This window comes from Corynebacterium sp. 045007 (assembly GCF_040743205.1).
In the GTDB taxonomy this organism is placed as follows: Bacteria; Actinomycetota; Actinomycetes; order Mycobacteriales; family Mycobacteriaceae; genus Corynebacterium; species Corynebacterium jeikeium_D.
In genome coordinates, this window is record NZ_JBFLKW010000012.1 from 1 (window position 1) to 57458 (window position 57458).

The following is a 57458-nucleotide window of genomic DNA, read 5'->3' on the forward strand; positions in this document are numbered from 1 at the left end:
ACACCGACTACACCCACTCAATCGGCATTCAAAAAGGCCAAATCTAACCCCCGCGACACGCCGAGCCAGACACACATTTTGACCCTTAACCCACCAAAAGCAAAAAACGCCAGCTCCAACCGGAACTGGCGTTTAGAATTGCGACCCTGACGGGACTTGAACCCGCGACCTCCGCCGTGACAGGGCGGCGCGCTAACCAACTGCGCCACAGGGCCATCATGATTTTTAGTGGTACTCCCAACGGGATTCGAACCCGTGTTGCCGCCGTGAAAGGGCGGAGTCCTAGGCCTCTAGACGATGGGAGCCCGACTTAACGCTGCAAAGAGTTGCCCACTCAGTGGCACACTCCGCGTACACCTGCAGTGTATGAACATTGCATTTGCGCGCGCTCTTGGCAACGTAAAGAACTATAGAGGATAAGTACCCTTTTCCCAAAATCCACGGTTGAACTGGAGTTTCTTACTATTTCCGCGGACGCTACTAGTACTCAGATAAGCTCGCAACTATGGCAATTCCGGATTTCATTGTTCAGCTCCGTGAAAAAGTGGGCCACGCTCCGCTCTGGCTCCCCGGTGTCACGGCTATCGTCATTCGCGATGTTCCGCCGAATGCACCGATGTACGCCTTGCCCGAGGTCTTGCTGGTTCGTCGCTCCGATAATGGTGAATGGACCCCAGTCACCGGAATTATCGACCCGGACGAGCAGCCTCACGACGCCGCCGTGCGAGAGGTAAAGGAAGAAACGGGACTCGATGTCACAGTTGAGGCCCTGCTTGGAACTGGCGCCGTTGGCCCTATCGAACACCTCAACGGCGATGTTTCCTCATATCTGGATATCTCCATGCGCTGCAGTGTTGTTGGCGACGACGTCCCCTATGTCGCTGATGATGAATCCACTGATGTCGGATGGTTCCAGATCTCACAGATGCCACCGATGAAGCCACGCTTCCGCTTGATAGTCGCCGATGCAGTGGCGCAGCTTAAGCACCCGGCGGGCTTCAAGCCACGGATGGGCTACCACAAGCGGGAGAAGTAGGTGCCACAGAGGGCAAATACAGGCAAGATACTACAAAACCCCAGGCTGTTGATGACCTGGGGTTTTGCGTGCTTGTGGGCCCTGCGGGGCTCGAACCCGCGACCTGCGGATTAAAAGTCCGTAGCTCTACCAGCTGAGCTAAAGGCCCGCGCAACAAAATAGCCTAGCAATTACGCGCTTGTTTTTAATAATTGCCCTCCGGAGTTTTGCCCTGCCCGCGTCGATAAGTTCACACCCCGGAACTTTTTACCCCTCCTGTCCGACTGAATTAATAAGCAGGAATACTGCGGGCACTTGATGCAGGCTTCGACAAATCCGACGAAGTACACGCATCGTTTATGTCTACTTTTTCAGTCGAGGAAACATGGATGTCGTCGATATATCTCGTTGGCAATTTGGCATAACCACCGTCTACCACTTCATTTTTGTCCCACTGACAATTGGTCTAGCTCCGCTCGTCGCGCTCATGCAGACACTGTGGGCCACGACGAAAAATGACCTTTGGTACCGAGCGACGCGGCTTTTCGGCACCATCTTCATTATTAACTTCGCCATGGGCGTAGCCACGGGTATCGTCCAGGAATTCCAGTTCGGTATGAACTGGTCGGAGTACTCCCGCATGATCGGTGATGTCTTCGGCGGCCCGCTGGCTCTTGAAGGCCTCATCGCATTCTTCCTGGAATCCACTTTCCTGGGACTGTGGATTTTCGGCTGGGGGCGTATTCCCACCTGGATGCACACGCTCTCGATTTGGATTGTCGCTATTGCGGTGAATATCTCGGCGTATTTCATCATCGTCGCCAATTCGTTCATGCAGCATCCTGTAGGCGCGGTCTACAACCCGGAAACCGGCCGCGCAGAGCTTACAGACTTTGGCGCACTGTTGACCAACTCCACTGCCTTGGCAGCTTTCCCGCATGCCGTGGCCAGCTCTTTCCTTACCGCCGGCACGCTCGTTGTCGGCGTCAGTGGCTGGTGGCTGGTTCAGAGCCGCCGCGGTGGCCAGAGCAATACTGTTCACGAACGGACGTTTCACAAGTCCATGAAGGTCGGGCTCTGGACAACTGTGCTCAGCTCGCTGGCGGTGTTTATCACCGGCGATATCCAGGCCAAGCTTATGTTCGAGCAGCAGCCGATGAAGATGGCATCGGCCGAGTCCCTGTGCCACACGCAGACAGATCCAATGTTCTCGATTCTGACCGTCGGTACGCACAACAATTGCGACTCGGTGCTGCATCTCATCGAGGTGCCATGGGTGCTGCCTTTCCTGGCCGAGGGCAAGTTCAGTGGCGTCACGCTCCAGGGCGTGCAGGACCTGCAAGAAAAAGCTGAGGCGGTCTTCGGCCCAGGCAATTACTCTCCGAATCTGTTCGTCACATACTGGTCTTTCCGCGCCATGATTGGGCTCATGGTCGGTTCTCTGGCTATCGCGTTTTTCGCTTGGCTATTTACTCGCAAGGGGCGCGTGCCGACGGGCAAGCGAGCCCGCATTTTCGCCGCTTGCAGTATCCTCGCGATTCCGTTCCCGTTCTTGGCCAGCAGCGCTGGCTGGATCTTTACGGAGATGGGCCGTCAGCCCTGGATTGTGCACCCGAACCCGGATCACGCGGGCGACCCGCGCACCGAGCTGATTCGCATGACCGTCGATATGGGTGTGTCCGACCACGCACCGGCCACGGTGATTATCACCCTGGTGGGCTTTACCCTGCTCTACCTGATTTTGGCAGTGGTGTGGTTCTGGTTGATTCGCCGCGCAGTTATTGCCGGACCTCCGACCGAATCCGCTGAGGCTATCAACGCCATCGGCAATGACCCCGAGCACGCTGGCCCGTCGTCACCAATCGCTACCAATCTGGGCGCGATCATCTCGTCTCCGGTTCGATTCAACAAGGTCCATGCCCAGTCCGCTGCCAGCCCCGACTCCGAAGTCTCCGCGACTGAGGACACAAAGTAGATAAGGATGTATCTCTGACATGTTCGGATTAGATCTTCCCGTTTTGTGGTTTATCCTGATCGCGTTCCTCTTCGCTGGCTACTTCCTGCTCGAGGGCTTTGACTTCGGCGTCGGAATGCTGCTGCCGTTCGTTGGCCGCGATGAACCGCGTCGTAAAGCGATGCTCGGAACTATCGGGCCGGTATGGGACGGCAACGAAGTGTGGCTAATTACCGCTGGCGGCGCGCTCTTCGCGGCATTTCCGGAATGGTATGCGTCCATGTTTTCCGGCTTCTACCTGCCGCTCTTCCTGATTCTGGTGGCGTTGATTGTCCGTATTGTCGGGCTGGAATGGCGCTTCAAAGTCAACGATGAGCGCTGGCGCGCCTGGTGCGACCGCGCAATCATCTTCGGCTCCTGGTTGCCGCCGATTCTGTGGGGCGTAGCGGTCGCGAACCTGGTGCGTGGTGTCCCGCTGAATGCCGACAAGAACTTGGACTCCGGCTTTAGTACCCTGCTCGGGTTGCTGAACCCGTACGCCCTGGTCGGCGGGATTGCGTTTGCGGCTGTGTTCGCTCTTCACGCAGTTACGTTCCTGCGGCTGAAGACCGCCGGCAAGCTACGCGACGAGGTCGGCAACGCCGCTCGAATTCCGGCACTGTCGGCGCTGATATTTGGCGGCGTGTTCCTCATCTGGACACAGCTGGGCTACGGAAAGACCTGGCTGTGGGCTGTTGTCGTCATCGCCGTCGCGGGGTTGGTCATTGCCATCTCCGCAACCGTAGGCAACCGCGATGGCATCGCTTTTTCCGCAACCGCGGTCACCGTAGTCGCCGTCACCACCGTTGTCTTCGGCGCCATGTACCCGTATCTGATGCCGACGACGCTTGCCGACGGCGTTTCCCTCGATATCTGGAATTCCGCCTCTAACCCTTACACGCTGAAAATCATGACCTGGACCGCGCTGGTGATTACCCCACTGGTGATTGCCTACCAGGCGTGGACATACTGGGTATTCCGCAAGCGGTTGATGGCTGAACGTAGGGTCTCGCAGTAGACCGTCCGTTGGAGGTTAGTTTCTAAAAAGTGGCACCTGTCGATCCGAAACTATTCAAGCTGTCGGCCCCAGCCTGGCGTTGGGTCATTTTCGCGGGCGCACTGACCGCCGCGAGCACAGGTGCCACAATCGCGTTGGGGCTGGCAATCGGCACTATTACGGCGCAGGTTCTGGGTGAGGCAACTCCTAATTGGACATTATTCGCGCTGATAGCCACGGCCGCTGTATTCGTTCGGGTGGCCTGCTCCTACGCGCTCGTGCGTTTCGGCCAATCTGCGGGTGCACGCGTGGCCACAGACCTGCGCAGCCGGGCACTGCGAGCCCTGGCTCTGCGCGATCCTCGCACTGTCGACACCGTGCACTGGCGCGCATTGCTTTCGGTCGGGCTCGATGGTGTGGCCGTCTACGTGGCGGAATTCCTCCCCGCACTGGTGGCCGCAGCGCTGGCTACCCCGATGGCACTGGCCGCGGTCGCTTGGTTGGACCTCCCATCTTTTGCCATCGCGGTTGTCACGCTGCCTCTTATTCCGCTGTTCATGTGGCTGGTAGGTCGCCTCACTGAGGGCCGCACAGAACGTCGTCTGGCCGACATCGGCACCGTGCGTGGCCAAATCCTCGACCTGGTCATCGGCCTGCCAACTCTCAAAGCGCACAACATGGCCGATGCCCCCAGCGAGGAAATCAAGCGCCTGTCGGCCCGCCACCGGAAATCCACCATGGAGGTCCTGCGCATCGCTTTCCTCTCCGCGGCGGTCCTGGAATTCCTCGCCACCCTGTCAATTGCCCTCATCGCCGTCGGCATCGGTTTCCGACTTCTGGGAGGCCACATGACACTGGCGACCGGCCTGGCAGTGCTCATCATCGCCCCAGAAATCTATGGCCCGGTGCGCCAGGTTGGCCAGAAATTCCACGCCGCCCAGGACGGTGTGGTCGCTGCCACCGAAGTCACGGAACTGTTAGACAAGGACGCTGGCCAGACTCCAAACTCCACAGACACCACCTCTGAAACTGTGGAAGAGGTGGCCGAAGGAACGTCGTCAAGCAGTGTCCACAGCGCCCCCACGGTCGTGTTCGAACGCCTTTCCGCGCCGGGGCGAGACGGCGTGCGGCCAAGTGAATTAAGCGCCATCGCGCAGCCAGGCACAGTGACGGTGCTGGCGGGGCCGAACGGCGTGGGCAAGACGACAGCGCTGCTTGCGGTCGCCGGCATCGTGCACGAGGGGTTGGAAGGCTCCGTAACTATTCGCGACGGCCAGCGCATTCTCCGTGACCAGGATCTGCTGCGGCGCATCGCGTGGCTGCCCCAGCGCCCAGTGTTGGACGCAGCGACGGTGGGAGACAATTCGCGGCGCTCGCTCGGGCAACGTCAGCGGGAGGCGCTTCGGCGCGAGCTTGCCGACGACACCCGCGACCTCGTCCTCCTCGATGAACCGACAGCTCACCTGGATGCCGACAGTGCGCAGTCCGTGATTAGGCTCCTGCACGCACGTGCCCGGCGCGGAGCCACAGTGATTGCCACCAGCCATGATCCGCTGTTGATTGCGGCCGCCGACGGCGTGGTGGAGGTGCAGTCGCGATGACTACTCTGCAAGCGCTTCGTCGCCTGGTGAAACCCCGCGACCTGGTGTGGCCGGTGTTGGCGGGCATCATCACGCTGCTGTCCGCGCTGAGTCTGACCGTGGTGTCGGCGTGGCTGATTACGCGTTCTTGGCAGATGCCACCGCTGATGGACATCACCTTGGCGGTGACGTCTGTGCGCGCGCTGGGTATTTCGCGAGCTGCGTTTCGATACCTCGACCGGTTGGTCTCCCACGATGTGGCGTTGCGCACCGCCGAGCGCTCGCGCGTGAAGCTATGGGAGCATTTCGTGGCCGACCGTACGCTGGCGCTGCGTGAGCGTTCCGATATTGTCACAGCGCTTGGGGCGAATATTGACGCACTTGCCGATGCCGTCGTGCGATCAATAGTGCCCGCATTGGTGGCGCTGATGACCTCTCTCATCGCCGTCATTTTTGTGGCTCTACTCTCGCCTGCCGCTGCGGTTCTCCTGGCGGTGGGACTGCTTCTGGCCGGCGGTGTTGCTCCTTACCTGACGTATCGCACCACTGCGCGCTCAAGTCAGCGTCGCGCGGCCGCGCTTCAGTCGCATGCCGCTGCCGTCGAAGCGCTGCTTTCCGACGCCGCCGGCCTGCGTATCCACGGCCAGTTGGATGAGGCAGTCTCTGCCGCGTCATCCTCCAGCAAAACGGTTGCGGCCATCGATGACGCCGCAGGTCGAGCAAATGCCCGCGCCTCCGCACTGAGCACCGCGGCTAGCGTGTTGACCGCTGTCCTGACCGTGGTCGTAGCGTCGTGGTTAGTGACGGATTCGGCCGGGGGCGCTGGCGGCGGTTTGCTGCACTCTCCCGAGTGGCTGACGGTTCTGGTTCTGGTGCCGCTGGCGGCTTTTGAGTCGGTTGGTCCGCTGCCAGCTGCTGCGCAAACACTGGCGCAATCGAGGGAAGCCTTGCTGACGCTCGCGTCAAGTGCGAGTGAATCAGGGGAAGCGGATGCCATGCGCTCAGCCCCAGTCCCCACAGCGCCAATCCACACGTCCCCGCTCGCTCAGAACCACCTGACAGTTCGGCCAACTCTGCAGGTTCAAGACTTAATCGTGGGCTACCCCGACGACAACAGTTCGAATACTGCGGAAGAGCCCGCTGCCCAGCCAGCTCAACTGCCGATGCAAAACTTCGAGGTCACCTTTGGCGACTACCGGGAGATCACGGCGCCGTCGGGAAGCGGAAAGACCACGCTGCTGAAGACAATCGCCGGACTAATCCCGCCGGTTGCGGGCACGGTGACTATCACTGACGGAGACGGACGTGAGCTGTGGCGCAGTGCGGCAAGTGCCGGAGAGCCCCACGTAAACACGGAGCAGTGCGACTTGGTGCGTTTTATCGCCGAGGATGAGCACATTTTCGCCACGACGGTGCGGGACAACATCTCTATTGGTAACCCGCAGGTCAGCGACGATGACATCTACTCCGTACTGGACGCCGTGGGCCTGCGCAATTGGGTCGATGCCGCACCCGACGGCCTGGACACGATTCTGGACAGCGGCGCGGACAGTCTCTCGGGTGGTCAGCGGCGCAGGCTCATTCTCACCCGGGCACTTGTCAGCACAGCGCCAATCCTGCTTCTCGACGAACCCACCGAACACCTCGACGAAGAGTCGAACCACATCCTGGAAATTCTTCGGAATACCACCGACCTGCCCGGTGGGAGGGGTCGCCGGACGGTGATCGTCGTCAGGCATCCGCGGACGCAGCGCTAACCGGGGCGATTCAACCGGCCGCCCAAAACAGATTCGAAAACGGCAGTTCAGCGTGACACAATACTGTACGTGTTAGATACCTCCACGAGTCCACTCAGCGCCGCCAAGCCCGCCGATGCCACGTCCGCGCACATGCACATCGGCCCCTTTGAGCTCGCTTCCCCCGTGGTACTCGCTCCGATGGCCGGTGTCACCAACGTGGCATTCCGAACGCTGTGCCGCGAGCAGGAGCTGCAGCGTACAGGCACGGTCTCGGGCCTCTATGTCTGCGAGATGGTCACCGCGCGAGCACTGGTCGAGCACAACGAGAAGACCATGCACATGACCACCTTCGCGCCTGACGAAAACCCGCGCAGCCTGCAGCTCTACACCACTGACCCGAAGTGGACCTACGAGGCCGCAAAGATGATTGTCGACGAAAACCTCGCCGACCACATCGATATGAACTTCGGCTGCCCGGTACCGAAGGTCACTCGCAAGGGCGGCGGCTCGGCACTGCCGTATAAGCGCCGTCTCTTCGGCAACATCGTCGCCGCAGCGGTAAAAGCCGCTGAGGGCACGGACATCCCGGTGACCGTGAAATTCCGCGTCGGTATCGACGACGAGCACCACACGCATCTCGATGCCGGCCGCATCGCCGCTGAGATGGGCGCCCAGGCTGTGGCTCTGCATGCCCGCACCGCAGCGCAGCGCTACTCCGGCCACGCTGACTGGTCGCAGATCGCGCGGCTGAAGGAGCACATGGTCGACTCCGGCTACAGCGATATCCCGGTGCTTGGCAACGGCGACATCTTTGCCTCCACCGATGCCCGCAAAATGCTCGACGAGACCGGCTGCGACGGTGTCGTCGTCGGTCGCGGCTGCCTTGGCCGCCCGTGGCTGTTCGCGCAGTTGTCCGCCGAGCTGCGTGGCGAAGAAGTGCCGCCGGCACCAACATTTGGTGAGGTCGCGGGGATTATCCGTCGTCACGCGGAACTGCTCGTGGAGCACGAGGGCGAACGTAAGAGCTGCCGCGACCTGCGCAAGCACATCGCCTGGTACCTGCGCGGTTACCCTGCCGGCAGTGAGGTGCGGAAGTCTCTTGCGCGCGTCGATTCGCTGGCAACGCTCGACGAGATTCTCGCACCGCTTTACGACGGCCCCAGCGCCCACGCCCGCCCGGAGGACGCCGACGGCGCCCGCGGCCGACAGGGGTCCCCTGCAAAGGTGGTCTTGCCGGAGGGCTGGCTGGACGACCCGGAGGACGACACCGTGCCCGAGGGCGCGGAGATTATGCACTCCGGTGGCTAAGCTTCGGTTCTGAGCGAGTGTTTACATAACTTTACGAGGGGTAATTGGGGGCTCCCCACTAACGCGCGACGTTGTTGAGGATTGCCTACTATGGAACGCATGCGCACTGTCTACCGAGAACAAATGGACAACTTGGCCCACAGCCTGATTGTGATGTGTGACCGAGTTGGCTCCATGCACAAGCTTGCGAACAAGGCCCTCTTTGAGGCTGATTTAGTCTCGGCTGAAACCGTTCTTTCCCAGATTGATTCTCTCGACGACCTGCGCCAGGATGCGGAGCAGCGAGCCTTCGAGCTGTTGGCCCGCGAAGCTCCTGTGGCTGGTGACCTCCGACAGATTGTCAGTGGCCTCTACATTGTCGAGGACATCTCCCGCATGGGCGCGTTGAGTGTGCATATTGCCAACGTTGCCCGGCGTCGCCACCCGAACAAGGCACTGCCGGAGCCCGTGGAGGGGTTCTTCCGCGAGATGGCCTCCGTATCTGAGCAGATGACGCACGAAACCCGTCAGGTGCTCATCGACTACGACGTTGACCAGGCATTGGCCTTGGATAAGACCGATGACAGCATCGATGACATTCACCAGCACCTGTTTACGCTGACCAACGACGATAATTGGCCGCACTCCCCTGCGCAGACAGTGGATGTCACCCTGCTGAGCCGCTTCTACGAGCGCTACGCGGATCACGCCGTCGAGGTTGCCGCCCGAATTATTTACCTGGCCACCGGTTACAAGCGCGATGTCTACCTGGACAAGCTCGAGGATGAGCGCGACCAGCGCAGCTTTAACCAACGCCTGCAGGCCTTGGAGCGTCACCTGCGGATGTAGGTTCGTGAAGCTGCAGGCTGTTGGGAGGCTGGGTGTTGGGCTGCTCGGCGGGCTGGGTGTTGGAGGGGGGGTGGGTGTTGGGCTGAGCTCTAGGGATGTTGGGGGTGGCTGCTGGCCTGGGGCGCGAGTTTTTAGGCCGGAGTGGAGCCGTTTTTAAGCCACACTGGGCTAAACACTGCCCCAGCCACAACACCGCCCCAGCCACAACACCGCCTCAAACCGAGAAACTGACTAGGTTTATGACACTTTACTGCGAGTAAACGTTATTCACCTGTCATAAACCTAGTCAGTAACTGTTTGCGCGATCACTTTTCGCGTTAGATGTCTGGAGAATGCCGATTCTTATATCGTGTCCATCCCCACGACCCAAGAGTCAGCCGCCACTCAAGAGACAGCAACAAAAGACTTCTTTGACATTAAATCTGGGGTGACTGCCAGAACACCCTGGTCTGCCCCATCAATGGGCACAACAATCACCACGTTACCTGCGATTTCACCGTTCTCATACACCGTCTCGAGGGTGTCAAACTCGTCAGGCGCCACCGCCCAAAGCTCCGTTTCGTCCGTGGTTTGGCCACCTGCAGTTACATAATTAATACCAAGCCAGGAACTCTGCCCCTGAGGGTCATTCCCCTTGTACTTTGCAGTAACATGCACAAGTCCGTATACAAACCCCTCTGGAGCAGGGTCATTGAACTGATTTTCCGCCAGAACCTCATCGTTAGCGTTTAGATTTACGCTATCGATAGTAATGGCCCACTGCTCACTTTCGATGGTCGTTCCAATCGGCAACGGATTCTCCCGACTACTGCCCACAGCACCAGAATCGGAAGAATCAGATTTGCTTCCATCCGGGCTAGAGGCAGTCGTATCCCGATTGAACGCATCATCCACGGCATTGCCTACCGAAGAAACAAATACAATTGGCGCAATGAGCAATCCCAACACAGAAAGAATCAGAGCGATAAGAGCTGGTTTTTTGGTAGTTGCGCGCTGAAACAGTCCGACGACCGATAAAATAAATGCAACCGGTAGCGCCACCCAACCAATAATCAAAGCCCCCGGGATACAACCGAGTAAACCAATAATCGCAACTACAAGTGCAATGTAACCGACAATTGGCTTCGGCGCTTTCTCTTCGGCGATTACTGGCCAAGATTGCTCACCCACAGGGGAAAACTGAGGATTGAACTGCGCGTTTTGCTGGTTATCCATAATTGAATAACTCCTATGTAAATATATTTACCCAGATCCCTCTACAGTTTTCCGGGGGACGCTCGATTGCGTCTTCGGAAGATTACCCCGCCCGATAACAAACAGACAATTCCGCCCCAAAACAAACATTATTTTCACCCCCGGCCCCACACCGAAACAAACAGCAATCTCATAAACTGCAACAACAATAAGAGCCCCGTACCTCGCGTGAACACGCGTGAAGTACGGGGCTCTTTTTGGCTTATTACGGCATACGCAAAGCGTTTAACCGAAGCGACCGGAGATGTAGTCCTCGGTTTCCTTCTTGTCTGGATTCTCGAAGATCTTCTTGGTCGGGCCAACCTCAACCAGGCGACCCGGCTTACCGGTTGCCTCGAGGGAGAAGAATGCGGTCTGATCGGACACACGAGCTGCCTGCTGCATGTTGTGGGTCACGATGACGATGGTGAATTCTTCCTTCAGCTCATGAATCAGGTCCTCGATTGCCAGAGTGGAAATCGGGTCCAGTGCGGAACACGGCTCGTCCATCAGCAGAACTTCCGGCTCAACTGCAATTGCGCGTGCGATGCATAGACGCTGCTGCTGACCACCAGAGAGGCCGCCACCCGGCTTGTCCAGGCGGTCCTTGACCTCATCCCAGAGGTTGGCGCCGCGCAGGGACTTCTCGGCAACCTCCTGGAGATGAGCCTTGTTCTTAACACCAGCCAACTTCAGGCCAGCCACGACGTTGTCCTCGATGGACATGGTCGGGAACGGGTTCGGGCGCTGGAACACCATACCGATGGTGTTACGAACAGAGACCGGATCGATCTTCGGGCCATAGATGTTTTCGCCGTCGAGAAGCACCTCGCCAGTGACGTAGGCACCCGGGATGACCTCGTGCATACGGTTCAGCGAACGGAGCACGGTGGACTTACCACAGCCGGACGGGCCAATGAATGCGGTAACGGAACGTGGCGGGACGTGCAGGTCGACGTTCTGCACAGCGTGGAAATCGCCGTAGTAGATGTTGACATCGTTAAGGTCTAGGCGCTTAGCCATGGTCTTTCAAAAACCTTCCTTGAAATAGCGGACGTTAGGCGCCCAGCATTAACTGCTCTTGACGGAGAACTTGGCGGATATGACGCGCGCCAGGATATTGATGAGGGCAATGATGAGAACCAGCGTGAGCGCTGCGCCCCACATCTTGTCGAATGCCGCACCGGTATTACCGGCCTTGTACATGTCCAGCATGAACAGCGGCAGCGAGGACTGCGACTGGCCGAACGGGTTATAGGTGATGATTCGCGAGGTTGCAACCAGGATCAGCATCGGTGCGGACTCACCCATGACGCGGGCGACGGCCAGCATGATGCCGGTGACGATGCCCGACAGTGCGGTCGGGAGCACGATTTTCAAAATGGTCTTCCACTTCGGAACACCCAGAGCGTAAGAGGCTTCACGCAACTCGTGCGGAACGATGCGCAGCATTTCCTCGGTGTTGCGCACGACGATCGGCAGCATCAGCAGAACCAGCGCCAGCGAGACAGCGAAACCGGAACGGCTCATGCCGAACATGACCACCCACATCGAGTAGATGAACAGCGACGCGACGATCGACGGCACACCGGAGAGGATGTCGACCATGAAGGTGGTGACCTTGCCCAGACGGGAGTTACCTGCATACTCGACCAAGTAGATGGCAACGAAGATACCGAACGGCACGGTCATGAGAGTCGTGACCAGAGCCTGAACCAAGGTACCGACGATTGCGTGAGCAACACCACCGGCAGACGCACCAACAGTGACACCACGCTGGGAAGCAGTCCACCACTCACCACTCAGCAGTGACGGGGTGCCTCGGACGACAAGCTCGAAGAGAACCCACACCAGCGGGATCAGGGCAAGAGCCATGCAGCAGTAAATGAGGACCGTGGAGACGTTGTCTGCCACCTTGCGGGAACCCTTAATTTGGGTGAAAGCCGACTCCGTGGTGGGGACCATGTCTGCAGGGCCGTGAGGCGAAGAATCAGTAGTTGAACTAGTCATTGTTACTTCTCGTTTCTTTTCCTACGACCTTGCTACTTCTTCGCAATCATTCGGGCTGCGGAGTTGACCACGAAGGTCAGCAAGAACAGCACCAAACCTGCGGACATGTAAGCGCCGGCCTTGAGGTTGTCATTGAACTCCGGTGCCGCATTAGCAATTGCGGTTGCGAAGGTGGTACCACCGTCGAAAAGCGAGCCACGGAATGCCGAGGACGGGGAGATTACGAGGTACAGAGCCATCGTCTCACCGAGGGCACGTCCCAGACCCAGCATCGAGCCGGAGATAAAACCAGAACGACCGAATGGCAGAATAGCCAGCTTGACCATCTCCCAACGGGTCGCACCGAGAGCCAGCGATGCCTCAATGTGACCACGCGGGGTCTGAACAAAGACTTCACGGGTGGTAGCCGCGATAACCGGCAGAATCATAATTGCCAGCACAATGCCACCGGTGAAGAGGTTTCGACCGGTCTCGAATGCCGGCGAGTTTGGGTACAGGGCAAACATCGGGATAAAGCCCAGCGTCTTAGCCAACCACCCGTACAGACCAGCCAATGCCGGACCGAGAGCCATAAAGCCCCACAGACCGTAAACAATCGACGGCACTGCAGCCAGCAAATCCACGAGGTAACCCAGCGGCTTGACCATCTTCTTTGGCGCATAGGCAGTCAGGAAGATAGCAATACCCAGCGCAACCGGCATAGCCAGAATCAGCGCCAGGATGGAAACCGCGACGGTCACCAGAAACATGTTCGGAATACCGAAGTACATGGCGGAGGTATCCGCCAGGTTCCATCGTTCGGTGTAGGTGAAGAAGTTCGCTTCGTTACGGGACATTGCCGGAACTGCGCGCAGGAGCAGGAACACAGCAATTGCGATGATGGCGGCAGTCACCAATGCGGAAGATCCTACCGCCAGAATCTTGAAGATTCGGTCACCAGGACGAACAACGCCGGTCTGAATGGCTTGCTCTTCCGAGCTCTCGTCGCCGGAGGAATCCACCTGCGGTGCTGAGGACTGCAACAGACTGCTGTCTACAGCCTCCTGCTTCCCTTCAATGGGAGTCGACGAACTCATGATCTCATTTCCTAAGTAGAAGTGATTTGTGCTTCAACGCGCATGAAGACCGATTGGCCTCAGTACCCCTCTACGAGCGGTACTCAATCAACTGAGGTGTCGATATATAAAGCCAACCGGTCTACGTCAGGTTTTCGGCCTACAGCTCAAATCTGCGTGGCCGGCTGAAGTGATCCTCGCGCCAACCGGGTAACGACAGAGCCAACTCTGCTTTCACCCGCGTTGCGCGCAAAGAATTACTTGATAGCGTCAACCGCTGCGGACAGCTTGTCCTTGAACTCACCCTGAACCGGGATGTAACCCAGCTCTTCGAGCTCTGGACCCTGGCCCTCTTCCAGAACAACCTTCAGGAAGTTCTTAACCAGGTCACGAGTCTGCTCGTCGTAACCAGCGGAGCAGACGATTTCGTAAGTGGTCAGAACCAGCGGGTAAGCGCCTTCCTCGTCCATTGCGAACAGAGCGTCGGTGTCAACAACCATGTTGTGACCCTCAGTCTTGAACGTGACGGAATCCAGAGCCTTACCGACGGTGTCGTTGTTCAGCTCAACCGGGCCATGACCGAAGTCCATCTTGGCGATGCCCAGGTCCTTGTCCTCAGCGAAGCCAGCCTCGACGTAGGTGATAGCACCGTCGATGTTGGCGACCTCGTTGACAACACCAGCCGAGCCGTTAGCACCCTGGCCAGTAGCAGTCGGGAAGGACTTGGAAGCCTCGTGCTGCCACTGCTCCGGAGCAGCTGCGCTCAGGAACTTCATGAAGTTATCAGTAGTACCGGACTCCTCAGAGCGGTAGACAACCTTGATGTCCTTCTCCGGAAGATCGACACCTTCGTTGACCTCAGCGATCTTCGGGTCGTTCCACTTGGTGATCTTGCCGTCGAAGATTTCAGCAACCAGAGCCGGGGTCAGAGCGACGTCAACACCCTCGAGGTTGTAGGCAACGGCAACCGGACCGATAACCATCGGCAGGTGCCATGCTTCATTGCCGTCGCAGCGCTTCTTAGCCTCTGCGACCTGGTCCTTGCCGTCCTTCTCCTTCAGCGGGGAGTCAGAGCCAGCGAAAGCAACGGTGCCGGCAATGAACTGAGTCTGACCGGAACCAGAGCCAGATGCGTTGTACGACAGGGTCGAGCCGGTCTCTTCAAACTTGGTGGCAAACAAATCCATGGCGCGCTGCTGCGAGGTAGCGCCCTCGCCCTGCAGCTCACCGGTGACGTCAGCCAGACCCTCAACGTTAGAAGCGCCTTCGCCGCCCTCTTCAGAGCAAGCAGCCAGGGTAAGGCTTGCAACAGCGGCCAAACCAATGACAGATGCCGCACGGTTCTTCTTCAGCACAGTAAATCCTCCGGGGTTTTACACAATGAGTGAAACAGTTCACGTGGAACCGCCACACTCCGGTCCACTGCGCTGAACCTATCTACCGATAGTAACCGGAACCTGTTCAGAACATTAACAATTGGTGAACGGCGCAAGTAATTCTTTATTTATCCTCATTTTCCCTGTAAGAGGCCCTAAAATGCGCCCCTGAAACACTGAGGATTGGACAGCATCTCCTCAAAAACACAAGAATCATTGCCCCCGCGCCAGAGGAAAACCACCTAAAACTGAGATAAAGCTAAGCTCCCCCCTTCAACAACTCACCTTCAATAACTCCCCCAATAAACCGAACCGTCGCATCTACGCGCCGTACATCACATCACGGCGGGCCACCTCGAAACCGACCGCACGGTACGTGCGCACTGCCGGCGCATTGTCGCCTTCGACATAGAGAATTACCTTTTCCGCTCCCCGGTTTCGGAGATAGGAAAGCCCAACGTTGGTCAGCCATCGTCCGAGACCACGTCCGCGTGCCTTCGAGCTCAGTCCAATCACATACACCTCGCCAGTTGGCACAGACTCCTCGGCATGCCACTTCGTCCAGTGGAAACCGCAAATCTCCTCCGCACTGTCGCGCGCCCCGGCCACATCCGCAGCAAAGAACACGCCCTCCGGGTCGAACCACTGCACGTTCCGAGCGCGATCGAGTTGTGGCTGCGACCAACCTCCCTGCTCCGGATGCCAGTCAAACGCCTCATTATTCACAGCCAACCACGCCCGATCCACGGCCGCCTCACCCCACTTCGCGCGTGCCGCAGTCAGGGTTAGCGCTTCAACATCATCGCGCTTATCGACGGCCCCCGCAGCCTTCTCCAACGCTGAGCCCGAAATGGACATCTGTAACAGCTCGCGGATGACCTTGCGTCCCGTCAACTCTGCCAAACGACTGGCACCGGCGACATCTCCGTGAGCCCAGATAGGCAGGCGCTCGCCAACCTCAGCATCGATGTGCGCTAGCAGCTTCGCCCCCACTCCTTGCTTACGAAACTCCGGGTCAACAGCCATTTCCACAGCATCTGGCGCAACGGCTGCCAGGCCCAAGTAACGACCGTTCTCAATAATCGCAAAGTGTCGATGCCCGAAAGATTCGTCGTCAAGCCCTCGGACGAAAGCCTCGCCGAACGCCTCCACGCCGTCGGTGGAGTGGGCGTGCTGCAGCAGCGTACTGGCGGCGATGGTGTCTACGTCAAGCAGTTCGGTTACGTTCATACGCCCCACCCTATACACAGCAGCGAATTCAACACTTCCCCGATGTCGTCTGAGCCAAAAGCGATGGGGTACTAATAGAGTGTGTCCATTTCCCGACGACAGAAGAAGATTGGTGGCTCCATCCTCGCCGTTGCCGCGCTGGTAATCGCCACCGACATGGGCTTCGCCAGCCATGCGGAGTACAAGCTCTCCGAGCATATTCAGGAGACTGCTCAGCTGGAGATGACCCCATACGTCGCCATTGGTGGCAAGGCCTACTTGTCTTCCTTTGTTACGGGTAAGTGGAGCTCCGTAACCTCGCGCATCCGCGATGTCGAGGTGCCCGACTTCGGCTTGGTATCTCTGGAGTACGGAGCTTCCAACGTTAAGATTCCGGCATCGGCAGTGCTCAGCGGTAATTTCCCAGAATCGCCGACGAAGCAGTACTTCACTAAGCTCTCGCTCGACGGTGTCTCTCTGGGAAACAAGCTGGGACTGACCGATTTGAGCATCCAGAGCCTGAAGGACTCCTCCCCCACCGGCGGCTGGGAGACTGAGGCTATCTTCGAGGCCACGCCAGCCGGATGGCAGGGAAAAACCCAGGTTACGGCGAAGTTGCGGATTGTCAGCCGCGACGTGGTCATTACGCCGATGGAGATCATTTCTGCGCCCTCGTCCCCAACGGATTCTAAGAACCACGTCAAACCTGAGCTGTCTGAGGCTGATACGCAGCACATTATGGACACCTTCGCTCTGACACTGCGGGATTCAGATATACCGATGGGCATGCCGGCGACTCGCGTGTACGTGTCGGGCGGTTCTATCACCATCGAAGGCGAACAGATTCTGTGCACCGTGTCGCCAACAAACTTCATGCCGCCGACATCCCAGCAGGATGCCGAGGCGTCAGCTCAATCCACGGAGAAGCTGCCGGAGAAGAACTGTCGGGTGCGTCGCTAAGGCCGTCGTCAAGCATCGCCGTTAAGCGTCGTTGCAGCGTTAGCACCATGCGACAACAGCCCATACATGGCCACAAGAGCTTCAGCGGTAGAGTGTGAAGCATGACCGAGAAGAATGGCAGCAACCAGACAGACGCCGCTGCACAGGAGCCTGCAGCTGCGGAAGCCCCTCGCCTCGACGGCAACGAGGCCATCAACCGCGCGGCCGAACAGGCCAAGAGCACCGCTACGCGCAACATCACTGAGCTTGAGGGGCTCCCGATCCCCGACGAGACCGCTAACCTGCGCTTCGGCCCGAATATTCACGACGGCCTGCTGGCACTACTGCCGCTGGTCGGCGTGTGGCGCGGTGAGGGGCAAGCGAACACTGTCGTCGACGGCGAGTACAACTTCGGCCAGCAGCTCATCTTCAGCCACGATGGCGAGAACTACCTGAAGTATGAGTCGCGCATCTGGAAGCTGGACGAAGAAGGCAAGCCGACCGGTCCCGACCAGCGCGAAACGGGATTTTGGCGCATCAACACCGAGGACGAGATTGAGTTCATCTGCGTCCACTCCACCGGCGTCACTGAGATTTACTACGGCAAGCCGGTCTCCGAGCGCGCATGGGAGCTGCAAGCAGCCTCCACAATGGTCACTGCTACCGGTCCTGCATCCCTTGGCCCGGGCAAGCGCCTCTACGGTCTGATGCCGAACAACGATCTCGGGTGGGTAGACGAGCGCCTGCGGGATGAGGAATTCGCTCCCCGCATGTCCGCGCAGCTCAAGCGCTACGCTGGCTAGGTTCTCCCCGCTTTACGACGGGCGTTGTGGCGCCCTACTGCGGCGCCCAACTGCATCAAGCCCTACTGTTTGGGGCCCTACTGCGTCGCCAGCGCCTTGTCACACAGGTCGCGGAATTCCTTTTCCGCGATTGCATCCGGCTGCCGGATGGGTTCACCATCGATGGACTTAACCACGACCGCGATACGCACCGAAGACACCAGCCATACCGCATCGGCGGTGAATAGGTCCCCGGGCACCAGGACCGTCGGGGTGACTTTCCAGCCGCAGTTGGCGGCTGTTTCAAACAGCGCTGCCTGAGTTGTGCCCGGCAGCACTCCTTCACCGGGGTTGGGAGTCAGCAGTTCATTGCCGCGCTGAACGATGATGGTCGATGTTGGGCCTTCCAAGAGCTTGCCCTCTGCGGACGTGAAGATGACATCGTCAAAACCCTTGGACTTGGCATAGCGCAAAGCGGCCATATTAGCTGCGTATGACAACGTTTTCGCGCCGATGAGCGCCCACGGTGCACGGGAGCCAAGGTCGAGCGAGAAACCGCGCTCTGCAAGCATGACCGATACCGGCTTCAGACGGTTTTCCGCCACCCTTTCCGCAGAGCTAGCCAAAACGTAGCCAGTCGGCTTTCCAGTGGACTCGCGACCACGCGAGTAAACCCACCGCAACGTCGCATCCCCCTCAATTGACCTATCGCGCAACTCCTGTAGTGCGACCTCGGTAGCCGCCCGCCACTGCTGCAGATCTGGGACTGGCAAATCCAGCATTAGTGCTGACGATGCGAATCGCTTCTCATGCCGGTCGGTATTACAGGTATGACCACCCCTGACCAGGAGTGTTTCAAAAACTCCGTCGCCGCGAATAGCTCCGAGATCATCCGCGTAGAGGAACGGCTGTCCTGCCTCGACAGCAATCGGGCCGCCGTCTGCGAAGACGTCGATAAGCACTAGAGAAGAAAGCGAATCCGTCATACACACAAGCTTAATCCATGCTTAATTTGAGGATTTCTGGTTAACATGAGGGAGTGAGTGTTGAGTATGTAAGTCCTTTGATGTCTCACGTGGCTGGCGCCGCTGCCCTCGAACTGGGCGGACAGATGGAAGGTTTGGAGAAGGCCTCAGAGAACGCCCCAGACGGAAACTCAGCGAAAAACGTTGAGCAAACCACAGGGCAAGCTAGCGTGGCATGGCACTACGGCCGTCCGCTGGTAGAGCAACGTCATCTGCAGGAGGACTGCGGAGTAGTAGATCGCTCGTACTACCGCGTTATTGAGGTCACTGGCGAGGATCGCCTGACCTACCTCAACACACTTTTTTCGCAGAAGGTCGACGAAGCCGCTCCCGGCACTGTCACTGAAGCACTGAACCTGGATGCAAACGGTCACGTTCTCCATCACATGACGCTGACTGTTTTGGACGATTCCGTGCTTATCGACGTGCCCCCTTCCGGCTTCGACTCCCTGTTGAAGTACCTGAACATGATGGTGTTCTGGTCCAAGGTGGAAATTGCTGAGGTAGAAAGGGCGATTATTTCCGTCATGGGGCCGAATGCCCCTGAGGTCCTGGTAGCCGCTGGTCTCGCATTCCCGCAGATGGGCAAAGCTACGACTGTGGGACATTCCTACGTCCGGCACCTGCCGTGGCCACGCGGCGGACGTGTGGATGTGCTCGTACGCCGACAGGATTTAGTCGGCGCTTGGGACGCGCTGGTGGCCGCTGGTGCCTCTCCAGTTGGCCTGATGGGCTGGGAGGCCGAACGCGTAGTCTCCTTGCGGCCAGAGCTGGGAATCGACGTAGACGAGAAGATGATTCCGCATGAGGCTCCGCGCTGGATCGCCTCTGAATTCGACACGGCTGCCGTGCACTTGGACAAGGGCTGCTATCGCGGCCAAGAGACGGTATCACGTGTCCACAATGTTGGTCGCTCCCCACGAGTTTTGGTGATGCTGCAGCTCGACGGCTCGGCCACCCTGCCGGAAACCGGCGATCCAGTGATGATGGGCAAGCGCGCCGTGGGCCGCGTGGGCACCGTCGTGCAACATGCCGATTACGGCCCGATTGCTTTGGCTCTGCTTAAACGCTCAGCTCAGGAGCGCGAGGGCCTTGTGGTGGGTGACTGCGCCGTGGCCGTCGACCCTTCCTCCATCGACCGCGTTGAGCAGCTGCCGCCGGGCCGTGTGGCCATCAACCGCCTGCGTGGGAAATAGGTAACAGGAAATAGGTAAAGCCACCAGACAGAGTGGTGAAAAAATAACTTTTTCCATTCTTTTTCAGAAAGGATATTTCCCCAGGCCACAGCATATATTGAGTTGCCTGAGCGCGAGGACACGACCCACTATGGGCCTCCCCGCGTAACCCCTTCGTCTAAAAATCGGCTATGGTGTCTTACAGGAATTAACGCAATAAGACATAAGTGGGTCGGCCGTATCCCCGTGCCGCCCCACGGATTACACAAGGGGGTCAGGCCATGGGTCGCGGCCGTGCGAAAGCAAAGCAGGCGAAGGTTGCCCGTCAGCTCAAGTACGATTCACCAGAAATGGATTTGGAACGTCTGCAGCGGGAACTCGTCGGCAAGTCGAACGAGTCCGATCGAGACGACTATTACTCTGACTGGGAGGAATGGGCCTCAGGCGCTGGTCGCGACAGCTAGCGCAAGCTAACCGCTGTCGTATTTTCCGCAAAGCGTTTCTATTTCAATAAAGCAAGCACCCACCAACGATTCCGTTGGTGGGTGCTTGCTTTGCTTAGTCGACTGCGATTATGTTCGGCCGATTATGTTCGGCCGCGGCGAATCAATCCGAGTTACTGACTGCGTTTATGACAAAAATCGCCCGAAAAACGGCTCGAAAGTGTCATAAACTCATACAGTTTCACATTTGCAGCCCGTGGTTTTCTGGGATCTCCGTTGTGCAACCCGCATCCCGGCCGCCCGTCGCAGTAAACCGACGGCCGGCCGAACCTAGAAGCGCGGGTGGCTGCCGCGCAAAACAGCCCCGTCCTCGCCCGCCTCGCTCTTGCGGACAGTACCCAGCTCCCAAGCGTTGATGTGGCGGGCAGTCAACAGAGCCAGGGCACGATCGCGGTCCTCTGCGGAAACAATCGCAACCATGCCGACACCCATGTTGAAGGTCTTCTCCATCTCCTCGCGGGAGACGTTGCCGAGCTCAGCAATGGTCTTGAAAATCGGACCCGGGGTCCAAGTTGCGCGGCTCATGTCGGCGGTCAGGCCTTCCGGCATGATGCGAACCATGTTGCCAGCCAATCCACCACCGGTGACGTGGCAGAAAGTGCGGACCTCGGCCTCGTTCATGAGAGCCAGGCAGTCCTTCGCATAAATCTTGGTTGGCTCCAGCAGCTCCTCACCGAGGGTGCGCCCGAAGTCCTCGACATAACCGTCGAGCTCCAGACCGGCCTTCTCCAGGAGAACGTAGCGAGCCAGCGAGTAGCCATTGGAGTGAAGTCCAGAGGACTCCATGGCGATAATGACATCGCCCTCACGCACGCGGTCCGGGCCGAGAAGCTTGTCCTCTTCCACGACACCGACGCCGGTAGCGGAGACATCGTACTCACCCGGTTCCATCACACCCGGGTGCTCTGCAGTCTCGCCGCCCAGGAGGGCGCAACCCGCCTGGACGCATCCCTCGGCGATGCCGGAAACAATCTCGGCGACGTGCTCCGGCACGACCTTGCCAATTGCAATGTAGTCCTGCAGGAACAGCGGCTCGGCACCGCACACGACCAGGTCATCGACAACCATGGCGACCAGGTCCAGGCCAATGGTGTCGTGCTTGCCGACGGCCTGCGCCACGGCCAACTTGGTCCCCACACCATCGGAGGATGCGGCCAGCAGCGGCTTTTCGTAGTTGCCCAGTGCAAACAGGCCGGCAAAACCGCCGAGCCCGCCACGGACCTCTGGGCGAGTGGCCTTCTTGGCAATCGGGGCGAATAGTTCAACGGCGCGGTCGCCGGCTTCGATGTCGACACCGGCTGCAGCGTAGGAAGCACCAGAAACGTTCTCGGTCATTAGAGGCTCTCGCTTTAAACTTTCTCCCCCGGGCGGCGTTACTGCCGTATCCGGGAGTATTGGCGGACCGGGAACAAAGCAACGGCTGCAATCCACAGCACCGCTTGCGCTTCGTTCTCGGTTCAGTTCTCGTAGTTCATTCTAAGGAGGTTTCGAGGCTAATTGCTCGTTGCGGCTTTGGCAGCCTGGGCTGCCTGCATCCTCTCCACAGCTGCCGCATTCGGATTGCCTTCCGGCAGCCCCAGTGGATATTTGCCATCGAAGCAGGCACAGCACACTTCGCTCTTTGCCTGTTCGGAAGCGGCGACCATGCCATCGATGGAGACAAATCCCAGGCTGTCGGCGCCAATCGCGGTTGCGATACCGGCGACGATGTCATTCTCATCGACGCCGTTGGCCAACAGCTCGCCCGGAGAGGCGAAGTCAATGCCGTAGAAGCACGGCCATTTCACTGGCGGCGCGGCGATGCGCACGTGCACTTCCTTTGCACCGGCCTCACGCAGCATGCGGATCAGTGCGCGCTGGGTGTTGCCGCGGACGATGGAGTCATCGACCACGACCAAGCGCTTACCGGCGATAACTTCCTTCAGCGGGTTCAGCTTCAGTCGGATGCCCAGCTGACGAATCGTCTGCGAAGGCTGAATGAAGGTACGCCCCACGTAGCCGTTTTTGGTCAGCCCCTGTCCAAACGGGATGCCCGATTCCTGAGCGTAGCCAACAGCGGCCGGGGTACCGGATTCCGGCACTGGCATCACCAGGTCACCGTCAGCCGGGAACTCGCGGGCCAACTGGCGACCCAGCTCAAGACGCACCGCGTTGACGGAGCGACCACGGATGTTGGAGTCCGGGCGGGCCAGGTAGACGTACTCAAAAATGCATCCAGCGTGGGTGGTCTCGGCAAAACGCTGCGAACGCACACCGGAAGCATCAATGGTCACCATCTCGCCTGGCTCGATCTCGCGGACGAACGATGCACCGACGATATCCAGCGCGCAAGTCTCGGATGCGACTACCCAGCCACCGGACAGGCGCCCCAGGCACAGCGGGCGTACACCGTATGGGTCACGCGCGGCGTACAGCGTCTCGCCATCGGTGAAAGTAAGACAGAAAGCACCCTTCAAACGCGGCAGCAGTGCCATCGCGGCCGCTTCTACATTGGTGCTGCAGCCGTAATCTTCGGGGTGGTCAATCTTGCCGGTTTCGTCGGCAAGCAAAGTGGTCATGATTGCGGAGTCACTGGGCAGCTCGCCCTCTTCACGCAGTAAGCCCTTGTCGACCGCCTCATGGAACAGCGTGAGGTGGTTGGTCAGGTTGCCGTTGTGCCCCAGCGCGATGTCCGTGCCGTCGGAGGCCATCTGGAACATCGGCTGTGCATTCTCCCACGCAGGAGCGCCAGCGGTGGTGTAGCGCGTGTGCCCCACCGCTACGTGCCCCTTCAGAGCGTCGAGCGTCTGCTCATCAAAAACCTGGGAAACAAGGCCCAGGTCCTTGAATACGAGAATTTGGTCGCCGTCGCCGACTGCGATACCGGCGGCTTCCTGGCCGCGATGCTGCAGGGCAAACAGGCCATAGTAGGTGAGTTTGGACACGTCTTCGCCAGGTGCCCAAACGCCAAAAACGCCACATTCTTCGCGCGGGGATGTCTCCCCCAAATCGTCGTATGGCGAAATTGGCAAAAGTTTGGTCTTTGGTGCACCTGAAATGTTGGTATCGGCCACGACATTCACACTAATAGCCCCACCCGCCTGGGCACCAATTCAGCATCCCCCCACGGGCTTTAAGAAATGCGCGCCACCGGCAGATGATTCCCAATTTCCGCCGCGCGCGTTCCCGACATATCGATGTGCGCCTGCACCTGCTCTAACGTGATCATTCCGCACGCGAGTCCCAGCCAAATCTCCGGCGACATCTCCACGACATTGGGCGGCGTACCGCGCGTGTGCCTGGGGCCCTCAATGCACTGGACCGCGACGAAGGGCGGCACGCGCACCTCGACGCTATGCCCCGGAGCCTCTTGGGCGAGCATCCGCACGGACAGACGTACCGCTTTGGCAAGGCTCGCACGGCTTAACGACGACCCCTGCGCCCCATCCGGCCCGATGAAGGAGGCAGCCTCTTGGTCAGATAGCAATTCGCGGCCGAGAAGCCGTTGCGCCGCCCAGGGTGCGGCGGTGGAAAGAGCGCTGCGAACGTCGAAAGGCGAGATTTTGGATACCATAACCTCATCCTAGAGTTATGCTTTCATATATGGATACGCAGTCAACTGAAAAAGCTGAACAGGTGCATGCTCCAGCGTCACCATCTCTTGTACTCCGTTTTATGGCATCGCCGACCGATGTCATTATGGCCGGAACCAATTCTGTCCACGGCGGCCGTGTGTTGCAGTGGATTGACAAGGCCGCTTACGCCTGCGCGACCGGCTGGTCGGGACGCTACTGCGTGACTGCGTACTTCGGTCACATTCACTTCACTCGCCCGATTCCCAGTGGCCACATTGTCGAGGTGCGCTCCAAGATTGCGCATACCGGCCGCAGTTCCATGCACATCGTCAACGAAGTGCTCTCGGCTGATCCGCGCGAGGGCAAGTTCACCCGCGCAGCTGACTGCCTGGTGATCTTCGTGGCCATGGATGAAAACGGTAAGTCGACTCCAGTGCCGAAGTGGGTGCCGCAAACGGAGGAAGAAGAGCGCGTTGAGAAGGCCGCTCTTTCCCGTTTTGAGCTTCGCCGCGACATCGAGGCCAGCATGCGCGCGCAGACCTACTCCGCGGACTCTTCCGCACCCGAACTGACCACTCGTTTCCTGGCAAAGCCGACCGATGTTAACTGGGGCGGAAACGTCCACGGCGGCACCGCCATGGAGTGGATCGACGAGGCTGCGACGGCAGTTACCACCAACTGGGCAGGGCGCCAGACCATTTCTGTCTACGCAGGTGGTATTCGCTTCTACAGCCCAATCCACATTGGCGACCTGGTTGAGGTGCGCGCACGCATCCTGCGTACAGGCACGACCTCGATGCACCTGTCGGTGCAGGTCTACTGCTGTGAGCCCCGCAAGGGTGTCGGTGGACTGCGCAAGGCACTGCACTCGACCATGACGTATGTCGCCATTGATGACGATTTCAACCCGCAGCCCGTACCGCACTTCCAGCCGACGACGGATGAGGACAAGCGCCTGCACGCTCACGATCTGTCACTGAAGGCGTTGCGTGACAAGTACAGCCCACTGCCGCTGATTGAGCGCGAACAGGACTAAGCCGCCTGGCTACCCGGCTTCCTGTTTTTCCACCAGATGGATAGGAACATCCAGCCAATCAGCGCGAAGGTGATGTAGGTGACGTACCGGTCAATCGTCTGCAGGGAGCCCTGGATGCTTGGGCCAAACTTCAGGCCCAAGTACAGGTAGAAGCACTTGAGCATTGCGGCACAGAGGAAGAGGTACACGCCTACTACCCAGCCGCGCACCTTCGCAATACCACCGATGGCCACGACAATCGTGGCCGGAATCGGCGAGAATGGCACAAACGATGCCAGCACACTCAGCCCGATGCGTTCATAGATGAAGTTCTCCATCTTCTTAAACCATCGCGGTGGGTGTCCGCCGAAACTCATCGTGATGAATTCCGTGCCCCACTTCTTGCCCATCCAGTAGAAGAACGGCATGAACTTGATTGTCGAAAGCGCCGCAATCACTACAACAGCGAAGAGGAAGAGCGGCCGGTCCTCGTTTTCCGACGCGAGAATCAGCACCGACAGATTCGATCCTGTCAGCCATGTGTGCAAGAACGTGTACTTGAGCAGCAAAACCGCACGGAACGGGATGATTGCAAAGCCATACACGGCAACCAGCATCAGCGCTGCATAGAGAAGCTTGTCTATTTTGTCCGGCTCACGCAGGAAGCTCGGCAAATCCTCACGAGGGTCGTGCTCGGCCTCGTTACGCATGTCGGGTGAAGTCATGAACCACAGTTTAACTGCACGCCCTCTTCTGCAGCAGGAGCCGCAGACTAGGCCATTACGTACGGCTCAGACGCACTCGCCAAGGACGACCGCAGCGCCGCCTACTATCCTGGGAAGATATGACCACCGATTCACCCGCGCCTGTACCCGCACAGCAGCCTCATGCAGCACGGTCTGAGTCTTCCTCACCATCGCTTGACGACGGCCAGGAGAACGCATCCTCACCGAGCATGCTGCAACGTGTTCGCGCCGCTATCCCGCCTGTGTCCATCCTGGTACTGACGGCGGTATTCCTCTTCGCCGGGTGGTTCACGCTCTTCGGTCCTATCAATGTTCTGGCGTGGCGTGGTGGCACGTTCCCCCGCACCGAGGCAGACCGCCCTTACTATCAGCAGGCTCTGAAGGATGTTGCGCGCTATCAGTACGAGGAGCAGCCCTCCCCTGAGGTTTACTTCGGCCTGGCGTGTGGTGCTACTGATGACGACATCCGCAGCGTTATCCCCAAGGTCGGCGAGCACCCGAATTCAGACGCAGACCCAACTGCTGATGCAGATGCCGTCGCCGCCGCTGCTGCCACCAGGCCGGGTTCTGCACCTGCGGCTGCGAACGAGACTTCGAAACTGAATCCAAACCTTGACGCATTCGGCAACACGGTCGACTGCTCCGGTTCCTGGACTGCGCCATTCTTGTCATTCCTGCTCGCTTCCGCGGGTGTTCCGGTCTTTGATACGCCCGAGGATTCGGCTGCCACAACCGAGAACCCATGGCTGGTTACGGATGTCGAACAGCTCATGGATGCCTACAAGGCACATGATGCTTTCGTCACCGACAAGGACTTCTCTCCTCAGGTGGGTGACATCATTTTCTACCGCTACCCCGCAGGCCTTGGGGTGCACGCCAACATGGTTGTCGCGGTTCAGGGGGACTGGGTCACCATCGGTGGCGATGAGCTTGGCAAGGTCGGTCTAGCTAGCATGACCCTGCGCAACCGAGGTGGCATCGTGGGTTACGGTGCCACGGGCTACTTCGAGCAAGCACCGCTGGACGCCACCAAATAGCCAAGTTTAAATAGGCAAGTTTTCCTCGATGAGGTCGCGCAGAGTGTCGTCGTCAGGCGAGACCTTGGAGCGGAAACGGCCGATGACCTCACCCTCGGGCGAGACAACGAACTTTTCGAAGTTCCACTTCACATCCCCAGCCTCGCCGTCGGCGTCCGGGGTTTCCTTCAACAGCTTGTACAGTGGGTGCGCGCCATCGCCGTTGACCTTCGTCTTTTGGAAGAGCGGGAAGGTAACGCCGAATTCGCGCTGGCAGAACTGCTTGATTTCCTCGGCGTTGCCGGGCTCTTGCCCACCGAACTGATTGCAGGGGAAGCCGAGGACGAAGAAGCCACGGGGTGCGAATTCGTCGAAAAGTCCTTGCAGATCGTCGTACTGATCCGTGAAACCGCACTCCGAGGCGGTGTTGACGATAAGCAGAACGTGGCCTGCCCAGTCATTCATCGTTGCTTCGTTGCCGTCGATGGTGGTCACTGGGATGTCGAAGAGATTGCTCATAAACCCCACACTAGGGCAGTGCCCCGATAGCCGTCAGAGGTAGCGACTAGCCGACCTGCTCCATACCTTCAAAGAGCTCGCGGCCCAGTGGCACCGAAGAGTGGTTGACCGGCTGCGCACCCCCATCGACCGCCTGGTCAATGATGCCGACAACATCCTGGCGTAGCTTGTGCTCCCGCAGTTTCAAAGCGTTGACGGAGATGCGCACCGCGCGGCCCTTCTCCAGCGAGCGCTGCACCGAGGAGCGCACCGCACGGCGCCACCAACCGGCGCCGCCGAAGCCCTCGCCGATAGCCAGCACGCGAGTCGGATCAACAGCACCAGTGGTCAGGTCGCGGACACCATTTCGGTCCGCTGCCACACGGAAGCCCAGCTCCGGCAGCACGTTCATGGTCTCTGGCGACATGGTCCACTTCGGCGGTGCAAAGACGTCCGTCTCAAAACCCATCGCACGCATCTGGCGCGTTGCGGCGGTCAGGCGCAAACGCGCTTCATGTTCGCTTAACGACGCAAATTCCGCGCCCCGGCCTCGAACTGACTGATCAAACCCCGCGAGAACAATCTCGATGCCGTCATCGCTACGACGGCGGAGCCAATCCAGCACCGCCGGAGCTTCCCGCAACGACCAGTTTTTACCCGCATGCGGCGCTACCAGCAGAGACGGTGTAATACCGCGCTGTTCCATCGCTGCCACGAAACGAGCGACGTCGAGCAATGTGCCATCGCGCAAACCCGACACCGACACCAAAAGCGGCGAACCGACCTCACCACCGTCAACAGTTACGAGCTCTTTGCCCGCTGGACGAATGACCTGGTCGGTCGTCCGAATCTGTTCTTGCACCCCACTGCCTGCCATGGATTCAACAAAAACAGGCGTATGTAAATTTTTGGTAACGGAGAGGACAAGGCTTGGAGAATACTCAGAAGCCTTTCAAGTAAGAGTTCAAAAAGCGCCATCGCAGGGCATCAATTCGCGTCTGCAGCGCGGATTATCCCCAATGCACAACCTCATCGAGCGCCAGTCCCTTGCGCCAACCGAACTTCTCCAAGTCACGCTCCTCGGCCAGGTGCGTTACTGGACCAATGCACAGCCAGGCCACCGGGCGCACGGGTGCCTCGACACCGACAAAGTCAGCCAGGAAATCCTCATGGTAGAAACTGACCCAGCCGACGCCGAGCCCCTCTGCCGTAGCAGCCAGCCACAGATTCTGAATAGCCAGCGCGACTGACATGAGGCCGGTGTCATCGACGGTGTCGCGGCCGAGAATGTTCTTGCCGCCACGGGTCGGGTCATAGGTGACGACGATGCCCGTTCCCGAGTCCACAATTCCTTCAATCTGAATCGGATTGAAGGTCTCACGCCGCTCGCCTTCGAGCTTGGCCGCGAATTCAGCGCGGCGTCCGGCTACGTGGTCGGCAAACTGCCGCAGGCGGTCCGGGCTCTGAATGATATGAAAGTCCCATGGTTGGGACAGCCCCACCGATGGGGCAGCGTGGGCCGCCGCCAACACGCGCATCAATCGCTCCCTGTCCACCACTTCTCCGGCGAATTCGCGGCGCACATCCCGCCGCCGAAAAAGGGTGTGGTAGACGGCCAACTGATCGTCGGAAAGCGAATCGGTGTCAAAACCCTGCGCTGCCAGCAGCGTGCGCATATCCATGCCGTTACTCCACCGCACCAGCAGTGTGGACAATCCAGGCGTACTCGAAGGCAGTCTGACGCCAACGTTCGTAACGACCGGAAACACCACCATGACCAGCGGACATCTCGGTCTTGAGCAGGAACTGCCCCGGCTGACCTCCGGCAACCTCGCGCAGCTTGGCAATCCACTTTGCCGGCTCCACGTAGAGCACGCGGGTGTCGTTCAAACTAGTAATCGCGAGAATCTTCGGGTATTTCGCATCGGCCGAGATGTTCTCGTACGGCGCGTAGGAGGCCATGTAGTCGTAGACCTCCGGGTCGTGGTAGGGATCGCCCCACTCATCCCACTCCACCACGGTCAGCGGCAGCTCTGGCATCAGCATGGACGTCAGGCAGTCGACAAACGGGACCACGGCCTGAATGCCCGCGAACCTATCGCCAGCAATGTTTGCGACCACGCCCATCAGCATGCCACCCGCCGAACCGCCGAGTGCTACCAGCTGCTCGCGCGTGGTCCAACCGGAATCCAGCAGGTAGTCAGCGACGGCGACGAAGTCAGTGAACGTGTTCTTCTTCGTGGTTGCGCGGCCGTTCTCCCACCAGCCACGACCCATCTCGCCACCACCGCGGACGTGTGCAATGACAAAGATCATCCCGCGATCCAGCAGCGAGAGCCGCGCGATGGAAAAGCCCGGATCCATCGACGATTCATAGGAGCCGTAGCCGTAGAGGAGCGTCGGATTCGGCTTGCTCAGGTCCAGGTCCGCGCGGTGGATGATCGATACCGGAATCTGGGCACCGTCGGCTGCACTCACCCATTCACGCTTGGCGACGTAATCACCGCGATTAAACTCCCCGCGAATCTTCTGCTCCTTGAGCAGCACTCGCTTGCCAGAGGCAATGTCAATCTGCCAGAGCTGCGACGGCGTGGTGAAGGAGCCGTAAGCGTAGCGCAACACCGGGGTGTCCCATTCAGCGTTGCCGGTAGTGCCTGCGGAATAGAGCTCTTCGTCGAAGTCGAGCTCGACGAAGTTCACAGCGGACGCTGGCACTGGAACAGCAGCATCGCCTGTATCAGAGATATCACCAGCGGAGCCAGCACCATCCTCGTCATGATCCAATACCGCCAGCGCCACACGGCCAATACCGCCGCGACGGTAGCCAAACGCGATGTGGCCAGCGAAGCAGTCGACGCCCTCAACGCGGACGTCATCGCGGTGAGGAACCAGCTCAGTGAGCTCTGAAACGCTGTCGAAAGACCCCACTGGCACCATGGCCAGTGCGAAGTTCGAGCCAGTCATATTGTGTGTAATCAGCCACATATCCCGGCCGCTGATGACGGCGTGGTCGATGTCGTATTCAACACCGGCCTCGCGCGGGCGCACGCAGGTAAACTCACCGGTCGGGTCACTGGCGTCCAGGTACCAAACCTCGGAGGTAATCTTCGAGGAGCTCTCAATAATCAGGTACTTTTCGCTGCGTACCGTACCGACTCCGACCCAGTAGGCCTCATCGGGCTCATGGAAGACACAGACGTCATCCTCGGTGGAGGTGCCCACGCGGTGACGCCACACGGAATCCGGCCGCCAGGCTTCGTCGACCTTCTGGTAGAAGATCCACTCGGAGCCGACCCAGGTAGCACCTGCGGCGATGCCCGCAATTTCGTCGTCAAGCAGTTCGCCCGTACGCAAATCCTTTACGCGCAGCGTGTAGCGCTCGTCGCCTGTGACGTCGGTGGAATAGGCCAGCAGATTGCCGTCCGCGGAGACGCTCGCTGCGCCGAGGGCGAAGAAATCATGGCCTTCGGCCAGCTCGTTGGCATCCAGGATGACCTGTTCTCCTGGTGCCGGGGCATCGTCGGCAATGGTCGGCGGAGTCCACGCGGCAAGACCGTCACCGGCCTCCGCACGCACGCGGCAGCTCATCCCGTAGGACTTACCCTCCTGCGTGCGCGAGTAGTACCACCAGCCATTAAGGCGAGTTGGGACCGACATATCGGTCTCCTGCACGCGCGACTTGATCTCCTTAAAAATCGCGTCCGCGGTGCCGTCAAGATCGGAGGTAAAAGCCTCCGTATAGGCATTTTCAGCCTCTAGGTATTCGATAACCTCGGAGTTTTCCTTATCGCGGAGCCACTCGAAGTTATCGGTGAAGTCCCTTCCGTGGAAGGACCGAGTCACCGGCTTCCGTTGTGCACGGGGTGCAGGCAAATCCTTTTTTGCAGGCTTGCCGACGGATGCCGAGTCCAAGGTCACTTCGCTCACGCAGATTCTCCAATCCAGTCCGAGAAGCGGCGGCCCGACAGTCGTTCGTAGGCCTCGACGTACCGCTCGCGAGTTGCTTCCACAACACTACCCGGCAGCGCTGGCGGCGGAGTGCCCTCGTCCTTCTTCCAGCCGGACTTGGAGCAGGTCAGCCAGTTTCGTACGTACTGCTTGTCAAAGCTCGGGTTAACCGAACCCTCCTGGTAGGAGTCGGCTGGCCAGTAGCGGGAGGAGTCCGGGGTGAGAACCTCGTCGGCCAGCACCAGATTGCCGTCGGAGTCGAGACCGAACTCGAACTTGGTGTCGGCCAGGATGATGCCGCGCTCAGCAGCCAGTTCAGCAGCCTGGGTGTAGATACGCAGGGTGGCATCGCGCAGCTCTTCGGCGCGCTTCTGCCCCAGGGACTCCACAACGGCGTCGAAGGAGACATTCTCGTCGTGCTCGCCCAGTTCGGCCTTGGTGGCCGGGGTGAAAATCGGTTCTGGCAACTTGGAGCCCTCGACGAGGCCCTCTGGCAGCTCAATGCCACAGACAGTGCCGTTTTCCTTGTACTCGACCAGACCAGAGCCGGTCAGGTAGCCACGTGCGACGCACTCGAATGGCAGCATGTCCAGCTTCTTGCACACCAGCGCACGGCCGAGGCACTCCTCCGGAATGCGCTCATCGTCAGCCGGGCCAGCCATGTGGTTCGGGAAGTCAATCTCATCGAAGAAGAACACGCTCATCGCGGTGAGCACTCGACCCTTGTCAGGAATCGGGGTCTCCAGAATGTGGTCGAAGGCAGAAATACGGTCACTGACCACAAGCAGCAGAGTCTCAGGGTCAATCTCGTAGATTTCCCGGACCTTGCCCGCGGAAAGATGGTTATACGAGGAAAGTTCAGGTCGCATGGCGATAAAGTCTAAACCCCTATACGCCTTTGCACTCTATTGATACCTCCGGCCGCCACCCCAACTAGTGGGGATTGACGCAATTACCGTCGTCAAGCGGGAAAACTTTTGAGATTCCGGAGTGCTGCCCATCGAATTTTTCACAGGTGGACGACGGTGTTTACCCCTCACCTCCCCCGCTCGGTAGATGACTGGACAAAAATATTTCTAAAAACGTGACAGAAAACACCGATACCAGTATTGTCTAAATTTAGTAATTCACGTCACACTTCAAGGATTTTGAAGGGAACAATCACATGGCAGCTCAGGCCAACAATAACTCTCTGCGCCGCGCAGTCGTCGTCGGTGGTAACCGCATTCCGTTCGCTCGTTCTAATAAGGAATACGCTAACGAGTCGAACCAGGACATGCTGACCGCCGCAATCGACGGTCTCGTCGCCCGCTTCGGTATCGGCGGCGAGCGCCTCGGCGCAGTCTCCGCCGGCGCTGTGCTGAAGCACTCCCGTGACTTTAACCTCACCCGTGAGTGTGTCCTCGGCTCCGCACTGGCGCCGGACACCCCGGCTTTCGACATTCAGATGGCATGTGCCACCGGCATGGAAGCCCTCAACTCTGTCTCCAACATGATCAAGCTGGGCCAGATTGACTCCGCCATCGCCGGCGGCGTGGACACCACCTCCGACGCTCCGATTGCTGTCAACGACCGTCTGCGCAAGATCCTGCTGGAGGCCAGCCGCCAGAAGTCCACTCTGGACATGGCAAAGGTCTTCCTGAAGGCTCGTCCGTCCGACCTGGCTCCAGACACTCCGTCGACCGGCGAGCCACGCACTGGCCTGTCCATGGGTGAGCACCAGGCAATCACCACCGCCAAATGGGGCGTCACCCGCGCTGAGCAGGACGAGCTCGCCGCCGCTTCCCACCAGAACATGGCAAACGCTTACGACGAGGGCTTTTTCACTGACCTCGTCACCCCATACAAGGGCGTTTCCCGCGACACCAACATGCGCCCGGACTCCACCCCGGAGAAGCTGGCCAAGCTCAAGCCAGTCTTCGGCCGCGGCCTGGAAGCAGAGCCGACCATGACCGCCGGTAACTCCACTCCGCTTACCGACGGCGCCTCCGCCGTCCTCGTCTCCACCCCGGAGTGGGCCGCTGAGCGCGGTCTGCCGGTGCTTGCCGACGTCGTCGATTCCGAGGCAGCCGCAGTCGACTTCGTCCACGGCGACGAGGGCCTGCTGATGGCTCCGGCTTACGCCACCCCGCGCCTGCTGGCCCGCAACGGCTGGACCTTCGACGACTTCGATTTCTTCGAGATCCACGAGGCCTTCGCCGGCACTGTCCTGTCCACCATGAAGGCATGGGAGGACGAGGAGTTCTGCCGCACCAAGCTTGGACTGGAAGGCCCGCTGGGCTCCATCCCGCGCGAGAAGCTCAACGTCAAGGGCTCTTCCCTGGCAGCCGGCCACCCATTCGCCGCTACCGGCGGCCGCATTGTGGCAGCCCTCGCCAAGATGCTGCGTCAGAAGGCAGACGAGACCGGCAAGACCACTCGCGGCCTGATCTCCGTTTGTGCTGCAGGCGGCCAGGGTGTTGTCGCAGTTCTCGAGGCTCGCGTCTAAAAGCGCACCACCGATAAAGACACTTTTACTTTCAAGGAGAATTTTCCATGACCGATAAGTACCAGGAACTCGTCAACGGTGGTCCGCTCACTGGACTGGCTAAGGCCGCTGGCCTGCCGCAGCCACCGTTCCTGCGCCGCCACAAGCCGGGCGGTCCGCTTCTGAACAACGACAAGGTGCTCGTCACCGGCGAGGGTGCAGATGCGGACGCGGTTGCAGCTCAGCTGGCCGAGTGGGGCCTGCAGGTCCGTCGTGGCACCGCCGCTGACGACAAGATTGGTGCCATTGTCCTCGTCGCCACTGAGGCCAAGCGTCCGGCAGAGCTGCAGGGCCCAGTGCTCGCTGCTGCAAAGCACATGCGCAAGCTGGACAAGGGTGGCCGCATCGTCACCGTCTCCCGCGCCAAGGATGCTCACCACAACGCAACCCCGGCCGAGGTCGCTGAGAACGCTGTCGCCGGTGGTATCGAGGGCCTGATTCGCTCCCTCGGCCACGAGGTTCGTGGCGGCTCAACCGCCAACGGCATCCTCGTTGCTCCGGGTGTCTCAGTCACCGCACCGTCCGTGATTTCCTCCCTGCACTTCTTCCTCTCCGGCCGCTCGGCCTTCATCGACGGCCAGTTCCTCCGCGTCACCTCCGACGCTGGCGAGATCCCGTCCGACTGGGATAAGCCGCTGGCTGGCAAGGTTGCCGCTGTCACCGGTTCCGCCCGTGGTATCGGTGCCGCTATCGCTCGCCAGCTCAAGGCTGACGGCGCAGAGGTCATCGTCATCGACGTTCCACAGGCTGGCGAGGCTCTGTCCAAGGTTGCCAACGAGCTCGGTGGCCTGGCTCTGCAGCAGGACATCACTGCCGACAACGCCGGCAACGCCATTGCCGATGCCGCTGTAGCCCGCTACGGTCGCCTGGACATCGTCATCCACAACGCAGGCATCACCCGCGACAAGATGTTCGCCAACATGGACGAAGCCAAGTGGGGCTCGGTCATCGCCGTCAACATCGAGTCTCAGCTGAAGATGAACGAGCAGCTGCTGAACCACAAGGCCTTCGAGAAGGCTCCGCGTATTGCCACCATGGCTTCCACCTCCGGTATCGCAGGTAACCGCGGTCAGACCAACTACGCCACCTCCAAGGCCGGTGTTATCGCAATGGTCGAGGCTTACGCTGAGGAGTTCGCTAAGCGCGGCGGCAACATCAACGCTGTTGCTCCGGGCTTCATCGAGACCGACATGACCGCTGCTATTCCGTTCGTCAACCGCCAGGTTGCTCGACGCGTGAACTCGCTGCAGCAGGGTGGCCAACCGGGCGATGTCGCCCAGGCAATCGCCTTCCTGGTCTCCGACCGCGCTCTCGGCGTCAATGGTCACGTCCTGCGCGTCTGCGGTCAGAACATCGTCGGCGCCTAAGCGAAGTCGCGGCTTCCGCATAGGCTCCCGATAAGGAGGAAAGAGGAAAACTTATGGCTAAGACCCTGGATGCCATTCCCAATCTGGTTCCGCTCTACGCCAAGGCAGCTGCTGGTTCGGCGAAGAAACGCCCGAACTCCACCGAAATCAAGGTCGATGAACTAGTGGTCAAGGGCGTCACTGTCGATGCCGACCGTGACCAGGACTTCCGCGACGTCGTTGGCGCCCCGAAGTCTGAACAGGCTTTCTTCGGCCACATCCACGCCCTCATCATGCCCATCCAGATGGAGCTAATGGCTGCGGATGATTTCCCGCTGCCGATGATGGGCCTGGTCCACACCGAGAACACTTACCGCGAAATCTCGCCTGTCACGCTCGGTGGCAAGGTTGATATTTCGGTGAAGGTTGCCGCATTCCGCGCTCACCGCTCGGGCACTGAGGTTGTTCTGGAATCGACTGTTACATCGTCCACCTCCGGCGCCACCTTGGTCGAGGAGCAGTCGGTGTACCTGGCCAAGGGCGTTCGACTGAAGGATGCTGAGGACTTCGAAGAGGTCCAAGCACAGCGTGAGGCCATCAAGTCCGGCGCCGAGACCGTCAAGCGCGAGCAGTTCAAGGTCCCTTTCCCCACTGCTCAGTGGAAGCTGGCTGGCAACACCGGCCGCAAGTGGGCCAAGGTTTCCGGTGACTGGAACCCGATTCACATCACCTCTGTCTCCGCGAAGGCTCTGGGCATGCCGGCAGCGATTGCACACGGCATGTACACCGCCTCCCGCGCGCTGGCTGAGGCACAGGTTCTGCCGGGTCAGTCGTACGAGTTCCAGATCTCCTTCGGTGTGCCGGTCGTTCTGCCGACTACCATCAACGTCGCACTCACCCACACCGGTGACGGTGCAGGTGCTGCTCACAACCTGACTGAGGGCAGCTCCAACATCGGCCGTGCAGTCAACATCGTCGCGTGGGATCGCAAGAAGAAGCGTCCGCACTTCACCGGAAGTGTTCGCCCGCTGAAGTAGTTGATGCGAAAGCGCTGTAGAAAACGCCGCGTTTTGGAAAACCAGTCTCCTCATTGACTGGGCCTTTCCAAAACGCGGCGTTTTCGTCGTTCCAGTTGTGCTTTCCCGAGGGCACGTCTGGCATGCCCAGCCCCCGCCGCCGAGATCCCCCAGAGAGACACCGCTTCCTCCTCCCCCCCCACCGGCAACCCCGCCACTTTCCCGCCTTGATAGTCAGCTGCTGGATTTTTCCGCCGTTAATGCAGAGTCGCGGCTTTACTTCGCAGTTGCGTGACTAAGCGCTTTTCAACCGCATGTAAGCAACGCCTTGTTGACATCCCATTCACTCCTCTATTCTATGTTCAATCGATTGAACATAGGAGGTAATCGAGTGTCTTCATCATCGAAGACGCCGCTGACTTTCACGGAACTCCCACCGGAGGAGTCACCCCGAATCGTGTACTTCTCCAGTGCTTCTGAAAACACTCACCGGTTCGTCCAAAAGCTGGCTCAACCAGCAGCACGCATCCCTTTACATCCGCGAAAAGACGGAATGATTCGCGTTCGCAGCCCATTTGTCCTGATCACACCGACTTATGGCGGCGGATGTCGGCGCCGCGCGGTGCCTAAGCAAGTCATCGCTTTTCTCAACGACGAAACCAACAGGAGTTTCATCCGCGGTGTCATCACCTCGGGCAACACAAATTTCGGCACCGACTTTTGCATAGCCGGAGCCATCATTTCTGCAAAATGCCAGGTTCCGGAGCTATACCACTACGAGCTACTGGGGACAGACCACGATGTGGAAAACGTCAAAGAGGGCCTGGAAAAATTCTGGAGGAGCGCTACTTCTTGAACATCTACAGCTATTCAACTACGCCACCGTCTTTTCGAAAGGACCCAGCTGCCCGCCTTCGGCCGATCAACTGGAACCGAGTGCAAGATGACAAAGATCTCGAAGTGTGGAATCGCCTAACAGCAAATTTTTGGCTGCCCGAAAAAGTTCCGCTGTCCAATGACCTTGCAGACTGGCGACGTCTCACCGATCTAGAACGCGAGCTGACCATGAAGGTCTTCACCGGACTGACCATGCTCGACACAGTCCAGGCGTCTGTCGGGGAGATTTCCCAAATTCAAGATGCCCGCACCGAACATGAAGAGGCCGTCTACACGAATATCGCTTTCATGCAAGCAGTGCATGCAAAGTCTTATTCTTCAGTATTTTCTACGCTATCCAATACCCCTGACATCGACGCTGCCTACCAATGGGCAGTCGCCAATGACATCCTGCAGGCTCGGTCAAAAGCTGTGCTCAAACACTATTACGGCGACGTTCCACTCAAGCGAAAGGCGGCAGCAACGCTTCTTTCGTCCTTCTCGCTCTACGCCGGCTTCTACCTCCCGCTGCACTTCGCATCACGTGGCATCCTGACCAATACCGCCGACATGGTGCGCCTGATTCTGCGTGACAAAGCTGTTCACGGCTATTACTCCGGCTACAAATTCCAGCGAGGCGTAGAAACCTACGACACCGCCACGCAAACGCAGATGAAGGCTTTCGTCTTCGAACTTCTCGATGATCTATACCAGCTCGAACTGAGGTACTCCGAAGCCCTATACCAACCACTCGGGCTCTACGACGACGTTGCCAACTTCATTCGATACAACGCCAACAAAGCGCTCATGAACTTGGGATACCCGCAGCGGTTTAACCATGAAGAGACCGCCTTCAAGCCCGAAATTCTCGCCGCCCTCACCCCGGGGTCAGATGAAAACCACGACTTTTTCTCCGGTTCCGGCTCCGCATATGTCATCGGAAAAGCCGAAGACACCGCAGATGAAGACTGGGATTTCTAAATCCACGTCTTTCCCCATACATCCTAAGAAAGGAACATTCGCATGACTGCACAGATTTCTATCCTGGTAGGAAGCTTGCGTCGAGCCTCCTATGCACGAAAGATTGCACTCAAGGCAGCCACGTACTTCCCCGATGACTTCAAAGTCGACATCGTCGAGATTCGTGACCTCCCTCTCTACAACTTCGACTACGACGACCCCGCAGTGTCCGATATTGCGACTCCCGCGGAATACACCAGTTTCCGGGAAACCATTAAAGCCAGCGATGGCATCCTATTTGTCACCCCAGAAAACAACCGCACAATTCCTGCAGCTCTGAAGAATGCCGTTGACATCGGATCTAAGCCCAACGGTGATGTGGCATGGAAGAACCTGCCCGCGGGAATTATCAGCCACTCCGTCGGCCGTATGGGCGGTTATAGCTCTCAGAAGAACTTGCGACTCGCGCTGTCGTACTTCGACATGCCGATGCTCGGTCAGCCAGAGGTCTTCCTGGGACAATCGCCAACACTCATTGACGAACAAGGAGAATTCACGTCGTCAAGCACTGAGGACTTTGTTCGCGACTACATCAACAGATTTGCAGACCTAGTTCGCGAGCAGAGCCCACGCCACTAACTGAAATCCCCTAATCAGCGCAGCGTTACTGGGGATATCGCCGTATGAAGATTCTTCACTGACTAGGATCAAACGCTGCGTTCTCTGCGCGGTTAGGCGCTCGTCGTTAGGCTCATTTTCATGACTGTTTCTATCTCGGCCGTGATCGCGCTTAACGACGACCCCCGCGCCGCTGCGCGGTTTTACGCCGAAGGTTTTCACTCCAACATCAAGCCCAACTCCACCACGCTCACCATCGGCGGGATGGACTTTGAACTCATTGAGAACGGGAACCGCCGATTAACCCCCGCTGTGTCTTTTATGGTGCGATTTGCCCCTGGTCAGGAAAACCAGCTGCGCAGACTGTGGGAGCATCTGATGGCGGGTGATGAAACCATCAGCGGTGGTGCTACGCTCATGCCCCTGACCAGCTACGATTTCTCGCCGCTCTTTGGCTGGTTGGCCGACGGAAATGGGGTCAACTGGCAACTGATGGTTGATCCATCACCCGGCGGGACTGAAAACACGGATGCTGCCGCAAAGACAGCGAATCCCACCGTCATCCCCTACTTCATGTGGACTGGCGACGAACCACAGGCTGCCGCCGCCACCGAGGTATACAACCGGCTTTTCGGGTCAGGGAATTTCATGACGCTCGACTCGCCGGGCATGCACAATTTCACCTTCGGCGACGGTGTGGCGATGCGCCTCTCCAGCGATTCGGCCGAAGAGGTCGAAAGCGCCTGCCAAGCGCTTGGCCTAACAGGCGCTGAGGTTGCCGAGGGCACGGAAGCCGTCGTCAAGCCTGACCGATTCGGCGTGTACTGGACGCTCTAGCGTTACTTACGGGTCAACGCGATTGCCGCGCCGACGACGGCTAACAGAACTGCACCAATAGAGAACCACATCATGTTGGAAGAGCCGTCATCCTCGTTTTCTTCGGTGCCCTTCGGATTCTGCTGGCTACTAGTCGGGGCCTCGCTACTTGGCGACTTGTGCGCGACCTGTTCAAAAGCTGGGCCCGGAATCTTCTCGCCGACCAACTCCGTGGTCAGCTGGTAAGTCACCGGGACGTTTTGAACATCCGCGACATCGTGGGATTTACCGGCGCCCCAACTGTTGTTGAAGAAGACAACGATGTACTGGTCACCATCCAGCCACGCTCTTTCAGCCTCGTAATCGCCCGACTTTTCACTATCTTCGCCGATCCGATTGCGGTAGTTAATCCGGGCCGAGTTACCAAATGTTGTCTCTTCGCCGATCTGGTGTTCATTTACAGGACGGGTTTCCTCGCTACCGGCGAGTTGGCGTGCCGAATTCAGCGTCTTGATATCCAGGCCGGAGATCTGTGCAAGCTTGTCCGCTTCTGGGGCGTCAATGAGTTTGACGGCGCCGCGGAGCTGCTGCCCATACTCGGACTTGATCTTGTACACGTGCGTCTCACCAGGAACAATGTCGGCCGTGACGCTGCTGATGTTGTCGACAGTAAGTTCCGTGGCGTCATCGAACCACGAACCTGGGGTGACCTTCTTAGCCTGATCTGCTTCCGGTGTCGCGGGCGGAGGGTTCAAGCTCTACACACTCGACGAGCTGAACTTCTGGCTAACCGAAACCGGCTTCATGCCGCCACCATCGTGGAAGCGCACCCGCCGCAAAAACCCCGTCGGACTAGGGCGCAACTGCGCCCTATTCGAATCAGCACGCACCGGGGCATACCGCGAAATCCGCCACCACTTCGGCAACCCCGACGGACTCGGCCGCGCAATCCAAACCACCGCACAAGCCATGAACCAACAACTCTTCAGCGAACCACTGTCTACACGCGAAGTCGACCAAATCGCCCGCTCCATCCACCGATGGATCACCACCAAATCCCGCATGTGGGCAGACGGCCCCGCCGTCTACGAAGCAACCTTCAGCACCATCCAAAGCGCACGAGGCCGCAAAAGCGGAGCGGTTAGGCGTAAAGCTGCTCAAGAGAACTGGAGAAGTGCCCTATGAGTGAGGTTTATGCTCGCTATCCGCGTAACGGAAAAACAGCTCGCGCTCTTGCCGAGAAAATGGGCGCGTCTGTTAGAACCGCTCAACGATGGACTAGTGAATCGCGCGAAGACTACCTCGCACGCGCTAACGAGAAGCGTCGCCGCGTCCGAGAGTTACGTGCTCGTGGGCTAAGCATCAGGGCGATAGCAAAACAAACTGGGTACTCCGTGGGAACAGTCCACCGCTACGTATCAGAGTAAAGCCAGATGCTACGTTCTTCTACTCATCATCAGAGTGATTCTCCTTGAGAAAACCCATGAAACTGAAGTATGGGACATCTTCTGTAGCTCGTTGAACGGCTTCGAAAACAGCATCACTAATAGGGTCAATTATCTTGTCACTTAGGTTTAAGACTTCCAGGAAGAAATGCTGAGTAATCATGTACGGACGAAAATTTTCCTGATTACTACCAGGGTCTAATTCTTCAGCAAGCTGATACTCGTCTTCATCGCACTCATCAACTGTGAAATCAGGAAGATCGTCAATTTCGGGAAAAGAAACTTTGAGTTCCTTCTTGAAACGCTCGGCAACCTGGTAAGAGTCTTTTTCAGAGCAATAAACGTAAAGGTCTTCGTAAAAGCCTTGCAGCTCACCATTTGACAAGGAAGAAGGATTGGTCATGCGAAAGTCACTCCGTTCATTAGTAGTCGGGATAGTAAGCCTAGCTTTAACGGGGGGCAGCGTTCTCTGTTGCGCCGAGTGCTAGTGCGTATGCACCGAAGCCAGCATCGGAAGTCTTCCTAGCGAAGAAAAAGCCCCCACGAGGAAAAGGCGTCACGCTGAAGTGCGCTGTCGTAAATCTTCGGAATGAAGCAACTGGGCAATACATCTTTGGCAAAGGCAAGGACAGGGGCGCCGCTCAGCGAGATGCAAATAATAAACTGGGGAGGATGAAAGGAAAAGGATTCAAGCTCAAGCACTGCCGAGCAATCTAGCGCTCAACCTACGTTCCGCTTTCATCGAAAGAATCCGGCGCTTCGTTCCATGTGTTACCTCGCCGGCGACATCGCGCGAGCCAACGGCTTAACCGTCGCGCTTGCGCTCTGGCCGCCGCGCACCGCGCTTCCTGCGCGGGCGCACACCAAAAACAACTCCCGCGCTGTCAGCGACAGCCTCAGCCCCAAGCACACGACGAGGATGCGACTGCACCGAGCCTTGATCGCGATCAGCGCCCCGTAGAGCGTTCAAAGCATCCTCCACGCCTTGGAGTGCCAACTCGCGCTGTGAGGCGCTCAGCGTCGCGTCTGAGGCGATTTCTGAGCCAATTTCACGCAACCGCTCGATGTACGAACCACTCACACGCCCAAACCTCCCAAAAACCGGTCAATAGCCCCATCCTGCACGCCGCCCGCGCCACGCACGCACCCAGTCCCGACCCTGCCAAGTAACGAAAGTGACCCGCCAGGGTCGACACACCTCTTGCAGATGAGCATCTGCGACTTTTTAGGGACTGCCGCGGTGGTGGGACCGCCTTGCCGAGGGGCCGGTTTAGTGGTCGATGAAGTCGGGGTGCGTAGTGCGCGTTGGGGGCCTCTCGGGGCGCCCAGGGGGAGGAACTCGCTTCGCTCGTGCAGTGAGAAAAGCTCTCCAGGGGATCCCCCCCCCTGGAACCCCGGAAATATCTGACTTGGTTCGCGACGTACTTTGAACACGCTGGGGAGAAATCCCCGAGCACAAAACACCCCTGTGCAAGGATGAGCACCATGACAGCTCCCACCGACCGGCCAGACGGCAAATTCGAGCAGCTATGGCTGCCACTATGGCCGCTAGCGTCGGATAATCTGCGCGACGGAATCTACCGCACCAGCAGGCAAAAAGCACTCGGGAAACGATTCATCGAAGCCAACCCCGATGCGATTTCCAACCTGCTTGTCGTCGACATCGACCACGACGACGCACTCATCCGCGCCATGTGGGATCGCGAACAGTGGCGATCCAACGCAGTCGTCGAAAACCCCACCAACGGCCACGCACACGCCGTATGGGCGCTAGAAGCCCCATTCGCACGCACCGAGTACGCCCACCGCGCACCACTGGCCTACGCTGCCGCAGTCACCGAAGGACTACGCCGCAGCGTCGACGGCGACACCGCCTACTCCGGGCTGATGACCAAAACCCCGAGCACACCTGCTGGACAAGCCACTGGGTCACCAACCACCTCTCCTTGTCGGACGGGAACGCCTCCGGCACATCAGTCAGGTTTTCGTTGGCGAAACGCTTGATGGTCACTTCTGCAGGAATGTCCTGACCTTCGAAGGGGCCTCCTTTTCGGGCCACGGAGAACACCATATTGCCCGACTTACAGTCCCCCTCCGCTCCTCCGGACTGCTTGGTTGTTATCGATGCGAAAAGGGGGCCATTGGAGTCGATGATGCCATTGCCGAAATCATTGGCAAGGAAGCAACTGCTGTCGTCCAAATGCATAGTGAGCGAGAAGTTGCGGACATCTAGGTCCATCAAAGTCGCGCCTGACGACGCTCCCGGCACCGTGGCCGCACTAATTGCAAGCCGCTCTCCCTCAGCGACCGGGACGGAGAAGTACTCAGCACCGTCGCCTTCCTGATTACTGATGCTGCGCTCGGACTCAGGAGTCTTTTCCCGCAGCTTGGTCGAGAACGTTTCCACGTCGGCAGGCACCTGGGGAGCGCTCGTAGGAGCGTCGCCGCCCTGTATCTCTTGCGCGCTGGACTTCGCGGTGCGTGCGGTGCGGGTCGCCAGCGTCTTCATGGACTCAGCCAGCGAATCGGAGTCCTGGGCATCTAGGTACTCGCAGCCTATTGCGCCTGTGCACGCCCTGCTTTGATTCCCGCAAAAGAGCCTACGAGCACCAGCAACATGGAAATAGTGGGCACGACCGCCGAGAGTTGTCTTGTTCTGATCATGTGGTCGGTTCCTTTTCTTCCAGCGTGAAAAGAACGTTACCCGACAAAAGCATCCGCGCAATGGAAACTTATTAGAAGTGCGGTGGCTTTCTAGGGCTCACACAAGCAGCGCCACTCGTGGCGCACTCCGAGCTAGCGCACACGTTCTTCCAGCACCTCTGGATCGACAGACAAAAAGTGTGTCTGATTCTCAAGATAATGACTGGGCAGACACCAAAAATTACGGACTCCACACGTGAATACGGGCTGCAAATGTGAAACTGTGCGAGTCTATGACACTTTCAGGCCATTTTTCGGGCCATTTTTGACATAAACGCAGTCAGTAATTCGGATCGACCCGCCGTCGCTGACATAAACTCAGTCAGTAACTCGCATTGAGGTAAGTATCGAAGGCGCCCACCCGCCGACGCGCCGGTCAACACGCCGGTCGACACGCCGAGCGGGCACACTTTTCGCCTATTAACCAGCTCCCCTTAGCGGGACTCCAACCACGCCACAATGTCGGAGTAGACCTCTTCCTTATTCAACTCGTTGAGAATCTCATGGCGACCATCCGGATAGACCTTAAAGCGCACGTCCTTCTTGCCCGCGTTCAGGTATTTGCCCACGACCTCAGTCACACAGGCAGCGCCACCCGCCGGATCAACAGCACCGGAAACCACGAAAAGCGGCAGCTCATCAGGCGCTTTCTCATAGGCTTCAGACGAATTCGCGTAGTGCGTGCCGACGAGAAGGTCGCGGAAAAAGGCATTGGTGGGAACGAAACCGCACTTGTCGTCCGCAATATAAGCATCAACAACCTTGTGATCGCGGGTGAGCCAATCAAACTTAGTGCGGCGCTCAAAGCCCTTGTTGTAATCAGCAAAGGTGAGAGTGTTGAGCAGCTTGCCCGGCGCGGTAGGACGAATCTTAGCCAGCAGGTTTGCCACCTTCATTCCCGCGTCGCCCTTAGCCCCTGGCCACGACACGGTGCCCATGATAATGACGCCGGTAAGCCCCTCTCCGTACTTGGCGATGTAGTTACGAGTCAGAAGCGACCCCATGGAGTGGCCGAGAATATAGTGCTTGCTGCCTGGGAATTCAGCATCAACATACTGGCGCACCGCGTGGAGGTCTTCGAGAATCAAGTTCCAGCCACCGTAGTCAGCGAAGTAGCCCGGGATACCAGCATCCGTCTTGGTCATACCGTGGCCGCGATGGTCGTGCGCGACGACGGCATAGCCCTGGGATACGAGGTACTCGGCGAACTTGGCGTAGCGGTTGGCGCACTCGACCATGCCGTGGACAATCTGCACCACTCCCTTAGGAGTAATGGGCGCGCCCTTGTCATTTTCTGGAACCCAGCGCAACACATTCAATGTGGCACCTGGGCGAGAAAGCGAAGTCCTAACAGCCGATGTCACGTCGGGCACCTTTCGCGTAGAGGTTTCGATACTTACCGCTCATCGTACCGAGGAAGTTGGCTGCTCACTGGTGCTTTCGCCAACAAACAAAGAAAAACTCTGCCCCCCAAAGTGACAGAGTTTTTCAAGGGACCTTACGTCTTTACGTTTTTGCGTTTACACGTTTCGCGCGTGACGCTCGCGAAGCTACAGAATCTCGCCCGGCTTGTAGGTCGCGGCCTCTGGGTACTTGTCCACGACAGCCTGCACACGTGCAACTACGCGGTCAACCTGGGATTCCGCGGCACCGATGAACGCATGGCGGTTCGCCAGAGCGTCGGCAAGCCCTGCGGCATCCAGCGGGAAACGCTCATCTGCAGCGAGACGTTCAGTGAGATTCTGCTCAGCGCCCTTTTCGCGCATATCCAGTGCGGTGGCGACGGCGTGCTCCTTGATGATCTCGTGGGCTTCCTCGCGGCCCATACCAGCGCGAACGGCTGCCATGAGGATCTTGGTGGAAGCCAGGAACGGCAGGTAGCGCTCCAGCTCACGGTCGATCATGGCCGGGAATGCACCGTACTCGGACAGGACGGTGAGGAAGGTTTCGAACATGCCGTCCATGGCGAAGAAGGCATCCGGCAGTGCAACGCGGCGAACCACGGAGCAGGAAACGTCACCTTCGTTCCACTGAGTACCGGCGTATTCGGAGAGCATGGTCATGTAGCCGCGCAGAATGACCTGGAAACCGTGGACGCGCTCACAGGAGCGGGCGTTCATCTTGTGCGGCATGGCGGAAGAGCCGACCTGGCCTTCCTTGAAGCCCTCAGTGACGGTCTCATTACCGGCCATCAGGCGGATGGTGGTGGCCAGCGACGCCGGGCCTGCACCGAGCTCGACCAGCGCGGACAGAGCGTCGAAGTCGAGGGTGCGCGGGTAGACCTGACCAACGGAGTCAAAGACGCGGTCGAAGCCGAGGCCTTCAGCGATTTCGTTTTCCAGGGAGGCCAGTGCGGACTCATCACCGTCAAGCAGATCCAGCATGTCCTGGGCGGTACCCATCGGGCCCTTGATGCCGCGCAGTGGGTAGCGGGAAATCAGGTCTTCTACACGCTCGATGCCCAGCAGCATCTCGTCCGCAGCGGAGGCGAAGCGCTTACCCAGGGTCGTTGCCTGTGCGGCGACGTTGTGGGAGCGACCTGCCATGACCAGCGATTGGTACTCGGAGGCCTTCTCCGCAGTGCGGGCGGCAACGGCAACAGCCTTGTCGCGCACGACTTTCAGCGACTGCAGAACCTGCAGCTGCTCGACGTTCTCAGTCAGGTCACGCGAGGTCATGCCCTTGTGGATGTGCTCAGTGCCAGCCAGGTCGCAGAACTCTTCAATGCGGGCCTTCACATCGTGGCGAGTAATATGCTCACGGGCGGCAATGGAGTCGAGGTCAACCTGATCGATGACCTTCTCATACGCCTCGATAGTGCCCTCCGGCACCTCAATTCCGCGGGCGACCTGAGCCTTCAGAACGGCAATCCAGAGCTTGCGCTCGAGGATGATCTTGTACTCAGGGCTCCACAACTCCGCCAGGGTCGCAGAGGCGTATCGGTTAGCAAGGACGTTTGCGATCTTCTTTTTCTCAGCCACGCCCTCAAGTATTCCATGACCACTGCATCCGCGGTTATCTAGGCCATGGATGACCACGCATTTCTTCCACGCCCTCGTTGAATTTGCGCATCAATCGCACGAACTCCGCGAGCTCCGAGTCTTCCCAGTCATGCGTAATGTCATCGACGGTATTCTTACGCGCCTCAATCTCCCGGTGCAGCAGCTCTAGCCCCTTGTCGGTCGCGCTATGCACCTTCGCGCTTGACGACGGCGCGGGCCTCTTCGCGATATACCCCTGCCGCATGGCGGCGGCCAGCTGGCGGTGCACCGTAGAAATGTCCAGCCCCAGCGCATCGGAGAGCTCGGCGACTGTCATATCCGGCTGCGCTTCCAGCCTAGCCAGCAGTGCTGCGGCGGAGCGATCCAGCAGGATGTCCTTGCGATGTGGCCGGTAGCCGCTGGAGCTCACCCGGGATAGCAGCATGTTCTCGTAAACGAGCGCGGCCAGGTCGTCGTTTCGCACGGTGGCAGTCAATCCTCTTGTCGCCTTTATGTCGGCCCTTTTATGGGCCTGCGGGATGTATCTGTTTGTTGAACAGCTCCTATTCTAGCGCGCCGCGGATGGGGTTAAGGCCGAAAAAGCGCGTTTGCATCATACAAACCGATTGTTATAATTCGAGCCCTAACTGCATTTTTGCACGATACAAATACCGGAAAGCAGTTTTGCCAAAGCACTAATTCCACGATCGTTTTCAAACGAGAAAAGAGACCGTATCTTCAGCATGACAACGCATACGACCACACAGAACAGGCACAAACAGGACGCGCAGCACGGGCAGGACAAGCTCTTCTCCCCCGCGTTCATCATCAGCTGGCTGATTAACTTCAGCATGTACCTGGTGTTCTACCTTTCAATCACAGTCATGGCACTCTACGCCGTCCAGCGCTTCTCCGCCTCCGATGCCGCCGGTGGCTTCGCCGCCAGTTCTTTCGTGGTCGGCGCCACCATCGCGCGTCTCTTTTCCGGCTACTTGGTGGACACCTTCGGTGGTCGCAGAATCATGCTTGGCTCGCTCGCTGTCATCGTGGCAGCCTGTGCCGCCTACATGTGGGCCGCATCCCTGCCGGTCCTGATTGCAATCCGCATCATCCACGGCCTGACCTACGCTTTCGCTTCCACCGCCGTGATGGCCGCCGCCCAGACCGCTATTCCGGCTTCGCGCCGCGCAGAGGGTACTGGCTATATCTCGCTCGGCACCACCCTGGCCACAGCGATTGGCCCAGCTCTCGGCCTGGCCCTTATTGGTTCGGTCGGCTACAGCGTCCTCTTTGCCACAGCCCTCGGCCTGTCCATTGTCGGACTGGTGCTGGCACTCTTTCTGCCACAACACAACGAGCCTGCCACTGCGGCAACCAAGGACGAGGCCACCGAGGATTCGTCGGCAAGCGAGACGAAGCGCACATTTTCCTTCGATGACATCATGACGCCGAGAGTGGTGCCAATCGGCCTGTTCATGCTGCTCATCGGCCTGGCGTATGCGGGCGTGATTACATTCCTGAACCGATACTCACAGCTGAGCGGCCTGGCTAGAGGCGCCAGCTTCTTCTTCATCGCCTATGCGGTGGCGATGATGGCGGCGCGTTTCTCACTGGGACGCCTACAAGATCGCCGCGGCGACAACCCCGTCATCGCCATCGGCCTGGTGTGCTTCACCATCTCACTGCTTGTTCTGGCTTTCGCAACCGCTGACTGGCACGTTATCGCCGCCGGTGCGCTCTGCGGCCTGGGCTACGGCACGCTGATGCCGGCCTGCCAGACCATCTCCGTGCACCTGGCCCCGGCACACAAGTTGGGCACGGGCATCTCGACGCTGCTCCTGCTTGTCGACGCAGGCATCGGCCTCGGCCCGATTGTTTTGGGTTCGGTAGCCGCCACTATGGGATTCGACAAGATGTACGCAGGCCTGGCGGTCGTGGTGGTTCTCGCGGCCGTTTTCTACTGGTTCGTGCATGGCCGCAAGCCTGTTGCACAACGCCATCGCGTGGATCTTTAGAACTAATTGGTGTGCAGTCACTTTTCACAGGTGAATATCGCACAAGGAACACCGATAGCAGTGATGTGTCGTGAGTCACCTATACTTTTTCACATGACTGAATCATCCACACCACAGAGCATGATTTCGATTGCCGGGGTGAATAAGCACTACGGCGACTACCACGCTTTGCGTGATATCAACCTGGAAATCCCAGCTGGTCAGGTCGTAGTCATCCTCGGCCCCTCCGGCTCCGGTAAGTCCACACTGTGTCGAACCATCAACCGCCTGGAAACCATCGACAGCGGCGAAATTCGCATCAACGGCAAGCTTCTTCCCGAAGAGGGCAAGGAACTCACCCGCCTGCGCGCTGAGGTTGGCATGGTTTTCCAGCAGTTCAACCTTTTCAGCCACATGACCATTCGGGACAACGTCACGCTGGCGCCGATGAAGGTCCGCAAGCTCTCTAAGGCCGAGGCTCGCGAACGTGCTGACAAGCTGCTCGCCCGTGTCGGCATTGCGGAACAGGCTGACAAGTATCCGGCGCAGCTCTCCGGCGGTCAGCAGCAGCGCGTCGCCATCGCACGCGCCCTGGCTATGGACCCGAAGGTCATGCTTTTCGACGAGCCCACCTCGGCACTCGACCCGGAAATGATTAACGAGGTCCTCGATGTCATGACCGATTTGGCCAAGGGCGGCATGACCATGGTCTGCGTCACCCACGAGATGAGCTTCGCCCGCCGCGTGGCCGACCGCATCCTGTTCATGGCCGACGGTGCGATTGTCGAAGACACCGACCCGGAGACCTTCTTCACCAACCCGCAGAGCGATCGTGCCAAGGACTTCTTGGCCAAGATCGTCGGACACTAGGCGGGGCTGGTCACCATGAAGCTTTCACTATTACGAGGAGGCCGGGGACGCAGTCGCAACCAGGGCCGCCGAGGTGTCGTCGGCAAGCGAGTTGCGGCGGCTGTCGTAGCTGTTGCCACGACGATGAGCCTCGCGGCCTGCGGTAGCGGCGGACCCCGAAACCTGCTGGCCGATATCGAAGCCGGGCACGTGACGCTGGGTACGAAGTTTGACCAGCCGGGCCTCGGTGAGCGCACTCCGGACCGTGAGTTCGCGGGCGTCGACAACGATGTTTCCCGCTACGTCATTGAGTACATCGCCAACAAGAACGGTTGGGATGTGCCCGAGATGGAGTGGCGCGAGACCCCGTCCGCTCAGCGCGAGACGCTGATTAACAACGGCGAGGTCAACATGATCGCCGCCACCTACTCCATCAACGCTGGCCGCCTGGCTGCCGTCGACTTCGCCGGCCCGTACCTGGTCACGCACCAGGCACTGTTGGTGCGCGGTTCCGAGGGCATCCAGGGGCTTGACGACGTCGCCCCGGGCACTCGCCTGTGTTCTGTATCCGGCTCCACCCCAGCGCAGAAAGTCAAGGACGCTCTACCGGAGGTGCAGCTGCAGGAGTTCGATACCTACGCCGCGTGCGCGGAAGGTGTGAAGCAGGGTGTCGTCGATGCCCTGACCACCGATGCGACCATTCTCGCGGGCTTCGCCCAGCGCTACAAGGAGCGCTTCGGCGACGACTTCCGCGTGGTCGAGCTGCGCAACCCCGATGGTTCCTACTGGACCAATGAGTACTACGGCATCGGTCTGCCCAAGGGTGATGATGCCAGCCGTGAGGCCATCAATGAGGCGCTGGAGTCGCTGTACGACACCGGTGAGCTTCAGAAGATCCTGAAGAAGCATTTGGGCGACAAGTTCGAGCTCGACGACAAGCCGGCAATCGGCGATCTGTCGTTCGTAGAGAAGAAGTAGGAAGGGGTGCGAGCAAACAATGAATCCAGAACTATGGAGTGAAATGGGGCCGGAACTACTTCCGGCTTTCTGGGTAACCATCAAACTGACGATTGCCTCAGCAATTGGTTCCCTGATCTTTGGCACGCTTCTCACCGCTATGCGCGTGAGCCCCGTGGGAATCCTGCGTACCCTGTCGACCTGGTACATCAACATCGTCCGCAATACCCCGCTGACGTTGATCGTGCTGCTGGCCTCGATGGGTCTCTACTACAACTTGGGTCTGCTGCTGGCCGCAGAGAATGACTCCTTCATTGTCAAGCAGAACTTCCGTCTGGCGGTGCTGGCGTTTGTTGCCTACACCTCCTGCTTTGTCGCCGAATCCCTGCGCGCCGGTATCAATACCGTGCCGTTCGGACAGGCCGAAGCCGCCCGCTCCCTGGGCTTGAGCTTTGGCCAGAGCTTCCGCTACATCATCTTCCCGCAGGCATTCCGTGGCGCTATTGTGCCGCTCGGCAACACCCTGATTGCGCTGACGAAGAACACCACGATTGCCTCGGTAATCGGTGTGGCTGAAGCGTCGCTGCTGATGAAGACGATGACCGAAAACTACGCCAGCGATATCCTGATTATCTTCGGCATCATCGCTGTCGGCTTTATTATTCTGACTCTGCCGACCGGCCTGTTCTTCGGCTGGGCTGGCAAGCGATGGGCGGTGAAGCGCTAATGGCTACTCGCGCAACAGTTCTTTATGACGCGCCGGGCCCCAAGGCTCAGCGCTTCAATCGACTTCTCACCTGGATCGTGGCCGCAATCACCGTTGCGGTCCTCGCCTGGGTGGGAATGACGCTGGCCAATAAGGGCCAGTTCGAGGCCAATAAATGGTCGTTCTTCCTCGAATCCACAACCTGGACCACCTACATCCTGCCCGGCCTGGTCAGCACCATTGTCGCGGCTGTGGCGTCAATTGTTCTGGCGCTGGTAATTGGCGCTCTTCTGGGCGTCGGCAGGCTGAGCCCGGTCGCACCGGTGCGCTGGTTCTGCTCGGTGATTGTCGAGTTCTTCCGCGCCATCCCGGTGCTGGTGCTCATGCTGTTTGCCTACTCGGTGTTCGCCATCTGGCAGCTCTTCCCGTCGAATTACCTCGGCTTTGCCGCTGTTGTGTTTGGTCTGACCATGTACAACGGCTCCGTCATTGGCGAGACACTGCGCTCCGGCATCGAATCGCTGCCGAAGGGCCAGCGTGAGGCCGCAATTGCGCTGGGTCTCTCCCACCGCCAGACGATGGTCACCATTTTGCTGCCGCAGGCAGTCGCCGCCATGTTGCCGGCGATTATCTCGCAGATGGTCATTGCGCTGAAGGACTCCGCACTGGGCTACATGATTGGCTACGTCGAGGTTGTCCGCTCCGGCCGCCAGCTTGGCGAGTACTACGGCGCCATGATTCCATCGCTGGTCGTCGTGGCGATCATTCTCATTGCCATCAACTTCGGTCTGGCCAACCTTGCCGAGCGTATCGAAAGCCAGCTCCGCGCCGGCCGCGCCCGCCGCAACATCATTGCGAAGGTCCCGCATCAGCCTGACGTCGGTGTCACCACCAAGGACCAGGCCAACGTGGATTGGCACGATGAGGACTACAAGGACCTCCGAGGCACCTACGAGTAGAGCTAATCACGGCTTACTGCCGCACTCGCTTTACGACGAACACAGCGACGCCGCCCACGGAAACTGCTAAAGGTTTCCGCTGGGCGGCGTTTTTGTTTGCCTACGGCCTTTGCCTTCGCTCTTATCGATGAGCTACTCACTGATGGCCACGCTACAGCGCATCAATAGGTGAATAGCGTGGCCACAAGTGCCGGGCATCTTTTGCTGCTTACCCCAATGCGAGTTACTGACTGCGTTTATGACAGCGGCGGCGGGGCGATGCGAGTTACTGACTGCGTTTATGACGAAAATGGCCCGAAAAATGGCTTGAAAGTGTCATAAACTCACACAGTTTCACATTTGCAGCCCGTAGTTTGTCGGGTTGTCCGCTTTGCTACTTAACGCCGGGTTGTGGAGCTGCCGCAGTTGGGGATTTTACATCACCATCTAATGGTTCCTTTGGAGGGGACGTCGTTGTTCTTCATCTGGCCTGCACATATGGAGTATCGGGGTCTGTTTCGTGTCACCTAGAAAGCAAACCAAGACCCAGTTACCACTTGCGAGTGCCATTCCGGTGGATTGAATGAAAAATGGCGGGAATACAGGAGTTCTCCTATATTCCCGCCGTCTCCTTTTAGGAGCTAGCAATGCGGCTCGAAAGCCTTGGTATCACTAGTTTTCATTCTGCGAGTGGCGCTTACGAACCGCTAGCAAAATACCACCAGCCAGCAACAGCATTGCTGCGATTCCTAGCGTGCCAGCGACCTTAGCGCCGGTGACAGCCAGAGAAGACCCACCCTTGGAGCTGGAGCTCGAGGTGCTGCCACCCGAGCTGCTGTGGCCCGAGGTATTTCCACTGGAGGAGCTTCCACCAGAGAGGCTACCGCTGGAGGAGCTTCCGCCCTTGGAGCTGGAGCCCGAAGTGCTACCACCCTTGGAGCTAGAGCCCGAGGAGCTAGAACCTGAGCTGCTTCCACCCTTTGAGCTGGAGCCCGAAGAGGAACCGCCCTTAGAGCTGGAGCTCGAGGAACTTCCGTCCTTACCCGGCTTGCCTGGCTTGTCATCGGGCTTGCCTGGCTTATCGCCCGGCTTGTCGGGCTTACCCGGCTTGTCGGAATCACCTGGCTTGCCTGGCTTGTCGGGCTTACCCGGCTTGTCGGAATCACCTGGCTTGCCTGGCTTGTCCGGCTTACCCGGCTTGTCGGAATCACCTGGCTTGCCTGGCTTGTCCGGCTTACCCGGCTTGTCGGAATCACCTGGCTTGCCTGGCTTGTCCGGCTTGCCTGGCTTGTCCGGCTTGCTTGGCTTGTCACCTGGCTTACCCGGCTTGGTCGGGTCAGTCGGTTCGTTCGGCTTGGTCGGGTCAGTCGGCTCGCTCGGGTCCGTCGGCTCAGTCGGCTCGCAGTCGAGCTTGGTGCCCACGCGAATCACACGATCCTGCTTCTCCTTGAGAACCTCTTCAGAAGTTTCCGGCTCGCCCACAAACTCACCGTCCTCGAGATTCCAGGTGTTGGTGATTTCCTTCTCACCAGTGACACCAGGCTGATCCTCAATAACCTTGCCGGCTTCGAGGGTCTCGTCGTACTCGATGATGGTATCGAACGGAATCGGCGCAGTGTGCTTATCCGTCAGCTGGGCCTCACCCTCAGCAGGACCGACCTCGACAATGCGGTCGACAGGATCGCTGATTGTCTCAGACGAATCCTCCTTGACCACATTGCCGTCGCTGTCAACCGTAATCGTGACAGTGTGCTTGACCTCGCCTGGAGTTCCCTCCTGAACAACCTTGGTTTCGCCAGGCTCCAGATCCGGGTTAGTACTGACCAGGGTGTCGAACGGAGTCTTTTCAATCCACGAGTCAGACGTGGTCACCGGCTCACACTTTTCAGTCGGCTCACTCGGGTCCGTCGGCTCACTCGGGTCCGTCGGCTCAGTCGGCTCAGTCGGCTCGCTCGGGTCAACAGGAGGCGTCGGCTCGCACTTGCACTTAGTGCCCACGCGAATCTTTCGATCCTGCTTGTCCTTAGTAACGGTCTCCGAAATCTCCGGATCACCTACCGGCTCACCGTTCTCGAGCTTCCAGGTCTTGGTGATTTCCTTCTCACCGAACTCACCGGCCTGTTCCTCGACAACCCTGCCGACTTCCAGGTTCGGGTCGTACTCAATGAGGGTGTCGTACGGAATCTTCTCCGTGTGCTTATCCGTTAATGCGGTCTCGCGGCCCTTGGCCGGGCCAACCTCGATGATCTGGTTTACCGGGTCGCTGATTTTCTCAGAGGACTCATCCGTGGAGATTTCCCCGTTGTCAGCATTCACCTTAACGGTGTGCTTGATTTCGCCCTGCTTACCTTCCTGGACGACCTTGGTCTCACCAGGCTTCAGCTCAGGGTTGACCCGAACCTCGACCTCGAACGGAGTCTTTTCAGTCCACTCGATGGTCGTGGATGCAGGCTTGCCCTTGGTACCGACCTTGATGATCTTCTTGACCGGCTCAGCCACTCGCACGGTTTCGGTCTTGGAATCCACAACCGTCGAGTTTTCGATGGTCTGGGTCGTTGTGACCTTGTCCTTGCCTAGCTTGCCTTCCTGGACAGTCTCCTGCGTGCCGGCTTCCAGATTCTCGTCGAAGATGATCTCAGTCTCAAACGGGACGTCTACCTCGTACTCAGTAGTGTGAGTGCCCACGGTCTTCGTGCCAACACGGATAACCTGCTTGACCGGCTCCTTGGTGCGCTCAGTGGTCACCTTAGGGTCGCCGGACGGCTTGCCGTCCACAATCTTCTGAGTCGAAGTTTCGACCTCAGTTCCGAGCTGACCCTCCTGATCGACGACCTGAGTACCCTTTTCCAGGGTGTCGTCGAAAACAATTTCAGTCTCAAACGGAATCGGCTTCTCGGTCTTGGTCACCAGTTCCGATGGCTCCACGCCGGGACCATACTCAACAATGCGAGTAACAGGTTCCTTCGTGGTCTTCTCCTCGGTTACCTCAGCCTTGTCGCCCTTCGCGGTGAAGTTAGCAGTAAAGGTCTTCTCACCGTTCTCGCCTTCCTGGACAACCCTGATTTCACCAGGTGCCAGGTCCGGGTTCTCGCGAACCTCGGTCGGGTACGGAATCGGAACCGTCCAAGTTACAGTCTCGGCGCTTTCGCTTTCAGTAACCTTGGTTCCGATGACGACGACCTCATTAACCGGCGCCTCGGTCTGCTCCCACTGGCCGTCCTTGGTCATCTTTTCCTTGCCAGGAACGCCCTTGGTTTCAACCTTGTACTCGCCGGCAGGAATGGTGTCGTCGTACTTGTACTCGACCTTGAACGGGACCTCACGCGTCGGAACGTCGACAACGTTAACCACAGCGTAAGCGGTATCCGTAGAGCCGTCCTCGTAGGTCACGGTGACCGGAATCTTGACCTGGTCACCCGGCTTCGCATCCGCAGGGGCGGTTGCGGTGATCTCGCCATTGTCGTCAATACTGACAGTCCAACCAGCCGGAACTTCGCCCAGCTCGTATGGGTTGTCCTTGGCGACGTTTACGTTATCCGGCTTGTCGAGGTTTAACGGCAGCTTTGCGGTATCCCCCGGGTACACCGTCTCTGTTGGGTAAGACGGATCTGCTTCCCAGGCATTAGTCAGCTTCACGACGGTAGTAACCGGCGTCTGAGTAGCACGACCGCCTGGGGCATTAACCGTCACGGTGACGGTATTCTTGTCGCCCGGCTTCGCATCGGCCGGCGGAGTCGAGGTAACGACACCGGTGTTCGGGTCAACCTTGTACTCCCAGCCGTCAACATTCTGAGTGAGGACCGGCTTGCCGTCTTTCTGTCCGAAGGAGAAAGTAGAGCCCTCCGGCGGACCGTCGACATGATGTTCGACGGACTGACCCGGTCCAGTGGTCTGGACATCGTAGTTTGCCTGCAGGTCACCCTTAATAACGACAACGGTGCCTACAACCGTCTGCGGCTTCTGCTTGCCCTCATCACTGTAGTGCGCGAGGACTGGGACATTAAGAATGTCTCCTTCGTGCGCGTCCCTCGGAATGGTGGTCTTAATCTCACCAGTCTTCTCATCAACGTAGACAGTCCACGTCTTGCCATCCTCGCTCTTAAGGGTGGTCTGGTTAGTACCGTCCTCGAAGGTGTAGCGCGTCGGAGCCTCGTCGGAGGTGTTTCCGCTCAGCCCGCGCTCGGGGAGTTCCGGAGTGAGGCTGACGTTCGCATTTGGCTGACCAGTTACAGTGTCGTAAGTCGGGATCTTGATGTCCACGATGGCCTGGAACTGGACCTCGATCTCATCGGTGGTCTGGTCCGGATAGGTCGCCTTCACCTTTGGAGTGATGACGGTTCCCGGCGCGACAGAGTCGTCCGCCTTCGCGGTGACCTTACCTGTGTCGTCGACCTTGACGGTCCACCCTTCCGGGACAGTGGACGGGTCAATCTCAAACTTGGCCGGGTGAACCGGCTTATGGCCCTTCATGATGGACTTGGTGGTGATCTGAGAGGTGATGTCTTCATTCACCTTGCCCTTGGCAAGACCCGGGCGCACCAGGTCAGTGACCTGGGTATTGTTCGGGTCGACCACGACGAGCAGCTCAAGTTCATCGGTGGAGCCATTCGAGTATTCCACTATGACCTTCGGGCGTGCGAAGGTGCCCGGCTTCGGGTTTTCCGGAGCGGTGACGGTGACGTTGTAGTCCTCGTCCATCTCGACGGTCCAACCCTCGTAGACGTACTTCTCGTCCAGCTCGACCTTGGCCTCGAAGCCGCCGTCACCCTTCTTCTTCACCAGGTCCTTGATCTTATCTGGTACCTGCTTGAAGACGACCTTCTGCGGCTCGGTTGCCAAGGGGCCGGTTGCGCTATCGACGCCCGAGATGATCGAAGCATCTTCCTTGTCATACTTCGGGGAGTGGTACTCCGTGTCATCCAGGGAGAACGCCTTGGAGTCGATGACGTTTGCCTTGTTGTAGCGCGTCAGCGAGTTGGAGCTGTTGAAGGCTCCGTCATGCTCGATAAACTCATTGTGGCTCTTAGCTGCAGCCTGGAGCTGGTCCACGCTACGCGGCTTTGCCAGAACGGAGAAGTTCACGTTCTTATCAGTTGCCAGGTCGGTACCGCGGTACTCAGGCCAGGTGAAGAAAATCTCGCCGGTCGCTTCGTCGATACGCAGGTTCTTGGTGCCACCGGAG

51 protein-coding genes and 3 tRNA genes (1 of these 54 running past the window's edge) are annotated in these 57458 nt (G+C 58.8%); 28 read left to right on the forward strand and 26 right to left on the reverse strand.

Translation table 11 applies throughout. From position 1 onward, the window contains the following. Positions 1 to 141: 141 nt before the first annotated feature. Together AB1Z34_RS07150 and AB1Z34_RS07155 are read right to left on the reverse strand one after the other, a co-directional pair. A tRNA-Asp gene (locus tag AB1Z34_RS07150) sits at positions 142 to 215 on the reverse strand. Between the two features lie 14 nt (positions 216 to 229). Further along, positions 230 to 305: transfer RNA gene (locus AB1Z34_RS07155), tRNA-Glu, on the reverse strand. Positions 306 to 505: 200 nt separating this feature from the next. Between AB1Z34_RS07155 and AB1Z34_RS07160 the strand changes: the two genes are divergently transcribed. Beyond that, positions 506 to 1036 carry an NUDIX domain-containing protein gene (locus AB1Z34_RS07160; RefSeq protein ID WP_070643090.1) on the forward strand — a complete coding sequence of 177 codons (531 nt, stop codon included), beginning with the start codon at positions 506 to 508 and terminating at the stop codon, positions 1034 to 1036. 75 nt (positions 1037 to 1111) lie between these two features. On the opposite strand, the gene AB1Z34_RS07165 is transcribed toward AB1Z34_RS07160, so the two are convergent. Then, a tRNA-Lys gene (locus AB1Z34_RS07165) sits at positions 1112 to 1184 on the reverse strand. Between the two features lie 216 nt (positions 1185 to 1400). Between AB1Z34_RS07165 and AB1Z34_RS07170 the strand changes: the two genes are divergently transcribed. The 6 genes from AB1Z34_RS07170 to phoU all read left to right on the forward strand — a co-directional run bounded on the left by AB1Z34_RS07170 (position 1401) and on the right by phoU (position 9460). Beyond that, positions 1401 to 2990 carry a cytochrome ubiquinol oxidase subunit I gene (locus tag AB1Z34_RS07170; RefSeq protein ID WP_070643088.1) on the forward strand — a complete coding sequence of 530 codons (1590 nt, stop codon included), beginning with the start codon at positions 1401 to 1403 and terminating at the stop codon, positions 2988 to 2990. 19 nt (positions 2991 to 3009) lie between these two features. Continuing rightward, positions 3010 to 4026 (forward strand): cytochrome d ubiquinol oxidase subunit II, encoded by a 1017-nt coding sequence (gene cydB, locus AB1Z34_RS07175; RefSeq protein ID WP_070603972.1) that lies wholly within the window; start codon positions 3010 to 3012, stop codon positions 4024 to 4026. Between the two features lie 29 nt (positions 4027 to 4055). Then, positions 4056 to 5606, forward strand: coding sequence for an ABC transporter transmembrane domain-containing protein (locus tag AB1Z34_RS07180; protein WP_149421195.1), 1551 nt, complete (start codon positions 4056 to 4058; stop codon positions 5604 to 5606). Continuing rightward, the gene (gene cydC / locus AB1Z34_RS07185) at positions 5603 to 7342 is read left to right on the forward strand and encodes a thiol reductant ABC exporter subunit CydC (RefSeq protein WP_016421376.1); all 1740 of its coding nucleotides are present in this window, start codon (positions 5603 to 5605) and stop codon (positions 7340 to 7342) included. The genes AB1Z34_RS07180 and cydC overlap by 4 nt, the downstream gene beginning before the upstream one ends. Positions 7343 to 7474: 132 nt before the next feature. Further along, entirely contained in the window at positions 7475 to 8632 is a 1158-nt protein-coding gene (gene dusB, locus AB1Z34_RS07190) for a tRNA dihydrouridine synthase DusB (protein WP_367158146.1), read from the forward strand. 99 nt (positions 8633 to 8731) lie between these two features. After that, positions 8732 to 9460, forward strand: coding sequence for a phosphate signaling complex protein PhoU (gene phoU / locus AB1Z34_RS07195; RefSeq protein ID WP_042388895.1), 729 nt, complete (start codon positions 8732 to 8734; stop codon positions 9458 to 9460). 384 nt (positions 9461 to 9844) lie between these two features. Here the strand turns inward: phoU and AB1Z34_RS07200 are convergent, their stop codons facing one another. From AB1Z34_RS07200 to mshD, 6 genes are all read right to left on the reverse strand, one after another. Beyond that, positions 9845 to 10675 (reverse strand): hypothetical protein, encoded by an 831-nt coding sequence (locus tag AB1Z34_RS07200; protein WP_187404516.1) that lies wholly within the window; start codon positions 10673 to 10675, stop codon positions 9845 to 9847. A gap of 264 nt (positions 10676 to 10939) precedes the next feature. Beyond that, complete coding sequence (gene pstB, locus AB1Z34_RS07205) at positions 10940 to 11716, reverse strand: phosphate ABC transporter ATP-binding protein PstB (protein WP_016421380.1); 777 nt, start codon at positions 11714 to 11716, stop codon at positions 10940 to 10942. A 48-nt stretch (positions 11717 to 11764) separates the two neighbouring features. Beyond that, entirely contained in the window at positions 11765 to 12658 is an 894-nt protein-coding gene (gene pstA / locus AB1Z34_RS07210; protein WP_256881912.1) for a phosphate ABC transporter permease PstA, read from the reverse strand. A gap of 77 nt (positions 12659 to 12735) precedes the next feature. Continuing rightward, positions 12736 to 13779, reverse strand: a complete 1044-nt coding sequence (pstC, locus tag AB1Z34_RS07215; protein ID WP_049173061.1) for a phosphate ABC transporter permease subunit PstC — start codon at positions 13777 to 13779, stop codon at positions 12736 to 12738. Between the two features lie 236 nt (positions 13780 to 14015). Further along, positions 14016 to 15077, reverse strand: coding sequence for a phosphate ABC transporter substrate-binding protein PstS (pstS, locus tag AB1Z34_RS07220; protein ID WP_224433877.1), 1062 nt, complete (start codon positions 15075 to 15077; stop codon positions 14016 to 14018). Positions 15078 to 15455: 378 nt separating this feature from the next. Then, on the reverse strand, positions 15456 to 16364 hold the full coding sequence (gene mshD / locus AB1Z34_RS07225; RefSeq protein ID WP_366966106.1) for a mycothiol synthase: 909 nt from the start codon (positions 16362 to 16364) through the stop codon (positions 15456 to 15458). An 81-nt stretch (positions 16365 to 16445) separates the two neighbouring features. Here mshD and AB1Z34_RS07230 point away from each other — a divergent pair, with 81 nt between their 5' ends. Together AB1Z34_RS07230 and AB1Z34_RS07235 are read left to right on the forward strand one after the other, a co-directional pair. Beyond that, positions 16446 to 17303, forward strand: coding sequence for a DUF2993 domain-containing protein (locus AB1Z34_RS07230; protein ID WP_256887281.1), 858 nt, complete (start codon positions 16446 to 16448; stop codon positions 17301 to 17303). A gap of 101 nt (positions 17304 to 17404) precedes the next feature. Continuing rightward, a complete protein-coding gene (locus tag AB1Z34_RS07235; protein WP_367158126.1) occupies positions 17405 to 18085 on the forward strand; it encodes an FABP family protein in 681 nt (226 codons plus the stop codon). A 77-nt stretch (positions 18086 to 18162) separates the two neighbouring features. On the opposite strand, the gene AB1Z34_RS07240 is transcribed toward AB1Z34_RS07235, so the two are convergent. Continuing rightward, positions 18163 to 19050, reverse strand: coding sequence for an aminodeoxychorismate lyase (locus AB1Z34_RS07240; RefSeq protein WP_367158127.1), 888 nt, complete (start codon positions 19048 to 19050; stop codon positions 18163 to 18165). An 80-nt stretch (positions 19051 to 19130) separates the two neighbouring features. On the opposite strand from AB1Z34_RS07240, the gene AB1Z34_RS07245 reads away from it, so the two are divergent. Together AB1Z34_RS07245 and AB1Z34_RS07250 are read left to right on the forward strand one after the other, a co-directional pair. Continuing rightward, positions 19131 to 20285 carry a folate-binding protein YgfZ gene (locus AB1Z34_RS07245; protein WP_367158128.1) on the forward strand — a complete coding sequence of 385 codons (1155 nt, stop codon included), beginning with the start codon at positions 19131 to 19133 and terminating at the stop codon, positions 20283 to 20285. A 260-nt stretch (positions 20286 to 20545) separates the two neighbouring features. Next, the gene (locus AB1Z34_RS07250) at positions 20546 to 20728 is read left to right on the forward strand and encodes a DUF3073 domain-containing protein (RefSeq protein ID WP_005511943.1); all 183 of its coding nucleotides are present in this window, start codon (positions 20546 to 20548) and stop codon (positions 20726 to 20728) included. 309 nt (positions 20729 to 21037) lie between these two features. On the opposite strand, the gene purM is transcribed toward AB1Z34_RS07250, so the two are convergent. The 3 genes from purM to AB1Z34_RS07265 all read right to left on the reverse strand — a co-directional run bounded on the left by purM (position 21038) and on the right by AB1Z34_RS07265 (position 24320). Continuing rightward, positions 21038 to 22102, reverse strand: coding sequence for a phosphoribosylformylglycinamidine cyclo-ligase (gene purM / locus AB1Z34_RS07255; RefSeq protein ID WP_016421389.1), 1065 nt, complete (start codon positions 22100 to 22102; stop codon positions 21038 to 21040). 158 nt (positions 22103 to 22260) lie between these two features. Then, entirely contained in the window at positions 22261 to 23778 is a 1518-nt protein-coding gene (gene purF / locus AB1Z34_RS07260) for an amidophosphoribosyltransferase (RefSeq protein WP_222865207.1), read from the reverse strand. 101 nt (positions 23779 to 23879) lie between these two features. After that, positions 23880 to 24320, reverse strand: a complete 441-nt coding sequence (locus tag AB1Z34_RS07265; RefSeq protein ID WP_016421391.1) for a sterol carrier family protein — start codon at positions 24318 to 24320, stop codon at positions 23880 to 23882. Positions 24321 to 24349: 29 nt separating this feature from the next. Between AB1Z34_RS07265 and AB1Z34_RS07270 the strand changes: the two genes are divergently transcribed. Then, on the forward strand, positions 24350 to 25357 hold the full coding sequence (locus AB1Z34_RS07270) for an acyl-CoA thioesterase (RefSeq protein ID WP_016421392.1): 1008 nt from the start codon (positions 24350 to 24352) through the stop codon (positions 25355 to 25357). Here AB1Z34_RS07270 and AB1Z34_RS07275 read toward each other — a convergent pair. Next, positions 25354 to 26061 (reverse strand): hypothetical protein, encoded by a 708-nt coding sequence (locus AB1Z34_RS07275; RefSeq protein ID WP_049190233.1) that lies wholly within the window; start codon positions 26059 to 26061, stop codon positions 25354 to 25356. The two genes, AB1Z34_RS07270 and AB1Z34_RS07275, sit on opposite strands and share 4 nt — an antisense overlap. Before the next feature lie 119 nt (positions 26062 to 26180). On the opposite strand from AB1Z34_RS07275, the gene AB1Z34_RS07280 reads away from it, so the two are divergent. Next, entirely contained in the window at positions 26181 to 27119 is a 939-nt protein-coding gene (locus AB1Z34_RS07280; protein WP_042388202.1) for a hypothetical protein, read from the forward strand. A 6-nt stretch (positions 27120 to 27125) separates the two neighbouring features. Here the strand turns inward: AB1Z34_RS07280 and AB1Z34_RS07285 are convergent, their stop codons facing one another. The 5 genes from AB1Z34_RS07285 to AB1Z34_RS07305 all read right to left on the reverse strand — a co-directional run bounded on the left by AB1Z34_RS07285 (position 27126) and on the right by AB1Z34_RS07305 (position 32413). Next, positions 27126 to 27617 carry a glutathione peroxidase gene (locus AB1Z34_RS07285; RefSeq protein WP_016421395.1) on the reverse strand — a complete coding sequence of 164 codons (492 nt, stop codon included), beginning with the start codon at positions 27615 to 27617 and terminating at the stop codon, positions 27126 to 27128. Between the two features lie 46 nt (positions 27618 to 27663). Next, a complete protein-coding gene (locus AB1Z34_RS07290; protein ID WP_222865203.1) occupies positions 27664 to 28473 on the reverse strand; it encodes a polysaccharide deacetylase family protein in 810 nt (269 codons plus the stop codon). A gap of 133 nt (positions 28474 to 28606) precedes the next feature. Then, positions 28607 to 29278 carry a 5,6-dimethylbenzimidazole synthase gene (gene bluB / locus AB1Z34_RS07295; RefSeq protein WP_048732096.1) on the reverse strand — a complete coding sequence of 224 codons (672 nt, stop codon included), beginning with the start codon at positions 29276 to 29278 and terminating at the stop codon, positions 28607 to 28609. A 4-nt stretch (positions 29279 to 29282) separates the two neighbouring features. Further along, positions 29283 to 31469 (reverse strand): S9 family peptidase, encoded by a 2187-nt coding sequence (locus tag AB1Z34_RS07300; protein ID WP_076773412.1) that lies wholly within the window; start codon positions 31467 to 31469, stop codon positions 29283 to 29285. A gap of 50 nt (positions 31470 to 31519) precedes the next feature. Beyond that, positions 31520 to 32413 (reverse strand): phosphoribosylaminoimidazolesuccinocarboxamide synthase, encoded by an 894-nt coding sequence (locus AB1Z34_RS07305; protein WP_367158130.1) that lies wholly within the window; start codon positions 32411 to 32413, stop codon positions 31520 to 31522. A gap of 296 nt (positions 32414 to 32709) precedes the next feature. On the opposite strand from AB1Z34_RS07305, the gene AB1Z34_RS07310 reads away from it, so the two are divergent. The 7 genes from AB1Z34_RS07310 to AB1Z34_RS07340 all read left to right on the forward strand — a co-directional run bounded on the left by AB1Z34_RS07310 (position 32710) and on the right by AB1Z34_RS07340 (position 39724). After that, positions 32710 to 34032, forward strand: a complete 1323-nt coding sequence (locus AB1Z34_RS07310) for an acetyl-CoA C-acetyltransferase (RefSeq protein WP_016421400.1) — start codon at positions 32710 to 32712, stop codon at positions 34030 to 34032. A gap of 47 nt (positions 34033 to 34079) precedes the next feature. Beyond that, positions 34080 to 35438, forward strand: a complete 1359-nt coding sequence (locus AB1Z34_RS07315) for a 3-oxoacyl-ACP reductase (protein WP_367158131.1) — start codon at positions 34080 to 34082, stop codon at positions 35436 to 35438. A gap of 53 nt (positions 35439 to 35491) precedes the next feature. Beyond that, positions 35492 to 36454, forward strand: a complete 963-nt coding sequence (locus AB1Z34_RS07320; protein ID WP_070603964.1) for a MaoC/PaaZ C-terminal domain-containing protein — start codon at positions 35492 to 35494, stop codon at positions 36452 to 36454. A 370-nt stretch (positions 36455 to 36824) separates the two neighbouring features. Further along, entirely contained in the window at positions 36825 to 37289 is a 465-nt protein-coding gene (gene nrdI / locus AB1Z34_RS07325) for a class Ib ribonucleoside-diphosphate reductase assembly flavoprotein NrdI (RefSeq protein WP_016421403.1), read from the forward strand. After that, positions 37286 to 38290, forward strand: a complete 1005-nt coding sequence (nrdF, locus tag AB1Z34_RS07330; protein WP_080971523.1) for a class 1b ribonucleoside-diphosphate reductase subunit beta — start codon at positions 37286 to 37288, stop codon at positions 38288 to 38290. Before nrdI ends, nrdF begins: the two co-directional genes overlap by 4 nt. 42 nt (positions 38291 to 38332) lie before the next feature. Next, complete coding sequence (locus AB1Z34_RS07335) at positions 38333 to 38908, forward strand: NADPH-dependent FMN reductase (protein WP_016421405.1); 576 nt, start codon at positions 38333 to 38335, stop codon at positions 38906 to 38908. Between the two features lie 120 nt (positions 38909 to 39028). Further along, positions 39029 to 39724: a VOC family protein gene (locus tag AB1Z34_RS07340; protein ID WP_367158132.1), complete on the forward strand. Its 696-nt coding sequence runs from the start codon at positions 39029 to 39031 to the stop codon at positions 39722 to 39724. Between the two features lie 2 nt (positions 39725 to 39726). On the opposite strand, the gene AB1Z34_RS07345 is transcribed toward AB1Z34_RS07340, so the two are convergent. Next, a complete protein-coding gene (locus AB1Z34_RS07345; protein ID WP_367158133.1) occupies positions 39727 to 40458 on the reverse strand; it encodes a hypothetical protein in 732 nt (243 codons plus the stop codon). Positions 40459 to 40507: 49 nt separating this feature from the next. On the opposite strand from AB1Z34_RS07345, the gene AB1Z34_RS07350 reads away from it, so the two are divergent. Next, positions 40508 to 40888 (forward strand): primase C-terminal domain-containing protein, encoded by a 381-nt coding sequence (locus AB1Z34_RS07350; protein WP_232250787.1) that lies wholly within the window; start codon positions 40508 to 40510, stop codon positions 40886 to 40888. A gap of 59 nt (positions 40889 to 40947) precedes the next feature. Further along, positions 40948 to 41130: a helix-turn-helix domain-containing protein gene (locus tag AB1Z34_RS07355; protein WP_082150646.1), complete on the forward strand. Its 183-nt coding sequence runs from the start codon at positions 40948 to 40950 to the stop codon at positions 41128 to 41130. A 19-nt stretch (positions 41131 to 41149) separates the two neighbouring features. Here AB1Z34_RS07355 and AB1Z34_RS07360 read toward each other — a convergent pair whose 3' ends face one another. Beyond that, complete coding sequence (locus AB1Z34_RS07360) at positions 41150 to 41551, reverse strand: hypothetical protein (protein WP_048733056.1); 402 nt, start codon at positions 41549 to 41551, stop codon at positions 41150 to 41152. Positions 41552 to 41953: 402 nt separating this feature from the next. Then, the gene (locus AB1Z34_RS07365; protein WP_367158135.1) at positions 41954 to 42229 is read right to left on the reverse strand and encodes a hypothetical protein; all 276 of its coding nucleotides are present in this window, start codon (positions 42227 to 42229) and stop codon (positions 41954 to 41956) included. Positions 42230 to 42633: 404 nt separating this feature from the next. Between AB1Z34_RS07365 and AB1Z34_RS07370 the strand changes: the two genes are divergently transcribed. After that, positions 42634 to 43152, forward strand: a complete 519-nt coding sequence (locus tag AB1Z34_RS07370; protein WP_197914907.1) for a replication initiation protein — start codon at positions 42634 to 42636, stop codon at positions 43150 to 43152. A 1133-nt stretch (positions 43153 to 44285) separates the two neighbouring features. Here the strand turns inward: AB1Z34_RS07370 and AB1Z34_RS07375 are convergent. The 3 genes from AB1Z34_RS07375 to AB1Z34_RS07385 form a co-directional block, all read right to left on the reverse strand. Then, the gene (locus tag AB1Z34_RS07375; protein ID WP_367158136.1) at positions 44286 to 45215 is read right to left on the reverse strand and encodes a lysophospholipase; all 930 of its coding nucleotides are present in this window, start codon (positions 45213 to 45215) and stop codon (positions 44286 to 44288) included. 186 nt (positions 45216 to 45401) lie between these two features. Next, on the reverse strand, positions 45402 to 46832 hold the full coding sequence (purB, locus tag AB1Z34_RS07380) for an adenylosuccinate lyase (protein ID WP_367158137.1): 1431 nt from the start codon (positions 46830 to 46832) through the stop codon (positions 45402 to 45404). Between the two features lie 34 nt (positions 46833 to 46866). After that, entirely contained in the window at positions 46867 to 47316 is a 450-nt protein-coding gene (locus AB1Z34_RS07385; RefSeq protein ID WP_070595808.1) for a MarR family winged helix-turn-helix transcriptional regulator, read from the reverse strand. 259 nt (positions 47317 to 47575) lie between these two features. On the opposite strand from AB1Z34_RS07385, the gene AB1Z34_RS07390 reads away from it, so the two are divergent. From AB1Z34_RS07390 to AB1Z34_RS07410, 5 genes are all read left to right on the forward strand, one after another. Continuing rightward, positions 47576 to 48847, forward strand: a complete 1272-nt coding sequence (locus AB1Z34_RS07390) for an MFS transporter (protein WP_367158138.1) — start codon at positions 47576 to 47578, stop codon at positions 48845 to 48847. A gap of 120 nt (positions 48848 to 48967) precedes the next feature. Beyond that, complete coding sequence (locus AB1Z34_RS07395) at positions 48968 to 49696, forward strand: amino acid ABC transporter ATP-binding protein (protein WP_367158147.1); 729 nt, start codon at positions 48968 to 48970, stop codon at positions 49694 to 49696. A gap of 15 nt (positions 49697 to 49711) precedes the next feature. After that, positions 49712 to 50653, forward strand: coding sequence for a glutamate ABC transporter substrate-binding protein (locus tag AB1Z34_RS07400; protein WP_016421414.1), 942 nt, complete (start codon positions 49712 to 49714; stop codon positions 50651 to 50653). A gap of 19 nt (positions 50654 to 50672) precedes the next feature. Beyond that, on the forward strand, positions 50673 to 51359 hold the full coding sequence (locus tag AB1Z34_RS07405) for an amino acid ABC transporter permease (RefSeq protein ID WP_048733083.1): 687 nt from the start codon (positions 50673 to 50675) through the stop codon (positions 51357 to 51359). Next, positions 51359 to 52297 (forward strand): amino acid ABC transporter permease, encoded by a 939-nt coding sequence (locus AB1Z34_RS07410; protein ID WP_367158139.1) that lies wholly within the window; start codon positions 51359 to 51361, stop codon positions 52295 to 52297. The genes AB1Z34_RS07405 and AB1Z34_RS07410 overlap by 1 nt, the downstream gene beginning before the upstream one ends. Positions 52298 to 52948: 651 nt before the next feature. Here AB1Z34_RS07410 and AB1Z34_RS07415 read toward each other — a convergent pair. After that, positions 52949 to 57458 carry the 3' portion of a G5 domain-containing protein gene (locus AB1Z34_RS07415; RefSeq protein WP_367158140.1) on the reverse strand. The gene runs 890 nt beyond the window's last position, so the window shows 4510 of its 5400 coding nt (coding positions 891–5400); its start codon lies off the right edge, out of view — the gene reads right to left on this strand; it ends in the stop codon at positions 52949 to 52951.

What these genes read in the sequence shown, in the direction of transcription:
- AB1Z34_RS07160 (WP_070643090.1), top strand. Translation starts at nt 506, where the DNA reads ATGGCAATTCCGGATTTCATTGTTCAGCTCCGTGAAAAAGTGGGCCAC.
- AB1Z34_RS07170 (WP_070643088.1), top strand. Translation starts at nt 1,401, where the DNA reads ATGGATGTCGTCGATATATCTCGTTGGCAATTTGGCATAACCACCGTC.
- cydB (WP_070603972.1), top strand. Translation starts at nt 3,010, where the DNA reads ATGTTCGGATTAGATCTTCCCGTTTTGTGGTTTATCCTGATCGCGTTC.
- cydC (WP_016421376.1), top strand. Translation starts at nt 5,603, where the DNA reads ATGACTACTCTGCAAGCGCTTCGTCGCCTGGTGAAACCCCGCGACCTG.
- dusB (WP_367158146.1), top strand. Translation starts at nt 7,475, where the DNA reads ATGCACATCGGCCCCTTTGAGCTCGCTTCCCCCGTGGTACTCGCTCCG.
- phoU (WP_042388895.1), top strand. Translation starts at nt 8,732, where the DNA reads ATGCGCACTGTCTACCGAGAACAAATGGACAACTTGGCCCACAGCCTG.
- AB1Z34_RS07200 (WP_187404516.1), bottom strand. Translation starts at nt 10,675, where the DNA reads ATGGATAACCAGCAAAACGCGCAGTTCAATCCTCAGTTTTCCCCTGTG.
- pstB (WP_016421380.1), bottom strand. Translation starts at nt 11,716, where the DNA reads ATGGCTAAGCGCCTAGACCTTAACGATGTCAACATCTACTACGGCGAT.
- pstA (WP_256881912.1), bottom strand. Translation starts at nt 12,658, where the DNA reads ATGGTCCCCACCACGGAGTCGGCTTTCACCCAAATTAAGGGTTCCCGC.
- pstC (WP_049173061.1), bottom strand. Translation starts at nt 13,779, where the DNA reads ATGAGTTCGTCGACTCCCATTGAAGGGAAGCAGGAGGCTGTAGACAGC.
- mshD (WP_366966106.1), bottom strand. Translation starts at nt 16,364, where the DNA reads ATGAACGTAACCGAACTGCTTGACGTAGACACCATCGCCGCCAGTACG.
- AB1Z34_RS07235 (WP_367158126.1), top strand. Translation starts at nt 17,405, where the DNA reads ATGACCGAGAAGAATGGCAGCAACCAGACAGACGCCGCTGCACAGGAG.
- AB1Z34_RS07240 (WP_367158127.1), bottom strand. Translation starts at nt 19,050, where the DNA reads ATGACGGATTCGCTTTCTTCTCTAGTGCTTATCGACGTCTTCGCAGAC.
- AB1Z34_RS07245 (WP_367158128.1), top strand. Translation starts at nt 19,131, where the DNA reads ATGTCTCACGTGGCTGGCGCCGCTGCCCTCGAACTGGGCGGACAGATG.
- AB1Z34_RS07250 (WP_005511943.1), top strand. Translation starts at nt 20,546, where the DNA reads ATGGGTCGCGGCCGTGCGAAAGCAAAGCAGGCGAAGGTTGCCCGTCAG.
- purM (WP_016421389.1), bottom strand. Translation starts at nt 22,102, where the DNA reads ATGACCGAGAACGTTTCTGGTGCTTCCTACGCTGCAGCCGGTGTCGAC.
- AB1Z34_RS07265 (WP_016421391.1), bottom strand. Translation starts at nt 24,320, where the DNA reads ATGGTATCCAAAATCTCGCCTTTCGACGTTCGCAGCGCTCTTTCCACC.
- AB1Z34_RS07270 (WP_016421392.1), top strand. Translation starts at nt 24,350, where the DNA reads ATGGATACGCAGTCAACTGAAAAAGCTGAACAGGTGCATGCTCCAGCG.
- AB1Z34_RS07275 (WP_049190233.1), bottom strand. Translation starts at nt 26,061, where the DNA reads ATGACTTCACCCGACATGCGTAACGAGGCCGAGCACGACCCTCGTGAG.
- AB1Z34_RS07280 (WP_042388202.1), top strand. Translation starts at nt 26,181, where the DNA reads ATGACCACCGATTCACCCGCGCCTGTACCCGCACAGCAGCCTCATGCA.
- AB1Z34_RS07285 (WP_016421395.1), bottom strand. Translation starts at nt 27,617, where the DNA reads ATGAGCAATCTCTTCGACATCCCAGTGACCACCATCGACGGCAACGAA.
- AB1Z34_RS07290 (WP_222865203.1), bottom strand. Translation starts at nt 28,473, where the DNA reads ATGGCAGGCAGTGGGGTGCAAGAACAGATTCGGACGACCGACCAGGTC.
- bluB (WP_048732096.1), bottom strand. Translation starts at nt 29,278, where the DNA reads ATGGATATGCGCACGCTGCTGGCAGCGCAGGGTTTTGACACCGATTCG.
- AB1Z34_RS07305 (WP_367158130.1), bottom strand. Translation starts at nt 32,413, where the DNA reads ATGCGACCTGAACTTTCCTCGTATAACCATCTTTCCGCGGGCAAGGTC.
- AB1Z34_RS07310 (WP_016421400.1), top strand. Translation starts at nt 32,710, where the DNA reads ATGGCAGCTCAGGCCAACAATAACTCTCTGCGCCGCGCAGTCGTCGTC.
- AB1Z34_RS07315 (WP_367158131.1), top strand. Translation starts at nt 34,080, where the DNA reads ATGACCGATAAGTACCAGGAACTCGTCAACGGTGGTCCGCTCACTGGA.
- AB1Z34_RS07320 (WP_070603964.1), top strand. Translation starts at nt 35,492, where the DNA reads ATGGCTAAGACCCTGGATGCCATTCCCAATCTGGTTCCGCTCTACGCC.
- AB1Z34_RS07335 (WP_016421405.1), top strand. Translation starts at nt 38,333, where the DNA reads ATGACTGCACAGATTTCTATCCTGGTAGGAAGCTTGCGTCGAGCCTCC.
- AB1Z34_RS07340 (WP_367158132.1), top strand. Translation starts at nt 39,029, where the DNA reads ATGACTGTTTCTATCTCGGCCGTGATCGCGCTTAACGACGACCCCCGC.
- AB1Z34_RS07350 (WP_232250787.1), top strand. Translation starts at nt 40,508, where the DNA reads ATGCCGCCACCATCGTGGAAGCGCACCCGCCGCAAAAACCCCGTCGGA.
- AB1Z34_RS07355 (WP_082150646.1), top strand. Translation starts at nt 40,948, where the DNA reads ATGGGCGCGTCTGTTAGAACCGCTCAACGATGGACTAGTGAATCGCGC.
- AB1Z34_RS07360 (WP_048733056.1), bottom strand. Translation starts at nt 41,551, where the DNA reads ATGACCAATCCTTCTTCCTTGTCAAATGGTGAGCTGCAAGGCTTTTAC.
- AB1Z34_RS07370 (WP_197914907.1), top strand. Translation starts at nt 42,634, where the DNA reads ATGACAGCTCCCACCGACCGGCCAGACGGCAAATTCGAGCAGCTATGG.
- AB1Z34_RS07390 (WP_367158138.1), top strand. Translation starts at nt 47,576, where the DNA reads ATGACAACGCATACGACCACACAGAACAGGCACAAACAGGACGCGCAG.
- AB1Z34_RS07395 (WP_367158147.1), top strand. Translation starts at nt 48,968, where the DNA reads ATGATTTCGATTGCCGGGGTGAATAAGCACTACGGCGACTACCACGCT.
- AB1Z34_RS07400 (WP_016421414.1), top strand. Translation starts at nt 49,712, where the DNA reads ATGAAGCTTTCACTATTACGAGGAGGCCGGGGACGCAGTCGCAACCAG.
- AB1Z34_RS07405 (WP_048733083.1), top strand. Translation starts at nt 50,673, where the DNA reads ATGAATCCAGAACTATGGAGTGAAATGGGGCCGGAACTACTTCCGGCT.
- AB1Z34_RS07410 (WP_367158139.1), top strand. Translation starts at nt 51,359, where the DNA reads ATGGCTACTCGCGCAACAGTTCTTTATGACGCGCCGGGCCCCAAGGCT.